Source organism: Anaerotignum sp., assembly GCF_040307045.1.
GTDB lineage: Bacteria > Bacillota > Clostridia > Lachnospirales > Anaerotignaceae > Chakrabartyella.
Genome location: NZ_JAWRKF010000008.1, coordinates 1 through 54130 on the forward strand (window position 1 = coordinate 1; position 54130 = coordinate 54130).

Below are 54130 nucleotides of genomic sequence, written 5' to 3' on the forward strand. Positions count from 1 at the left end.
CAGTTCGGATTGTAGTCTGCAACTCGACTACATGAAGCTGGAATCGCTAGTAATCGCGAATCAGAATGTCGCGGTGAATACGTTCCCGGGCCTTGTACACACCGCCCGTCACACCATGGGAGTTGGAAGCACCCGAAGTCGGTGACCTAACCGTAAGGAAGGAGCCGCCGAAGGTGAAGCCAGTGACTGGGGTGAAGTCGTAACAAGGTAGCCGTATCGGAAGGTGCGGCTGGATCACCTCCTTTCTATGGAGTATTGGTTGTGACTCAACGCTATTCTATTTTGAGAGTTTACAGGACTTTTTTTTTAGAAAATTTTTTTAAATATCACGCAATTGAATTATTTGGGTGGATTCCCGAGCGGCCAAAGGGGGCAGACTGTAAATCTGTTGCGATAGCTTCGAAGGTTCGAATCCTTCTCCGCCCATTATTTAACAAACCGAAAGGTTTGTTTTTTTTGTTTTGTGATTTTTACATAAAAGGTCTTTTTTATTGTTGGACTGGATTTATGGTAACAACTATGTTAGGATAAACGTATCGGAGTGTTTCTAATAAATGGGGACGAAAGGATGAGTTTAATGAAAAAAATGGTTGGGTTTTTAACAGCAGGGGCATTGGTATGCTCTTTGGCAGTACCAGGTTTTGCCCAAAATGTGACAAATGCAGAATTAAGGTCAGATTTTACAATTGAAATTGATGGGGATCAGTACTTTTTTACCCGTGCAGATGGTAGCGTTGCCCTTCCTATATTGTATAAAGATACAACTTATTTGCCCTTACGTTCCATTGGCCAAGTTATGGGCAAAAATGTGAACTGGGATGAAAGTAACAAAACAATTACATTAAGTGGTTCTAGGGAGGAATTAACGGAAAAAGGAGAGTCGGCCAGAGCAGAATCAAAGGATGTTATGGTGCAGGAGAAACCGGATTTCACAATTGTAATTGACGGTGACCAAAAAGAATTTAAAACTCCTTCAGGTGATAAAGTAAATCCCATTGTATATAATGGTTCTACCTATCTGCCATTGCGTGCAATAGGTCAAATTATGGGAAAAAATGTTGCCTGGGATAGTGCAGAGAAAAAGGTAAGTCTTGCTCCTGCAAATAGCACAGTAACAGATGCAGATAGCTTTGTTACAGAGGGCGAAGAAGGCACTAATCTTGAAAAAGGCGATATTGGAATGGGCAAGGCGAAGGAAATAGCACTGGCCCATGCGAAACTAGATGCGAAGGATGTTCGATTTGTAGACACAAAAATGGATAAAGAAGATGGTAAGAAGGTTTATGAAATCGAGTTTTATCATGGCAACAATGAGTATGACTATGAAATTGATGCATTAACAGGAGCAATTTTGTCTGTTGACCATGAAATTGAGGATTTTAATGTAGCAGAGGAAGGAAAATTTATAAATGCTGAACAGGCCAAAAAAGCAGCGTTAGGCCATGCCAATGTAAAAAACAGTGAAGCAACATTTACAAAAGTTGAAAATGACGATGATAAAAATATAGAGGTTGCTTTTTATACCTCAAGTGCTGAGTATGAATATACCATTCATAGTATCACTGGGGCAGTTATAGACTTTGAAATGGAGGATAAAGAAGGAAACACTGTTGAAGTCACCATTACATTAGCCGAGGCGAAAAAAACAGCCCTTTCCCATGCTGGAGTTAAGGAAAAAGATGTAACTTTTACAAAGGCAAAGCTCGATACAGACGATAAGAACAAGATTTATGAATTAGAATTCCAGACCGATAGTACTGAATTTGAATATACCATTGATGCAAAAACAGGTAAAGTAGTAGAGTTCGAAAAGGATGAGAAAGACAGCAAAGAAAGCGATAAAGGTAAGAAGGAAGATAAAAATAAAGGCCAAAATGAAAAAGATGATGACGATGAAGACTAAGTGGAGTTTCAACGTCAATTAAATCAAACAAAGTCCCTCTCTTTTTAGAAGATTTCTGAAAGAGAGGGACTTTGTTTTGGAAAATGGGACTTGAATCGATTTTTCTTGACATACATAGAACATCTAGGTAATATATTATTTAGATGTTCTATGTATAAATGGAGGCTGAATCAATGGACAAAGGATTGATTGGTGGTAGCACCTTTTTGATGGTGTTATCCTTACTGCAGGAAAAAGATTATTATGGTTATCAAATCATAAAAGAAATTGAGCTACGAAGTAACCAAGTTTTTCAATTTAAAGAGGGAACATTATACCCTGTTTTACATCGTATGGAGAGCCAAGGGTTAGTGAAATCATATAAGGCTAAGGCAGAAACAGGAAAGGAACGTAAGTACTATCAAATTACGACAAAGGGCAAAACCCAGATGGCCGATGAACGCAAACAGTGGAACGAGTTTACTGGTTCTGTGCAAAAGGTTTTAGGGGGTGCGGGGTATGCGTGTACCTGACTGGGAGGATTATATCAAGCGAGTATTATCTCACGTTAAGTTTAAATATGACCATAATACCATCTATTTTGAACTCAGGGATCACTTAGAGGATCGCTATGACGATTTTCTTTCTGAGGGGTTGACTGAGGAGGAAGCCGCTAAGGCAGTTTTAACCTGCATGGGTGATCCTGACATGATAGGCGAGGAATTAGATCAGGTTCATAACCCTGTGTTGGGCTGGATTTGGCGGTGCTTGAGAATGGTGTTCATAGTTTTAGTTATAGCCAATATATTGCCTATTTTTTCCTTAGCAAGCACAGGGATTTATTCTGCATTGGAAAGATATGATAAAAAAGAGGATAGTGCCCTGGTATATACCATTGATGTAGATTATCGGGAAAAAATATATGATACTACATTGATCATAGACAAAGTTTTGTATTATGAGGATAACACTTTAGAGGTACGTTATGCTACTTGGACAAATCCTTTTTCAGACAGTATAAAGTGGAATTCTTCCATAGGGGTTAAGATATTTGATGATAACGAGGATGTATATTCTGGGGGAAGTGGATGGAAAAGCGGTGGATATTATGGGAGAGGACAACAATTTTTAAAAAATGTACCACCGACCGCAAACAAAATTATGATTTCATTTGGACAAAATGAAGAAATACCAATTACATTAACAGAGGGGCGGGTGATGGCCCATGAGTCGTAAAAAACATGTACTATTTTTCATCATTCTGATTCCAGTATTTTTATTTTCATTTATGCGATTGGGCAGTTACTTCTTTACTGCAGAAGACGTATTCTATGCTTGTGAGAGAGGATTAGGATATGGCCCTTCTGATAAAATTCTAGGTGAATACGATCTAGAGGGAAGAAGTAAATTAATTGTTGGCAAGTGGAATGGGGATCTATCGGTAGTACCAGCAGAGCCCGCATTTGTTGTTTTGTGGAAGTTAAAGGATGGCGGAGTGAGTGGTTTTATTCCCTGTGAAAAGATTGTAACAGGGAATTTGCTAATTGATGGTAAAATCCTAGGGCTTGTATCAGACAGAGAAATTTCTGAAGTGATATGCCAAGTAGAGTATGGTGACTATGAAAATCCACTTACACAGCAGATATCTATGGGTGTGGATGAAAATGGTTTCTTTGGCGGTGAGTGGAAAAACCAAAATCCAGACGATAGCTACGCAAGGATTACATATATAGAGGGAATAAATGAACAGAAAGAGGTTGTATATCGTGATGGGATGAGTCCGGAGGGAGTATACTATAATAATGGGGTTCAAGAAAACTGGGGAAAGTGAGGCTTTTGAAAAGCAACTGTTCTATTCCTGAAAGCTAAATTTTGGTAGACATAAGGTAAAGTTATATTTTGTTTAAAAATTCATGCAAAATAAAAAAATCATGTAAAAAAGTATTGACAAATTAGGCTGTCTTTGTTATATTAAATGAGCGGTTTGGAAAGAGCAAGAATTTGCCCGAGTGGCGGAATTGGCAGACGCACAGGACTTAAAATCCTGCGAGGTAACACTCGTACCGGTTCGACCCCGGTCTCGGGCATAACCGCTTAAATTTAATATGTGCCCAGATAGCTCAGTCGGTAGAGCAGAGGACTGAAAATCCTCGTGTCGCTGGTTCGATTCCGGCTCTGGGCACCATATATGCGCGAGTGGCTCAGTGGTAGAGCATCGCCTTGCCAAGGCGAGGGTCGCGAGTTCGAATCTCGTCTCGCGCTTAAAAAGTGTCTAAAGTATTAGGCACTTTTTTTGTGTTTGATACAAGGGCGTAAGGGATAGTATCATACTTTTCGTAGGCATCTATTCTGTAATACATTTTTTGTTTGTATTCATTTTTATACCAATAGGTTATGTTAAAAATTACCTTAATTCTGTGTTAGAATTGTAAAATTTTATATGAATCAGTGAGAAGATTATACTTGACGGAATGAGTTAGGCGTGGTAAACTTGAAATAAATATTAGATAGAACTAACGAATGTTAGCTGGGAAGGGGGAATAAAGATGCCACTTACATTAGCAAATTTGGGAATTCCACAAATTATCAAACGCATTGGCGGAAAAGATGAAACGCAACGGTTTTTGGCTTCCCTTGGATTTGTAACAGGAAGTGAAGTGACTGTAATTTCCGAATTTCAAGGAAATGTAATTGTAAATGTAAAAGAATCCAGAGTTGCAATCAGCAAGTCCATGGCTTGCAGAATTATGGTATAAGGATGGGATGACATGAGAACATTAAAAGATGCAAAAGTTGGCGAGCATATCTCTGTGCTTAAAATTACGGGCGAAGGGCCTGTAAAAAGAAGAATTATGGATATGGGCATCACCAAGGGCGTTGAAGTTTTTATTCGTAAAGTTGCACCCCTGGGCGACCCAGTTGAAGTTACGGTAAGAGGATATGAGCTTTCGTTAAGAAAAGCGGATGCCCAGATGGTGATTATTGAGTAAAAATTTTGGATAAGAGTTAGCATTGACTAATTTACGATGGGATGTTAGCTAGGGCTAACGATGAGGAGGATTATTATGTCAGTAAAAATTGCTCTTGCCGGAAATCCTAACTGCGGCAAGACAACACTATTTAATGCTTTGACTGGTTCCAATCAGTTTGTGGGTAACTGGCCAGGAGTAACGGTTGAAAAAAAAGAAGGTAAACTAAAGGGTCAGAAGGATGTAACCATAACAGACTTGCCAGGTATTTACTCCTTATCTCCTTATACATTAGAAGAAGTTGTAGCTAGAAATTACTTAACCAACGAGAAACCTGATGGGATTTTGAACATCGTTGATGGTACAAATCTTGAAAGAAATTTATACTTAACAACCCAGTTGGCAGAGTTGGGGATTCCAATGGTAATTGCTGTGAATATGATGGATGTGGTTAAGAAAAATGGTGACACTATCCAAATAAAACAGTTGGCAGACAAAATTGGTTGTCCTGTGTTAGAAATTTCTGCCCTGAAAGGAACTGGTGTTAAGGAAGCGGCCCAAGCTGCAATTGAAGCTGCAAATGCAGGTGTGCTTTGTAAGGCACATAGTTTTGCAGTTGAAGTGGAAGGGGCAATTTCTGCTATTTCTTCTCGTTTGTTCCAGGGAATTGAGGACAGTCAAAAGCGTTTTTATGCAATTAAACTTTTTGAAAGAGATGAAAAGTTACTACAGGATAAAACCAAATATCCTGATGTAGAGGATATTATTGCTAAGGTAGAAACTGAAATGGACGATGATAGTGAAAGTGTTATTACAAATGAAAGATACCTTTTTATCGGCGAAATTGTAAAAGGGTGTTATAAAAAACACAGCAAAGGAAAATTATCCACTTCCGATCGTATTGATCAAATTGTTACCAACCGTTGGTTGGCATTGCCTATCTTTGCATTTGTAATGTTCTTGGTTTACTATGTCTCCGTTTCTACCATTGGTGCTTCTGTAACAGATTGGGTTAACGATGGTGTCTTTGGTGAAGGTTGGTCATTATTTGGTGCGTGGGTTCCAGGTATCCCTACAGTTGTTGGCGATTTCTTAACTCAAATCAATTGTGCTGACTGGATGCAAGGTTTAATTCTGGATGGTATCATTGGTGGTGTTGGTGCTGTGTTAGGCTTTGTGCCCCAGATGTTGGTTTTGTTCTTATTTTTGGCATTTTTAGAGGCATGTGGTTATATGGCTCGAATTGCATTTATTATGGACCGTATTTTCCGTCGTTTTGGTTTATCTGGCAAATCCTTTATCCCCATGTTAATTGGTACAGGATGCGGCGTGCCGGGAATTATGGCCTCTAGAACCATTGAAAGTGACAGGGATCGAAAAATGACAATCATTACCACCACTTTTATTCCGTGTGGAGCAAAGCTTCCTGTTATTGCATTGATTGCCGGTGCTCTTTTTGGTGGAGCGGCATGGGTTGCACCTAGTGCTTATTTCATTGGGATTGGGGCAATTATTATTTCTGGAATTATTCTAAAGAAAACAAAGTTATTTGCAGGGGATACAGCCCCCTTTGTTATGGAACTTCCGGCTTATCACATGCCTACGATTTCAAATGTATTGCGTAGTATGTGGGAAAGAGGATGGTCCTTTATTAAAAAAGCAGGTACCATAATTTTGCTTTCTGCAGTGCTAATTTGGTTCTTATCAAATTTCGGTTTTGTGGATGGCTCACTGGTAATGGTAGATGATTTGAGTGATGGTTTACTTGCTATGTTTGGCAGTGCAATTGCTTGGATATTTCAGCCTCTTGGTTGGGGTAACTGGCAGGCGGCAGTGGCGGCAATTATGGGCTTGGTAGCAAAAGAAAATGTAGTAGGTACCTTTGGTGTTCTTTATGGTTTTGCGGAAGTTGCAGAAGATGGTATGGAGATTTGGGGAACTTTAGCTTCAAGCTTTACTCAGATTTCTGCATATAGTTTCTTAGTTTTCAATTTGTTATGTGCACCTTGTTTTGCGGCTATTGGTGCCATCAAGAGAGAAATGAACAACGCGAAATGGACATGGTTTGCAATTGCATACCAGACAATTTTTGCTTATGCGGTTTCTTTCTGTGTATACCAGATTGGTTCCGTATTGACAGGTGTTACTGCTTTTGGCACTGGTACAATCATTGCAATTTTGGTTGTAATTGGATTCATCTATTTGATGGTTCGCTCTGGTGGCAAACCTAAAGAAAATAAGGTTTCTGTAGGCCTTGTAGGATAGGAAAGGAGGCTATGACTATGTCACTGGGAACAATTATTGTTGGTATCGTATTAATTGGTGTGGTGGTTGCCATTGTTAAACATTTGAAAAAAGAAAAAGGGTGCGGTTGTGGTGGAGATTGTTCTTCATGCACCCACTGTGATCACTCGTAACAATAAATAAGCAATAGAAAAAGGTACTACCGAAAATTATCGGTAGTACCTTTTTGTGTTTGAGGGGGAATTGGAGCAGTCGAACACAACAGTGGAGCTGACTGATAAAACAGTAAAAGGAGGAGAGCATTGGTTAGGGGCAAAAAATTCACATATGGCAAAGGTGTAGTTCTAGTGAATATAATTTTAATTATTTCTTTCGGAGTATACGTAGGTCTACAACAATGAGTACTTTGACTTTCGTTGCTCCTTGCAGCAGTTCTAGTGTAAAGGCATATGAAATAGTTAATTTGTCACGAGCGATATTATTGCCTATATACCCTAGAGGAGGCAGCAAAACACTTACTTTCAGAATTATGCATTTATTAACTCTGACACCCATAAAGGAATTCCTGCAAACAATCATTTATGCACACCGATTCCTAACCTCTTAGTTAAAATATCCTAGATAAAAAGACAGACTTCCGCTTTGTATAGCTAATCCAGAGTCATCCTTTTTGTTTTTACAAGTATTAAACTTAACGTATGGTTTGAAATGACTCCCCCGCCCAGTTAGGGCAATATGTCTTAATTAAATGCTATGGTTTAATTTGGGAGAAGGAACTTTTAAACTTCATATTAAATAGTGTAATTTAGCAAAATTTATATAAGATCAGGAACAATTGGGTCATTGCCTTTAAGGGACGAAGTAGGAATACATAGGAAAAGACACCTGAATTCACAGGTGCCTGAAAGGAAAAGGATTGAAAAAGGATGCTATGGATTAGATCCTTCTTAGTAAGCTAAGAAGTCCTGACCAAACTTTAAGCAACGTGCTTTGCCATGTGCGTCGGGGAATCCACAGATAATCAAACCCTCATCAAAGAGGTTCATACCTGCTTTTTCGCATCTAGTGCACCAATCGCGCATCCACTGGCCATCACCCCATCCATAAGAGCCAAACAAAGCCACTTTTTTGCCTTTTAAGGTGTTTTCGATGGAGGAGAAGAATGGTTCAAATTCACCTTCTTCCAAAACTTCATCGCCCATGGAGGGACAACCAAATGCTATTTTATCATAATCACTAATGTTGCCGTTAAGTGCATCAACTGAAATGAGCTCAGTGTCTGATCCCATGCCCTGGGCAATTTCTTTCGCCATTACTGATGTATTTCCTGTTCCACTCCAATAAATTACTGCGTTTTTCATTTACAAAACCTCCTGTAATGTTAGTTTTGCTTCTAAAAGAGAAAGAATTGGTATCCCTTTGGAAGCCTGTTTTAATAATTTTTTTCTACAATTTGTATACTGCTGAAAAGTTGCTACAGCTGCTTTTTCGTCACCGTAAACTTTCCAATAACCACAGAGCTTGTAATTTTGCCCTTTCTCATCAATGAATGCAAATACATCTGACGATGGATAACCAAGAAAGAAACCAATTTCATGAGGGAATTCATTGCATTTCTGGATACGTTGGCGTAAAAAGGCTAGCGTATTCATAAGGGAAGATTCCTGATCTACTGTTTGGGGATACCCAGTTTTTACAAGGAAGTCTTTTACTTTAGGGTCGCTAAAATATTCTAAAAGTGCTTCCTTTCTGTATACCAAGAAGAATACACGTTTTTCGCAGCAGTAAAGATACTGCAACGAAATTTCTTTTTTTTCCAGTTGTTTTTGGTAATTTGCCACTTCATCTTTCAGGTTTTGCAGACGAGGTAAAGGTAGAGAAAATAGATTCGCCTGCTTAATTCCATAAAGGGTAGGGGCGCCATGATAAAGCATCTGCATCTCAAAATCAGACATAAGTTTACCTCCTTTTGTTAGTTTAGGCTAACTTAAGCCTGACAGTAAGAGCTAAGAATTTTATTTAAAGCCGAGGAAGAAGAACTATGAGAACGAGCAATCGTGATTTGATTACGTTCTGCCTCTTGAACTGCACCAGCAACCATAATGTGAGAAACTGTGCTGGTAAAAAGAACAATTAAATCTGCTTTGCCAATCTGGCTGCGGAAATTTCCTGGCATTTGAGTGAAAACTTTACTTTTACACTTATATTTTTTACATATATCCATATATTGACGAACCATGCGATCATGGCCGCCTACAATAACAACGCTCATGAGAGACCTCCAAAAATTGAATTTAGTTAGTTAAAGCTAACTATGGGAATATGCTACCATTGTTAGATATAATTGTCAAGATATTTTTTCAAAAATAAATTGAAAATATTTTGACGATGGAATAATATAGCAAGGTATTCCTGTTGTATGTTATACTGACATAAGGAGGGGTAGTTATGTTGATGACGGAACGTTTAATACTTCGAAATTTAACAGAAGAAGATGTATTTGATCTTTTTGAATATAGTAAGGATACAGATGTTGGTAAAAATGCAGGGTGGAAACCCCACGAAAACATTGAAGAGTCAAAACAAATTATTGAAACTGTATTTTTGGGGCAAGAAGATATATTTGGGATTATCCAGAAGGAAAGCAACAAATTAATGGGAACGGTAGGACTTATACCAGACATAACTAGGGAAAACGAAGAATGTAGAATGATTGGATATGCTTTAGGAAAAGCGTATTGGGGCAAGGGCTATATGACAGAAGCAGTGAGTGCGGTCCTTTAATATGGATTTGAGAAAAAAAATTACTCCTTAATTTCAGTGTCCCATTATCCCGATAATTTGCGTTCTCAAAAAGTGATTGAAAAATTTGGTTTTTATTATGAAGGTTTGCAGCGTCAAGGAGAAAGGCGTTACGACGGGGCTATAATGGATAAAAAATGGTATTCAATGACCAAAGACGAGTATTTTCAGGGCTTAAAATAATGGCATTTGGTTTCTACATAAATTTTAGCAATCATAGACTGGGATTTAAACTTAAATAAAAGTCAACACGAGGAGAAGAGGTGCCATTTTGGAAATAATCAACTGGAAAGAACTTTTATATCCTTATGAACAAGCTATGGATGAGTTGCTTTTAAAATTTCGTTATCTAGATAAGGAATGTAGACATCTAGGTATATATTCCCCTATCGACTCTGTCACTGGGCGTTTGAAGAAACCAGCAAGTATATTGGATAAAGCAGGGCGAAAGCAAATACCTCCTGAACAAATTGAATCAAAAATTGAGGATATTGCGGGGATTCGAATCCTCTGCCAGTTTGTAGAGGACATTGAAAAAGTTGTTGATATGGTTCGCAGTAGAAAGGATATGCGTATCATTGAGGAACGAGATTATATTACCAATACTAAACCTAGTGGGTATCGTAGTTATCATATCATCATACGTTATCCCATAAGTACTGCATTAGGGTCAAAGGAGGTATTGGCGGAAATTCAAATTCGAACCAATGCTATGAATTTTTGGGCAACGGCGGAACATTCCCTTAGATATAAATATAGCGGTAATATTCCTGAGAATTTACAAAAAAGACTTACCAATTGTGCCGAGGCGGCCTTTCATTTGGATCGAGAGATGGCAACCATTCGTGAAGAAATCACAAATGCCCAACGCCTTAATGAAATTAGGGGGAATTTGGTTTCCAATATTCTGGATAATATTCAAAGTTTGCATTTTGGGGCAAAATTAGAGGAAATGGATGAAATCAATAAAGAGTTTGTAGATATATGGAATAAAGAGGACATAGATGAATTAAAGGCATTTAATGAAAAGTTAAATGTATTAGCAGAGGTTTATCGTGTGTAAAAAGGAGCAAAGCAATGGGATTATTTGCAATTGCCGATCTTCATTTTGGGTTTTCAGTTAATAAACCTATGAGTATTTTTGGATCCCACTGGGAAGGTCACAGTGAAAAAATTATAGCGAACTGGAAGAAAGATGTGGGTGTTGAAGATACGGTTTTGTTGCCTGGTGATATTTCTTGGGCGATGAAAGAAGAAGATGCACAGGTTGATTTGCAGATTATCAATGATTTACCTGGACGAAAGATTTTTTTAGAGGGGAATCATGATTATTGGTGGAAATCTGCCTCAAAGTTAGAAAGAAAGTATGAAAAAATGCGTTTTTTGAAAAATGATTGTGAACTTTATGAAAATGTATTCATTTGTGGAACAAGAGGATGGCTTTGTCCCAATGATACACATTTTACACCCCAAGACAAAAAGTTGTATGAAAGGGAGCAGATTAGGCTAAAACTTTCTTTGGACACAGCCATGAGAAAAGGTGCAGAGGAAATACTACTGATGTTGCATTTTCCACCCACCAATGAAAAGCAAGAGAAGTCTGCATTTCTTCAAATAATTGAGGAATACCCAATTCGGCAGGTGGTGTATGGCCATTTACATGGCAAACAAAGCCATGACATGGGATTAAAAGGGGAAAGAAACGGGGTTCATTATCAATTAGTATCTGCTGATTATTTGAATTTTTGCCCCAAAAGAATACTGTAAATGCATAATAAAACGGCTATTGAATATTCAATAGCCGTTATTTTTTAATCTTCGTAGTCATTTGCAGCTTCAACAATCCACTTTTTCAATGCTCGTAGGTCGTAATCCTCTTCCAAATCCAATTCTAAGGAAAGATTTTCCAACTCGTCTTCTTCCGCAAGATAGGTTGCCTCAAAGGCTGAGGTTAAATCGTCTTCAAATAAAATTTCTCCTTCGATTGCCCAGCTATCATCGCCTTTATCGATAGAATAGATATTGACTTCTGTGATTCGTAACATTGCAAAAGATCCTCCCTTTAATACGTTTACGTTCTTATTTCTTCTTCTTTGTTGTTTTTTCCGGTTTTTTAACGGAATAGCCAAAAGTCCCCAATTGTTCACCGATGGTGAAGTATGCGCCGTGAGAATAACAAACAGGTTCTGTGGCATTAAAGTGGAATTTACCTGTCTTGTCTAAATAATCATCGCTCACGCTAACAGAAACGACTTCTGCTAAAAACATATGGTGAGTGCCCAGAGGAATTACTTCTTTTACTTTACACTCAATGTTTACAGGGCTTTCGTAAATAATAGGTGCACTTACTTTTTCGCCCTTTTTTGCAGTAAGGTTCATTTCCTTAAATTTATCCATATCACGTCCGCTTCTCACTCCACAAAAATCGCAGGCACGAGCCAAGTCTTTGGTAACCAAGTTGATTACAAATTCCCCGCTCTCTTTAATTAGGTCAAATGAGTGGCGTGAGGGACGAATGGAAACATAGGTCATTGCTGGGTCGCTATTTATGGTTCCCGTCCATGCAACTGTGATGATATTTCCTTTTTCCTGCGTACCGCAAGATACCATAACAACGGGCACAGGATAAAGTACGGTTCCAGGTTTCCATATTGCTTTTCCCATGGAATAACCTCCTTGTTAGATTGTATTAAATATAACTTAAAGTGACGATATTTATCTTATACGAGATATGGCACTTTGTAAAGATAAAAATCGCTAGAGTTTTGCTTTGTTTTTTTGGCTATTTCTTGTATTCTATGCAGTTTTTCAGTATGATGTTAAAAGGAAATTGATTATTTGGAGGAAAACTATGGAACTACCCATGCAGTATACGGAAAAGATGAAGGAACTTTTGGGAGAAGATTACCTAAAATACCTGGGTTCTTTTGAGGAATCAAGATATTTTGGCTTACGTACTAACACATTAAAATTGCAGCCAGAAGATTTAAAGGATAAAAAAGTATTTTCCCTTACACCTGTGCCTTGGTGTAGAGAAGGATTTTATTATATCGAAGGGGAACGCCCTGCCAAGCATCCCTATTATCATGCTGGATTATATTATTTGCAAGAGCCAAGCGCAATGAGCCCTGGGGCAGTTCTGCCAATCGAACCTGGTGACAGAGTTTTGGATATTTGTGCTGCTCCTGGAGGTAAATCAACCCACTTAGGGGCAAGACTCCAGGGGGAGGGTCTTTTGGTTGCCAACGACATCAGTGTAGGGCGTGCAAAAGCACTTCTTAAAAATATTGAGTTATTTGGCATACGCAACAGTGTAGTTATGAGTGAAACTCCTAACAAGTTGGGAGAACGGTTCCAGGGATTTTTTGATAAAATATTGATTGACGCACCCTGTTCTGGTGAAGGGATGTTTCGTAAGGAACCAGATATGGTGAAAAGCTGGAATGAAGAGATGCTTTCCTTTTGTCAAAAAGAGCAGACGAAGATATTGGAGTCGTGTGCCCATATGCTTCGTCCTGGCGGGATGATGTTATACTCCACGTGCACGTTTGCAGTTGAGGAGAATGAAAAGAGTATCGAGAATTTTTTGAAAAGCCACCCCGAGTTTTCTTTACTACCTATAGTTAAAGAGTATGGTTTTGTTGACGGCGTAAATGAATTTAATCAATGCGCACGCTTATATCCACATAGGTTAAAAGGGGAAGGACACTTTCTCGCATTGATGCTAAAAGGGGGAGAGGCACAAAGGGTTGTCTTGACCGGTGAAGCGGAAGAAGGGGAAAGGGACTTGGCACCGTTTTTTGAATTTGCCAATAAGACATTGCAGACGAAATTTGTTGGAACCTACAAAATATTTGGGGATAGCCTCTATCTCCTGCCAAAAGAGATGCCTGCGATGAAGGGATTGCGGATATTACGCACTGGTTGGCAACTAGGGACAATAAAAAAAGGGCGTTTTGAACCCTCTCAGGCTTTTGCTATGGGATTGTCCAAAGGAGATGTAATGAATGCGTCTGATTTTCCTTTGCAGGATGAAAGAGTCATTCGATACTTGAAAGGTGAAACAGTGGAAGCTGATGGCAAAGATGGATGGACATTGGTCTGTGTTGATGGGTATCCCCTTGGTTGGGCAAAGAGACAAGCTGGTAGATTAAAAAATAAATATGCAGTTAGGTGGAAATGGGAATGATTTGTCCTTTAATAGTGGACATATGTATAATGGTGGTTGACAAATGACGAAAAATTTGTAAAATGGAACTATCATATATTTTTTTGAAAGAGGAAGAAGGTAAATGGCATGGCAAATTTGACATATATCGGAACGAGAGATAAGTCTATTCAGGCAACAGCATCCCAAGCTATTTTAAAAGGTATCTGCCCAGATGGTGGACTTTATATACCTGAGGTGATTCCTACCATGGATCAATCTTTGGAGGAGTTAAGCAAGCTGAGCTATCAGGAATTGGCGTATGAAGTATTGAGTAAATTCTTAGATTTTACGGAAGATGAGCTGAAGTCGTGCATCAATGGGGCATATGACGAAAAATTTGATACCACGGAAATTGCTCCAGTGATCAAAAAGCATGATGCATTATTTTTAGAATTATTTCACGGTAGAACATTAGCTTTTAAGGATATGGCATTATCTATTTTACCATATTTGATGAAAACAGCAGCCAAACGAGAAGGTATCGACAAAGAAATTGTTATTTTAACTGCAACCTCTGGTGATACAGGTAAGGCGGCCTTAGAGGGTTTCGCAGGTGTGGATGGAACGAAAATTATTGTGTTTTTCCCTGAAGATGGCGTCAGCCCTGTACAAAAATTGCAGATGACGACCCAAGAGGGGGATAATACTTGTGTGGTTGGCATTTTAGGCAATTTTGACGATGCACAAAGTGCAGTGAAGAGTATCTTTACAGATAAAGACTTAGCTGAAGTACTTGAAAAAAGAGGATACCTGTTCTCTTCTGCAAACTCAATTAATATTGGCCGTTTGGTTCCTCAAATTGTGTATTACTTCCATGCATACTTAAGTGCTGTAAAACAAGGTGCTTTGAAGATGGGGGATGAACTAAACTTTACAGTTCCCACAGGAAACTTTGGTGACATTTTAGCGGGATGGTATGCAATGAAAATGGGCTTACCTGTTGGACACTTTGTTTGCGCATCTAACGACAACAAGGTACTGTATGATTTCTTCCGCACTGGTACGTATGATAGAAACAGACAGTTCCATGTGACAGTATCACCATCAATGGATATTTTGATTTCCAGCAATTTGGAGCGTTTGTTATGCCATATGGCAGGACAGGAAATTACAAAGGCAGGCATGAATCAATTAACACAGGATGGCAGTTACTCTGTTGAAATTACAGAAACAAAAATTAGCGGCGAATTTGCAACAGAAAAAGAAACTTATGATGCAATCAAGAGCTTCTTTGAGAAAACTGGTTATGTTATGGATACCCATACAGCAGTTGCATATGCTGCTTATCAGAAATATAAGATGGAAAGTAAAGATAGCAGACCAATGGTAATTGTTTCAACTGCCAGCCCTTATAAATTTACCAAAGATGTTATGATGGCTTTGGACGAAAAGTATGCTGCTGAGGATGCCTTTGAATTGATGGATGTTTTGTCAAAATTAAGCGGTGTTTCCATCCCTGAACCGATTCAAGGTATTGAAAAGAGAGAAATTTTACATAAAAATGTGTGTGACAGGGATAAAATTAAGGACTTTGTAAAAGGATATCTTTTGTAAGATTCATGAATTAATTTAAAAAACCGAGGGTGTTTTTTTCTAACACCCTCCTTTGTATTATGCAGATATGACAAGAAAAGTCCCGCTTTGGGTATGGGCTTTGCTTGCCTTTTAGAAAGTGTAGGTGCAAAGGGGAAAGCCGTTGATTTTGTCGTTTGGATGCATTACAATGTAAAAGAAACGCATTGTCAGCAGTTTTTAGAGTGTGTTTTTGAGTTTACACGCCGTCATTTATAATGGTGTGGAGTAAAAAATTAGGAATCTAAAAAGGACAAAAAGGAGATAATACCATGAAAATGTTCATCGACACAGCGAATGTGGAACACATCAAAGAGGCAAATGATTTAGGCGTTATTTGCGGCGTTACGACAAACCCTTCCCTTATTGCAAAAGAAGGTAGAGACTTCGTTGAAGTAGTAAAGGAAATTACAACAATCGTTGACGGCCCAATCAGTGCAGAGGTCATCAGCCTTGAGCATGAAGGCATGGTAACAGAAGCTAGAGAACTGGTTAAAATCCATAAAAATATTGTAATCAAAATCCCCATGACATTAGAAGGCTTAAAGGCTGTAAAAATTTTAACTGCAGAAGGGATTAAAACAAATGTAACTTTGATTTTTTCCGCAACACAGGCTTTAATGGCAGCAAGAGCAGGTGCAACATATGTTAGCCCTTTCTTAGGCAGAGTAGATGATATCGGTGCAGTAGGCATGACATTGATTGAAGAAATCGTTGATATCTTTGATGTACATGGCATTGAAACAGAAATTATTGCAGCGAGTATCCGTAATCCTTTGCATGTTATTGATGCAGCAAGAGTTGGTTGCCACATTGCAACAATTCCTTATAACGTATTGATTCAGATGGCAAAGCACCCTTTGACAGACATCGGCATCGAGCGTTTCTTGAAAGATTGGGAAACTGTACCAAAAAAATAATGAAACGTAACTGAGGTTTTAATTTTGTTTTCGGAGGTAAAAACATGAATCCTATGGATCAATTAACAATTAACACTCTGCGTTTTCTTTCCGCAGAAGCAATTCAAAAAGCAAATAGTGGCCACCCTGGTTTGCCCTTGGGTGCAGCACCTATGGCATACACATTATGGGCTAAAGGAATGAAGATAAATCCTAAAAATCCTGCATGGGATGATAGAGACCGTTTTGTTCTTTCTGCTGGTCACGGCTCTGCTTTGCTATATTCTTTGTTGCATGTGTTTGGTTATGGATTGACCATTGAAGACTTAAAGAATTTCCGTCAGAGAAACTCTTTGACACCTGGTCATCCAGAATATAAGCACACCGTGGGTGTAGAAACAACCACTGGTCCATTGGGACAGGGGATTGCAAATGCCGTAGGTATGGCTTTAGCAGAAAGTCACTTGGCTGCAAAGTTCAACACACCTGAATTTAAAATTGTTGACCATTATACTTTCGCGCTTTGTGGTGACGGTTGTTTGCAGGAAGGCGTTGCTTCTGAAGCGGTATCTTTGGCAGGCACAATGGGTCTTTCTAAATTAGTTCTTTTATATGACTGTAACAAAATAACAATTGAAGGTAGTACAGACACAGCATTTACAGAAGATGTGAAGGCTCGCTTTGTTGCATACGGTTGGGATGTATTTGAAGTGGAAGATGGCAATGATGTAGATGTCCTTGCAAAAACCATTGAAGAAGCAAAGGCTTCGGACAAGCCCGCTTTATTGAAAGTAAACACTCAGATTGGTTATGGTGCACCCAATAAACAGGGTAAGGCCTCTGCCCATGGCGAGCCCTTGGGCATGGAAGAAATTGGATTTGCAAAAGAAAACCTGGGTTGGAGCTATAAAGATGAATTCTTTGTGCCTGATGAAGTTAAGGCTCATATGGCAGAAATCATTGCTGATGGTGAAAAAGCAGAAGCAGCTTGGAACGAAATGTTTAAGGCTTATGCTGAAAAGAACCCTGAATTGGCAAAGGAATATGTTGCTTGGCATAGCGATGAATTAGCAGTTGATCTTTTAAACGACGAAGATTTCTGGAAAAATGAAGGTGACATTGCTACCCGTGCCGCTTCCGAAAAAGTATTGCAGAAGGTAGCGAAGGTGGTACCAAACTTGTTTGGTGGTTCTGCTGACCTAGCACCTTCCAATAAGTCTTTGATGAAAGATAGAGAATACTACAGCAAAGAAAACCCTGCAGGCTCCAATGTCCATTTTGGTATTCGTGAGTTTGCAATGACAGCTATGGCAAACGGTATTGCGGTGCATGGCGGTTTGCGCCCTTATGTAGCAGGCTTCTTTGTTTTTGCTGATTATATGAAGGCAGGACTTCGCATGGAATCCTTGATGGGATTGTCTGTAATTAGTATTTTGACCCACGATAGCATCGGCGTTGGTGAGGATGGCCCTACCCATCAACCTATTGAACATTTGGCAATGTTACGTAGTATGCCTAACTATATTGCCTTCCGCCCTTGCGATACAAGGGAAACAGCAGCCGGTTGGTATACCGCATTAACTAAAGTTAACACACCTACTGCTTTGGTTCTTTCCAGACAGAACCTGCCTGCTTTGGAGGGTACCGGAAAAGGTGCTTTAAAGGGTGCATATGTTCTGAAGGATTGCCAAGGAACCCCGGATGTATTATTAATGGCAAGTGGTTCCGAAGTGGAACTTATCTATAAAGCTTATGATCTATTGGCAGAAAAAGGCGTGAAAGCAAGAGTTATCAGCATGCCTAGCTGGGATTTATTCGAGGAGCAGAGCGCAGAATACAAAGAAAGCGTTATGCCTAAGGCGGTAAGAAGCAGAGTGGCTGTGGAAGCAGCAGCTGACTTTGGCTGGTTTAAATATGTTGGATTGGATGGTGCAGTAATTTCTATGGAAGGTTTTGGTGCATCCGCTCCTGCTGGATTGTTATTTAAAGATTTTGGTTTTACAGTTGAAAATGTAGTAGAAAAAGCTTTGACACTGGTAAAAGCATAAGCAAATTGAAAAGATATAAAAAGCTCTCGGTGGGATGCCGGGAAAATCATAAGGTTTACCCCATCCCCACGGAGCTTTTTTATTAGGAAGGAGGGGCGATATGCGTACGTTTATCGCCATCGAATTGTCACCTGATGTGCAAGAATATCTTTCGGGTGTGCAAACGGAAACACAAAAATATTGCCGTCGTGGCAATTATACCCCACAAGACAACTTTCATATCACCTTACATTTTTTGGGCGAAATTGACCCATCAGATGTGGAATATATTAAGGAAGCTATGTTCGAGGTGGGTCAACGAAATCGTATTTTTGACTTGAAGTTGGGACAGATTGGTTTTTTTGGAAAAGGCGACAGGGGTATTTTATGGGCTGGCTTGGAAAAAAGTGATTCCCTGCAGCGACTGTTTTTTAACTTAGAAAAAAGCTTGGGAAGACAAGGCTTTGCTAGAGAAAAAAAGGGGCTTAGCCCCCATATCACTTTAGGGCGAGAAGTGGAGCCCCAAAGAAGTTTTAGTGATGTGCAAAAAGCAGTTGCATTAGAAGGTAAAAGCATAACAGTGGAAAAGATCACTTTAATGGAAAGCGTAAGACGTGGTCCTAGGTTGATCTATAAGCCTTTATATCGTCAACTATTAAAAGGTTATCGAACATGAGTTAGGATTTTATCTTTTGAACTTATGATTTATGTTGGATATTTAATGAGGTTAAATTTTTATTGTGTAACGAAAGATAAGACAGGGGAAAAAGCTTTTTGTCTTTCAAAAAGATCAAGGAGGAGAAAGAGAAATGCAGGAAATGGAAAAGGCAGTTATTACCGTTTTGGGACAGGATAGGGTTGGCATTACTGCTAAGGTGTGTACAGTTTTAGCAGAAAACAATATTAATATTTTGGATATTTCCCAAACAATCGTTGGCGGATATTTTAACATGGTTATGGTTGTTGATATTACAAATACTACAAGCGATTACAATGAAATTTCTAGGAAATTTGATGATCTTGGAAATGAGATGGGGCTTAAAATTAAAATTCAGCACACTAAAATTTTTGATGCAATGCATCGCATTTAATCAGGGAGGGCTGAAGGATGATTACAAGAAATGAAATTTTAGAGACCAACCGCATGATAGACGATATGAACTTAGATGTTCGTACCATTACAATGGGGATTAGCTTATTAGACTGTGCAGATGCGGATGTTGATAAGTTTAACGAAAAAATTTATAACAAAATCACTACCTACGCAAAAGATCTAGTTCGCGTTGGTGACGAGCTAGCAAAGAAATATGGCGTTCCTGTCGTAAATAAGAGAATTTCCATCACACCAATTGCAATTGCAGCGGCAGGCTGTAAAACCGACTCCTATGTTAGCATTGCAAAAACATTGGATAAAGCTGCAAAGGAAGTTGGGGTTAACTTTATTGGTGGCTTCTCTGCCTTGGTTCATAAGGGTTATACAGAAAGCGATAGAAAGTTGATTGCGTCCATTCCGGAGGCAATGGCAGTAACAGAACGGGTATGTTCTTCTGTAAACATTGGTACATCTAGAAATGGGATTAACATGGATGCTGTGAAAGAGATGGGCGAAACCATTATAAAAACAGCGGAATTTACAAAGGACGCAGAATGCATTGGCTGTGCAAAGCTAGTGGTGTTCTGCAATGCAGTGGAAGATAATCCATTTATGGCAGGTGCATTCCACGGTGTTGGTGAAGCTGATTGTGCCATTAATGTTGGGGTAAGTGGCCCCGGTGTTGTAAAAAAAGCATTGGAAGAAGTGCGTGGTGCGGATTTCGAAACACTTTGCGAAACAGTGAAGCGTACTGCTTTTAAAATTACCCGTGTTGGACAAATGATTGCTAGAGAAGCATCAGAAATATTGAATGTGCCTTTTGGTATTATTGACCTTTCTTTGGCTCCCACTCCTGCTGTTGGTGATAGTATCGCAGAAATTTTTCAGGAAATGGGCCTTGCTGAACCAGGTGCGCCTGGCACAACAGCAGCTTTGGCTCTATTAAATGACAATGTAAAGAAGGGCGGCGTTATGGCATCTTCTTATGTGGGTGGTTTGAGTGGTGCTTTCATTCCTGTTAGCGAAGATCATGGTATGATTGAGGCCGCTGAAAAGGGTGCGTTAACTCTGGAAAAACTGGAGGCTATGACTTGTGTATGCTCCGTTGGGTTAGATATGATAGCAATCCCTGGGGACACTCCTGCCTCTACAATTTCGGGTATTATTGCTGACGAAGCAGCCATTGGTATGGTAAATAACAAAACCACAGCAGTTCGTTTGATCCCTGTAATTGGTAGACAAGAAGGGGGACATGTTGAATTTGGCGGATTATTGGGTCATGCTCCTATTATGCCTGTTAACCGCTACAGCTGTGAAGCTTTCATTGCCCGTGGTGGTAGAATACCTGCCCCTATCCATAGTTTTAAGAATTAACAGGATTCTTAAAGTGGCTGTAAATTTTTAGAGAATTTAATTGAAAGTAGTTCTGATCATATTTCAGAATGTAATGCATATTTTTGCTTTTGGAAAATATGATGCGTTCAAAATATGACGGAGCTACTTTTTTTGAGGAAGGAAGAAGATTCAATTTTTTTTGTTCCTTAGGGAAGATTGAGCTTGTTATTGCCTGTGTATTTTCTAAGACTTTCAAAATAAATAGTTCAAAAAGGGGATTCTACAAAATGAGCAAAGATGCAATTAATAAACAATAAATGTATGAGGGACACTAAATATAAAAGATATGTTGAAAAACCCATGTATATGGGGTGAGATAAAAATTTTGAAAGAAAGAGTTTCTCTCACGTTTGTCGTGATAGTTAGATCAAAAATATTGAAAAAAAGCCCTTTCAGTTTTCAAAGGGGATAGGGATACTGTTTGAATATGATATTTCCATTTGTAACAATATATAGAAATGCTTTAGACAGAAACATATTACCATATTCAGTAAGGATTCGGATGCCATTGGTGAGAAGGGAGCTTTTAATGCATCTCAAAAATTTGCCAACAAGATAAAGATTTTAAAAAGAGATTTAAGAGAATATAAGAAACATACAAGACATTCTTCTTGTACTTGTGATGGTTTTACTACCTTAAAGAATTGGCTTTAGAAAGAAGTTTAATGTTACAAGATCGTGAGGGGAGAAGGAAGATTTAGGTTTCCGATGTAGATAAGGTGGAGGAACATTTGCAAAGGGCAGACAAATAAGTAAGTAAAAGATACTTTGTTTTTAGAGAGACAGCAGTAAATAAGAATAGTGCCTATGACAAAAGGCAAAATGATGAATAGAAAAGTAGCCAAAAGGTGAATGATTGAGATATGATGAAATTTATTGAGCAAAATGCTTAGAAAGTACTAGAAATTGGACTGAAAAATTTATTAAACTTTGAAGAAATTTCTAAAAAAAATACGTAGAAAAGCTTGCAATTCCAGTTGTTTTCGTGTATACTGATTACTGTTGTGACATAGAGTGTTGAGGTAGAAGGTTGCCAAAAGCCTATAAAATCAAGGCTTACGGGTTTTTCTACGGAGCGATGTCCAGTTCAAGAAACCGGGCGACAAGGTCACTGTACTGAATATTAGGGAAGTGCTGTCCTCTTTTGAGGCGGTTACTCGTGTCCAACGTTGCAGGACACACCCGGATAAGTGTGCAGTCACCACTTGTCGTGCTGAAATCAAAAAGTACGAAAAGGAGGGGACTTTTTTTATGGCTAACCCAAAAATCAGAATCAGTCTCAAAGCTTACGATCATAAATTGATCGACCAGTCTGCTGCGCAGATCATCGAAACAGCGAAGAAAACAGGAGCGCAGATCAGTGGTCCTATACCACTTCCCACAAAAAAGGAAGTTGTGACCATTATCAGAGCGGTACACAAGTACAAAGACTCTAGAGAGCAGTTTGAGATGAGAACGCACAAGAGATTGATTGATATTCTTAGCCCCACAGCAAAAACAGCTGACGCTTTAAGTCGTTTGGATTTGCCTGCTGGTGTAGATATCACATTGAAAGTAATGAAATAATTTTTGAAGTATAAACGGGCTGCAACGAACCGAACATATTTCTAAGAAAGAAAATATCCAAAACTGGTTTATATAAGAAGTATACGCTAAGTAAAAGTATCAGCAACAACTCTTATATGAATCTAGAATGATTTCCCTCAAAAGGGGCAATCCGCTGTAGAAAATTAGGAGGTGCACGAAATGAAAAAGGCTATTATGGCTAAGAAAATCGGTATGACACAGGTTTTCACTGAAAACGGCACGTTAGTACCGGTAACAGTTCTTGAAGCAGGCCCTTGCGTTGTTGTTCAGAAGAAAACAGCTGAAAACGATGGCTATGAAGCAATTCAGGTTGGTTTCGTGGATGCGAAAGCAAAACATGTAACAAAGCCTGCGCAGGGTCACTTTGACAAAGCTGGTGTTACAGCTAAAAAGTATGTAAAAGAATTCAAATTGGAAGACGTAAGCGCATACGAAGTTGGCGCTGAAATCAAAGCCGATGTATTCGCAGCTGGCGAAAAAGTTGACGCAAGTGGCGTATCCAAAGGTAAAGGCTTCCAGAGTACAATTAAGAGATATAACGCAAGCAGAGGCCCTATGGGACACGGTTCCAAATCTCACAGAGTAGTTGGTTCTATGGGTTCTTCCGCAACACCCAGCCGCGTTAAAAAAGGCAAAAGAATGCCTGGTCACATGGGTAGCGACAATGTAACAATCCAGAACCTTGAAATCGTTCGTACTGATGCAGAAAAGAACTTGATCTTAATCAAGGGTGCAGTTCCCGGTGCAAAGGGTTCTATTCTGGTTATCAAAGACAGCGTAAAGGCTTGATAAACTTTACGAAAGGAGGAAACTAACATGGCAAATGTTGCAGTATTAAACATGAAGGGCGATCAGGTAGGCACAATCGAACTGAACGACGCTATTTTCGGTATAGAAGCAAATGAACATGTAATGCATCTGGCAGTTGTTCAATATCTGGCTAACCAGAGACAGGGCACACAGAGCACAAAGACACGCGCGGAAGTTCGCGGTGGTGGTAGAAAACCTTGGAGACAGAAAGGTACAGGTAGAGCAAGACAGGGCTCCATCCGTTCCCCTCAGTGGGTAGGCGGTGGTGTTGTATTCGCTCCAAAGCCTAGAGATTATTCCTTCAAGCTGAACAAGAAAGTTAAGAGATTGGCTCTTCAGTCCGCTCTTTCCGTGAAAGCAGCAGAAGGCAAAATCATCGTTATGGATGATTTGACATTAGCGGAAGTAAAGACAAAAGAAATGGCTAGAGTACTTGAAAACATCAAATGCGGCAAGGCTTTGATCGTTATGGACGGTGCAAACAGCAATGTAATGCTTTCCGCAAGAAACATTCCTGAAGTAAAAACAGCTTCCGTAAGTACAATTAACGTATATGATCTTTTGAAGTACAACACATTGGTTGTCACAAAAGATGCGGTAGCGAAGATTGAGGAGGTGTACGCATAATGGCTGACTTAAAATATTATGACGTAATCTTGAAGCCCGTTATCACAGAAAACAGTATGTCTGTTTTAGATGAAAAGAAATACACTTTCATCGTACACCCTGAAGCAACTAAGGCTCAGGTTAAAGATGCGGTTGAAAAAATGTTCGCTGGTGCAAAGGTTGCAGCTGTAAATACAATGAACTACGATGGCAAGCCTAAAAGAAGAGGCGTGCACTTTGGTAAAACACCTAAGTTCAAAAAGGCAATCGTTAAGTTGACAGCTGACAGCAAAGACATCGAAATCTTCCAGGGAATGTAATTTTGGAAGATTGTTAAGCTAAAAGCAAAAACACACGGAAACGTGTAGATAGATAGAAACTCGAAAGGAGTGCAGAAGATGGCAATTAAAAGATATAAACCATATACACCATCTAGAAGACACATGACAGTGTCCGCTTTTGATGAAATCACAAAATCAACTCCTGAAAAATCTTTGGTAGTACACCTTAAGAAAAATTCAGGTAGAAATAACCAGGGCAAATTGACAGTACGTCATCACGGCGGTGGCTCCAAAATCAAATACAGACTGGTAGATTTTAAACGTAATAAAGACGGTGTTCCTGCAACAGTTACGGCAATCGAATACGATCCTAACAGAACAGCTAACATCGCGTTGATTGTATACGCTGATGGCCAAAAATCTTACATTTTAGCACCCGCAGGTTTGCAGGTTGGCGACAAAGTAATGAACGGTCCTGATGCAGAAGTGAAATTAGGTAACACTTTACCTATGAGCAAGATTCCTGTTGGTGCCAGCATTCACAACATTGAAATGAAACCTGGTAAAGGTGGTCAGTTGGTTCGTTCCGCTGGTAACGTAGCTCAGTTGATGGCAAAGGAAGGCAAGTATGCAACAGTAAAACTTCCTTCTGGCGAAATGAGAATGCTCCCTATCGAATGTAGAGCAACAGTTGGTCAGGTTGGTAACTTAGATCACGAATTGATTCACATCGGTAAAGCTGGTAGAAAACGTCACATGGGCGTTAGACCTACAGTAAGAGGTTCCGTAATGAACCCTAACGATCACCCTCACGGTGGTGGTGAAGGTAGAGCACCTATCGGTCGTCCATCTCCTATGACACCTTGGGGCAAACCTGCTATGGGTTATAAAACAAGAAACAAGCACAAAGCTTCCAACAAGTATATTGTTCGCCGTAGAAACGGCTAATAGATCGGAACGTGTAGAGGCAGTAGCCTAAAACACAAAAACACGAAACAAGGAGGATTAAAACATGAGCAGATCACTCAAAAAGGGACCTTTCGCTGATGATCATCTTTTAAAGAAGATTGATGCTATGAATGCAGCTGGCGAAAAGAACGTAATCAAAACATGGTCTCGTCGTTCAACAATTTTCCCCGATATGATCGGTCATACAATCGCAGTTTACGACGGCAGAAAACATGTGCCTGTATATATTACCGAAGATATGGTAGGCCACAAACTTGGTGAATTTGCGTTGACAAGAAGTTACAGAGGTCATGGCAAAGACGCAGAAAAGAAATCAAGAGTTCGCTAATATCTGATGAGGAAAGGAGGTTTCGTTCATGGCAAAAGGTCATAGAAGCCAAATAAAGAAAGAAAGAAATATTGCAACAAAAGAAAGAAGACCCCACGCATCTGCTAAGTATGTTGGCATCCCTGCCACAAAAGCGAAGATCGTTTTGGATCAGATCAAAGGCAAAGATGTAGTTACGGCAGCAGCGTTGTTAAATTATTCCCCAAGATATGCATCCGAAATCATTGCTAAGGTTCTGAAATCTGCAATGGCTAACGCAGAAAACAACTTGGGTATGGACGTAAACAAATTGTATGTGGAAGAGGTAAGTGCTGATCAGGGCCCCACAATGAAGAGAATCCGCCCTAGAGCACAAGGCAGAGCATATCGGATCCTGAAAAGATCCTGCCATATTTCCATCATTCTCAATGAGAGATAAGGAGGTACGAAATGGGACAGAAAGTAAATCCTCATGGATTAAGAGTCGGTATCATCAAAGATTGGGATACTAAATGGTATGCAGAGAAAGATTTTGCTGACTACCTGGTAGAGGACGTTAAAATTAGAAAGTTTATTAAAGCAAAATTATACACTTCCGGCGTTTCCAAGATTGCAATTGAAAGAACAGCTGGCAGAGTTAAAATTACAGTACACACAGCAAAACCCGGTATTGTTATTGGTAAGAATGGTCAGGCAATTGAAGAATTGAAGGCTGAAATTCAGAAGATGACAACACAGAAAGTTGCTGTAAACATTGAAGAAATCAAAAAACCTGAACTGGATGCACAGCTTGTAGCTGAAAACATTGCATTACAGTTGGAAAACCGTGTAACATTCCGTCGTGCTATGAAGCAGGCAATGGGCAGAACTATGAAGTTCGGCGCAAAAGGTATCAAAACATCCGTTAGCGGTCGTTTGGGTGGCGCAGATATGGCTCGTACAGAAAGCTATCATGAAGGTACTATTCCTCTTCAGACACTGCGTGCAGACATTGACTACGGCTTTGCAGAAGCTGATACAACATACGGCAAACTCGGCGTAAAAGTATGGATCTACAAAGGTGAGGTACTTCCTGTAAAAGCAGCGAAAAAGGAAGGAGGCGCTAAGTAATTATGTTAATGCCTAAAAGAGTGAAATATCGTAAGCAGCAAAGAGGCTCCATGAAGGGCAGAGCTTACAGAGGTAATAAAGTAACATATGGTGAATTCGGTATTATGGCTATGGAGCCTAGCTGGATCACATCTAACCAGATTGAAGCAGCACGTATTGCTATGACAAGACATATCAGACGTGGTGGTGATGTTTGGATTAAGGTATTCCCTGACAAACCCGTATCCGCAAAGCCTATCGGCACTCGTATGGGTTCTGGTAAAGGTGCACCTGAGTACTGGGTAGCAGTAGTTAAGCCCGGCAGAGTAATGTTCGAAATTGGCGGCGTTGCTGAAGAAACAGCAAGAGAAGCATTGAGATTGGCTATTCACAAGCTTCCTATCAAATGTAAAATTGTTTCCAAGGCAGAGGCGTTAGAAATGGCAGGTGATCAGCAGTGAAAACAAAAGGTTATGTAAATGAATTGATGGGTAAAACTGCGGATGAATTACAGAAGGACCTTGTTTCTGCTAAAAAAGAATTATTCAACCTGAGATTCCAGAACGCAACAAACCAGTTGGATAATACAGCAAGAATCAAGGAAGTTCGTAAGAGCATCGCAAGAATCCAGACAGTGATTACGCAGAAGGCTAGAACAGCAGAATAATAATCCGGTCTATGAAAGGAGGCACTCATCGTGGAAGAAAGAAATCTTCGTAAAACCAGAATTGGTAGAGTAGTCAGTGACAAGATGGACAAGACAATCGTTGTTGCTGTGGAAGATAAAGTAAAACATCCTTTGTACGGTAAGATCGTAAACAGAACTTACAAGTTGAAAGCTCATGACGAGAACAATGAATGTGGCATCGGCGACCGTGTAAAGGTTATGGAAACCAGACCTTTGTCTAAGGACAAGAGATGGAGACTTGTAAGTATCATCGAAAAAGCAAAATAATCCTTTTTGGAGAGGAGGCATTCACATGGTTCAACAGGAAACCAGATTAAAAGTAGCAGATAATTCCGGAGCAAAAGAACTCCTTTGCATTAGAGTACTGGGTGGATCTACAAGAAGATATGCAGGCGTTGGCGACATCATTGTTGCTGCAGTTAAAGACGCAACACCTGGTGGCGTTGTAAAGAAGGGTGATGTAGTTAAAGCAGTAGTAGTTAGAACTGTGCACCCTGTAGGTAGAGCAGACGGTAGCTATATTAAATTCGACGAGAATGCAGCGGTTATCATCAAAGAAGATAAAAACCCCAGAGGTACACGTATTTTTGGACCCGTTGCTAGAGAGCTGAGAGAGAAACAGTTTATGAAGATTCTTTCTCTGGCACCTGAAGTATTATAAGGAGGTGTGCTAGGTGGCGAACTTGAAATTGAAAAGCGGCGATAAAGTCGTTGTAATTACAGGTAAAGATAAAGGCAAACAAGGTAAGATTCTTGCTGTAGATAAAAAGAACAATAGAGTTCTTGTGGAAGGCGTTAACATGATTTCTAAGCATACAAAACCCAATGTGAAAAATCAGCAGGGTGGTATTATTAAGAAAGAAGGTTACATTGACGCTTCTAACGTAATGTATCTGCATAACGGCAAGGCAACACGTCTTGGCGCTATGTTGAAAGACGGCAAAAAAGTAAGAATCGCAAAAAAGACAGGCGAAGTTATCGACTGATCCTTGGAAAGGAGGTAAACAATGAGCAGATTAAGAGATTTTTATGAAGCAGAAGTTATTCCCGAAATGATGAAGAAGTTTTCATATTCAAATAAATTGGCTGTGCCCAAGTTGGAAAAAATCATTATCAACATGGGTGTAGGTGAAGCAAAAGAAAACGCGAAAGTATTAGATGGCGCGGTAAGAGATATGACGATTATCGTTGGTCAGAAGCCTGTTGTAACAAAGGCTAAAAAATCTATCGCAGCTTTCAAACTTCGTGAAGGCATGAACATTGGTTGCAAAGCAACACTGAGAGGCGACAGAATGTACGAATTCGCTGACAGATTGATCAACATCGCTCTTCCTCGTGTACGTGACTTCCGTGGTGTTAAAGCAAATAGCTTTGATGGTAGAGGTAACTACACAATGGGTATCAAAGAACAGCTGATCTTCCCTGAAATCGAATACGATAAAGTTGACAAGATCAGAGGTATGGACATCGTATTTGTTACAACTGCAAATACAGATGAAGAAGCAAGAGAATTGCTTAGATTATTTGGTATGCCATTCGCAAAATAAAAGGGAGGGACAAAAATGGCTAAAAGATCTATGATCGTAAAGCAGCAGAGAACCCCTAAGTTCTCCACAAGAGCTTACACACGCTGCAGAGTGTGCGGTAGACCCCACTCTGTGCTTAGAAAATATGGAATTTGCCGTATTTGCTTCCGTGAATTGGCATATAAAGGCCAGATTCCCGGCGTAAAGAAAGCAAGCTGGTAAACAGAAAGGAGGAATTCGTAATGTCAATGAGCGACCCTATCGCAGATATGCTGACAAGAATCAGAAACGGTAACACAGCAAAACACGATACAGTAGATGTTCCTTCTTCCAAGATGAAGAAAGCAATTGCTGACATTTTGACTACAGAAGGTTATGTAAAGGGCTATGAAGTAATTGAAGATGGTGTTAAATCTACAATTCGCGTTAGCTTGAAATACGGCGCAGACAAAAATGAAAAGGTTATCACAGGTTTAAAGAGAATTTCCAAACCCGGCCTCAGAGTTTTTGCTGGCAAAGATGAATTGCCTAAGGTTTTGGGTGGATTGGGTATTGCAATCATCTCTACAAGCCAGGGTTTGATGACAGACAAAGAAGCGAGAAAAGCTGGCGTAGGCGGCGAAGTTATCGCTTTCATCTGGTAATAAATTAGATAAGTATAGGAGGTGCAGACCATGTCAAGAATTGGTAAATTACCTGTTGCAGTACCTGCTGGCGTTGATGTTAAAATCGGCGAAGGCAACCTGTTGACAGTAAAGGGTCCCAAGGGTACTCTTGAAAGAAAATTATCCCCTGACATGCATATCGCAATGGAAGAAGGACAGATCGTTGTTGAAAGACCTAGCGATCTGAAAAAGCATAAAGCGTTACACGGCTTAACTAGAACTTTGATTTTCAATATGGTAGTCGGTGTAACTCAGGGTTATGAAAAAACTTTGGAAATCAACGGTGTTGGTTACAGAGCAGCGAAGTCCGGTAAGAAGTTAGCACTTACTTTAGGCTATTCTCATCCAGTAGAGATGGAAGATCCCGAAGGTATCGAATCTATCGTTGAAGGTACAAACAAAATTATTGTTAAGGGTATTGATAAAGAAAAAGTTGGACAGTTTGCAGCTGAAATCAGAACAAAACGTCCCCCTGAACCTTACAAAGGTAAAGGTATTAAATACTCTGATGAACGCATTAGACGTAAAGTTGGTAAGACCGGTAAGAAATAATCAACAACTAGTAGCTTGATCTATTTATATCGGAAAATGACTAATTTTGAGAAACGGAGTGAAATACTATGATTAGAAAGCCATCTCGTGCGGCGGCTCGTGTAAAAAGACACTATAGAATCCGCAACCATGTGACTGGTACTGCTCAGAGACCTAGACTGGCTGTGTTCAGATCCAACAAGCATATGTATGCACAGATTATTGATGACGTTACACATCACACACTGGTTGCAGCTTCCACGATGGAGTCTGAAATCGCAAGCAAGGTAGAATTTACTTCCACTGTTGCTGCAGCAGCTGTTGTTGGTGAAGTAATCGCTAAGAGAGCAGTTGAAAAAGGCATTAGTGAAGTTGTTTTCGACAGAGGCGGTTTCGTTTACCACGGTAAAGTGAAAGCTTTGGCGGATGCAGCAAGAGAAGCCGGATTAAAATTCTAAGGCAAGGAGGAAAGTAAGTTGAAGAGAATCGATCCAAGCACTTTAGATCTGAAAGATAAAGTAGTAACTATCAACCGTGTAACTAAGGTTGTTAAGGGTGGTCGTACATTCAGATTCGCAGCTCTGGTTGTAGTTGGCGATGGCAATGGTCACGTTGGTTGCGGCATGGGCAAGGCGGCTGAAATTCCCGATGCGATCCGTAAAGGTAAAGAAGATGCAATGAAAAACATCATTAAAGTTGATAGAAATGATGTTGACAGCATCTATCATGATGTTAAAGGTGTATTCGGCAGCGCAAGTGTATTATTGATGCCTGCTGCTGAAGGTACTGGTGTTATCGCTGGTGGTCCCGCACGTGCGGTGCTTGAACTGGCTGGTATTCGTAACATCAGAACAAAATCCTTGGGTTCAAACAATAAACGCAACGTTGTAAGCGCAACGATTGAAGGTTTGTCCAGAGCGACAACACCCGAAGCTGTTGCAAAACTACGTGGCATTACTGTAGAAGAACTCTTAGGTTAAGGAGGAATTGACAGTGGCTGAAATTAAAATCACATTAGTGAAATCTACAATCGGAGCAGTTCCGAAACATAAAAAAACAGTTCAGGCTTTGGGACTGAAAAAGACAAACAGCAGTGTCGTTCAGCAGGACAATGCGGCTATCAGAGGTATGATCCATCAGATTAGCCACCTTGTAAAAGTTGAAGAAATTTGATTTGAGGAGGTGCCAAAATGAACTTATGCGAATTGAGACCTGCAGATGGCTCCAAAGAAAAAAGTTGGAGACGCGGCAGAGGTCATGCGACAGGCAACGGTAAAACAGCAGGCAGAGGCCATAAAGGCCAGGGCCAGCGTTCCGGTTCCGGCGGTAAGTGCGGTTTTGAAGGCGGTCAGATGCCTTTATATAGAAGACTTCCTAAAAGAGGCTTCACATGCAGAAACAGCAAGGAAATCGTTGCAATTAATGTTTGTATGTTAAACGTTTTTGAAAACGATACAGTAGTTGATATCGATGCTTTAAAAGCCGTTGGTCTAATCAGCAACCCTAGAGATGGTGTTAAAATTCTCGGTGAGGGTGAGCTTGAAAGAAAGCTTACAATTAAAGTGAACCAGTTTAGCAAAACTGCACTTGAAAAAATTGAAGCTGCCGGCGGAAAAGCAGAGGTGATTTAATTGTTTAAGATTTTCGTTAATTCCTGGAGAACGAAAGAAATTAGAAGCAAAATTTTGTACACACTGATGATTTTTGCAATCGTTAGATTAGGTACATTAATCGCACTGCCCGGTATTGATGCTGCTAGCGTAATAGCGGCAAGAGGAGCAACCGGCATGGGTACGCTGTATAGCGTAATTGCCGGTGGCGCAAACTCAGGATGGTCCCTGTTTGCAATGGGTATCGGTCCTTATATTACTGCATCCATTATCATGCAGTTGTTAACGATCGCTATTCCAAAGTTTGAACAGCTTTCGAAAGAAGGTCCAGAGGGCCGTAAAAAGCTACAGTCGTACAGCAGATATCTGACAGTTGTGTTAGCGCTGATCCAGGGTGCGGGTCTCACATATACTTATCAGAATATGTTCTTGACCGATAGCCCGCTGGTTTATGTAGCTTCTGTTTTATGTCTGGTTTGTGGTTCTACATTTGTAATGTGGTTAGCAGAGCAGATTACAGCAAAAGGTATTGGTAATGGTTCTTCCATGATTATCTTCATCAACATCGTGTCTAACTTGCCTCAGGGTATTGCCAGTATGTATTATACAATTTCTGGATCCGGTGCAATTGGTATTGCGAAGGTGGTAGCAATCTTGGTAGTCCTGCTTATTGTTTTGGCCTTTATTGTTTGTGTGAACAGCGGTGAAAGAAGACTGCCTGTGCAGTATTCTTCCAAGATGGCTGGACATAAACAGATGGGTGGAAGCAATACAACAATGCCTATTAAGGTGAACACAGCAGGTGTAATTTCAATTATCTTTGCAATTTCCCTGTTACAGTTTCCACAGCAGATTGGTAACTTTATCCCAGATAAAGGACCAACATTTACAAAGATTATTGAAGTTCTCAATATGACACATCCCGTTGGTGCGTGTCTGTATGTACTGCTTATCTTATTCTTCACATATTTCTATACTTCGATTGTGATTAATCCAAACGAAATTGCCATGAATATGAAGAAGAACGGCGGTTTCATTCCTGGTATTAGACCAGGTCAACCTACAAGTGCCTACATTACAAGAGTTGTAAGTAGAATCACATTGGTTGGTGCAATCTGCTATGCAATCTTAGCAATGGTCCCCGTTGTTCTGCAATGGATCTTCAAGATTAACGTAGGCTTCGGTGGTACAACACTCATCATCGTTGTTGGTGTTGCACTGGATATTGTTAAAGCATTGGAAAGCCAGTTGCTTATGCGCCACTATAAAGGTTTTTTGAGTGAATAATCTCGACCTGATGGGAAATGCATTTGCATTTCCCCAAGGTTGAGCGGGGAGTTCTGAAAAAGAGAAGGGCTATCTGAAGAAAAGAGGTAATGATTGTTATGAAATTGGTTCTCATTGGTGCGCCCGCTGCAGGTAAAGGTACACAGGCTGCACGATTGGTTAAGCATTATGGTATTGCTCATATTTCTACGGGCGATATGCTGAGAGAAGAAGTTGCAAAAGGTACAGAATTAGGAAATCAGGCAAAAAGCATCATGGCTTCTGGTGGATTAGTTTCTGACGAATTAATCATTGCTATTGTAAAAGAGAGAATCCAGAAAGATGACTGTAAAAACGGTTTCATTTTAGATGGTTTCCCTCGTACAGTGGTTCAAGCTGAAAAACTTGACGAGATGGTAGCTCTGGATAAAGTTGTTTATATCAATGCACCCGACGAGGTTATGCTGGCTAGATTAACAGCAAGAGAAACTTGCCCGAAGTGTGGTGCAACTTACAATAAATTGTTCTTGCCTGCCAAGGTTGCTGGGGTTTGTGATGTGTGCGGCGAAGCTTTAACACAGCGCAAAGACGATACGACAGAAGCAGGACTTGCAAGAATCAAAACATTCCATGATCAGAGCGAGCCTTTGGTTGACTTCTATGGAAGCAAAGGTATCTTAATCGAGGTGGATGGAACACAGGCGATTGATGATATTACAAAGACGATCGTAGAAGGTCTGGAGAGATAATATGTCTATCACGATCAAAACAGAAAATCAGATAGGAAAGATGCGCAAGGCTGGAAAGTTACTGGCTGAAGTGGAAGCTTTGATTGCAAAAACCGTTGCACCTGGTGTAACAACTGCTTATCTGGATAAGCTGGCTGAAGATTATATTCGTAGTCATGGGGCTATTCCATCTTTTAAGGGGTATGGCGGATTTCCTGGAACACTATGTACCTCGGTAAACGAGGAGGTTGTTCATGGAATTCCCAGTAAGCGTATATTAAAAGAAGGGGATATCCTTAGTGTTGACATGGGTTGCATCTTGGATGGCTACCATGCAGATATGGCAAGGACATATGCAATTGGTGAAATTTCCATGGAAGCAAGAAAGCTAATTGAGGTGACACAGCAAAGCTTTTTTGAAGGTATAATTTTTGCAAAAGAGGGCAATCATCTCAATGATATAGGTACAGCCATTCAAAAGTATGTAGAAAACAATGGATTTTCCGTTGTTCGCGCATACGTTGGGCATGGGATTGGTACCAAATTGCATGAAGCTCCAGAAATCCCTAATTTTAAGACTCTGGGCAGAGACATTCGTTTGCAAAAGGGAATGACTTTAGCAATTGAGCCCATGGTTAATATGGGAGACTACAATATTCGCCTTTTAAAAGACGGATGGACCGCAGTCACAAAAGACGGAAAATATGCAGCGCATTATGAAAATACCATTCTGATAACAGATGGTGAACCCGAAATTCTTACGTTACCACGATAGACAAAGGAAAGACTGAGGTGATTACGTTGGAATACAAAGTAGGGCAAATCGTTTACTCTAAAGACGGACACGATAAGGGCGAGGCAATGATGGTTCTTTCTGTTGAGGATAGATATTTATATCTGGCCAACGGTAAAACCCGTAAACTTGGGAAACCAAAGCGTAAAAAAATCATTCATGTACAGCCAACCCACTATGTGGACGCAAATATGGCCGAAAAATTGACCCAAAATGATTTTATTTTGGATGCAGATATTAGGAAGGCTTTAAAGTCGTATCAAGTAAAAGCAGTAGATTGTTAAGGAGGTTCTTGGCTTGTCAAAAGATGACGTAATTGAAGTAGAAGGAACCGTACTGGAAAAATTACCAAATGCCATGTTCCAGGTGGAGTTGGAAAACGGCCATCAGATCCTGGCGCATATTTCCGGGAAATTGCGTATGAACTTCATCCGTATTTTACCGGGTGACAAAGTATTAGTAGAAATGTCTCCCTATGATCTGACCAAGGGCAGAATTATCTGGAGAGCGAAATAAGGAAGGAGCGATCACAATGAAGGTAAGACCATCTGTAAAACCCATGTGTGAAAAATGCAGAATCATTAAGAGAAAAGGTCGTGTAATGGTCATTTGTGAAAATCCCAAGCATAAACAAAAACAAGGCTGATATATATTATATGGCTAACCTAAAGGGAATACCTTTAAGAGTCGTTTGATAAATCCGTCAATATACCGGAAGGAGCATACAGTTAATAGCGGAGGCGGCGTGCAGGCTGACGGCTGTTCACTCTGTTTGTAATGCCCAACGGGTATGAAGTTATTTATGCGAAATATAATTGAAAATTAAACCATAGATTGAGGAATTTTATAGGAGGTGCAAGATATACATGGCACGTATTGCTGGTGTAGACTTACCAAGAGAAAAACGCATTGAAGTTGGTCTGACTTATGTTTATGGCATTGGTCATCCCAGTGCAGTTCGTATCCTGAACGAAGCAGGTGTAGATCTGAACACAAGAGTAAGAGACTTAACTGACGATGAAGTAGCTAGAATTCGTGACGTAATTGACAAATCTCAGAAGGTTGAAGGTGACCTGAGAAGAGAAGTTGCGCTCAACATCAAACGTCTGATTGAAATCGGCTGTTACAGAGGCATTCGCCATAGAAAAGGCCTGCCTGTAAGGGGACAGAAGACAAAGACAAACGCAAGAACGAGAAAAGGTCCTAGAAAGACCGTTGCGAATAAGAAGAAATAATTGATTTCAAAGGAGGTTTGAGTAATGGCTAAGAAAACTGTGAAAAAGACAACAACTCGCAGACGCCGTGATAAAAGAAAAGTAGAACGTGGCCAGGCTCACATTCAGTCTACTTTTAACAATACAATCGTTACAATCACTGATGCTGTAGGTAATGCACTTTCTTGGGCAAGTGCAGGCCAATTGGGCTTCAGAGGTTCCAAAAAATCCACACCTTATGCAGCACAGATGGCTGCAGATACAGCTGCTAAAGCTGCTTCTGACTACGGTCTGAAGACTGTTGAAGTTTTTGTAAAGGGTCCTGGTTCTGGCCGTGAAGCTGCAATCCGTGCATTGCAGGCTGCTGGTCTGGATGTTACAATGATTAAAGACGTAACACCCGTTCCTCACAATGGTTGTAGACCACCTAAACGCAGAAGAGTATAATCATCAGGAGGTGTAGATAAATGGCAAGAGATAGAGTACCCGTACTGAAGAGATGTAGATCTTTAAACTTGGATCCCATCTACCTTGGTATTGACAAAAAATCAAAAAAGCAAAACTTGAGAGCAAACAGAAAAATGAGCGAATATGGCCTTCAGATGAGAGAAAAGCAGAAAGCTAAGTTCATCTACGGCGTTTTGGAAAAACAGTTCAGAGGCTACTATGCACAGGCTGAAAAAATCGCTAAAAAAGAAGGTATTCCTGGTGAAAACCTGCTTATGTTGCTGGAAATGAGATTGGATAACGTAATGTTCCGTCTTGGTTACGGCAGAACAAGAAAAGAATCCAGACAGATTGTTCGCCATAAACACGTTACTGTAAACGGTAAACCCGTTGACATCCCTTCCTACCAGGTTAAGGTTGGTGACGTAGTTGAAGTGAAAGAAAAATATAAAACCATCCAGAGATACAAAGATGTTTTGTCTGTTACAGACGGCAGAATCGTTCCTGAATGGTTGTCCGCAAACCATGACGCGTTGAGCGGTACAGTTTTAGCTAAACCCACCAGAGCACAAATTGACGTTCCTGTTGAAGAAACATTTATCGTCGAATTGTACTCCAAATAATCTGAAACGGTTGTGCAAAAAAGTCAATCAAAAAGCTGTGGGGTTCAATGCCCTACAGCACCTTAATATAAAAAAGGGAGGTTTGAATGAGTGTTTGAATTTGAGAAACCTCGCATTGAGATTGCTGAGATGGCACCGGACGGAACTTATGGCAAGTTTGTGGTAGAGCCTTTGGAAAGAGGCTATGGCACAACATTAGGTAATTCCCTGAGAAGAATTTTGCTTTCCTCTCTTCCCGGGGCGGCTGTCAGCAACGTAAAGATCGATGGTGTACTTCATGAGTTTAGTGTAATTCCTGGCGTTAAAGAAGATGTGACAGAAATTATTCTGAATTTAAAGGGGCTTGCAATTAAAAACACCAGTGAAGGAAATGAACCCAAAATTGCGTATATCGACATTGAGGGCGAAGGGGAAGTAAAAGGCTCTGACATCAAAGCAGACAGTGATATTGAGGTTTTAAACCCCGATCATCACATTGCAACACTTTCCGGTGGCGCTGGCAGTAAGCTTTATATGGAAATTACCATCAACAAAGGACGCGGCTATATTGGTGCAGACAAAAATAAAAAGGATGACCAACCTATTGGCATGCTTCCTGTTGACAGCATTTTCACACCCGTTACTAGAGTAAATTTCCTTGTGGAAAATACTCGTGTAGGTCAAATCACTGATTATGACAAATTGTCATTAGAAGTGTGGACCAACGGCACCATCGCACCAGACGATGCAGTAAGCTACGGTGCGAAGATTTTGAATGAGCATCTGAACCTGTTCATTGACCTTTCTGACAATGCAAAAGATGCTTCCATTATGGTTGAAAAAGAAGAAGGAAAGAAGGAAAAAGTTCTTGAAATGAGTATTGAAGAGCTTGATCTTTCTGTTCGTTCTTATAACTGCTTAAAGAGAGCAGGTATCAACACAGTGGAAGATTTGGCTAATAAGACAGAAGAAGAAATGATGAAGGTTAGAAACCTGGGACGCAAGTCTTTGGAAGAAGTATTAAACAAAATGGCAGAGCTTGGCTTGGCATTAAGCCCTAGCGACGAATAAGCTTTGCCCGTTACTATTATTTACCGTGCGATTACGCCCTCACATAAGCCCGATGAGCGGTGATGGCGGGCACTATCGTGCGGGCATCAACAAGGAGGATACTAACCATGCATGCATCCGGTTATAGAAAACTTGGTAAAACAACACCTCAGAGAAAGGCGTTGTTGAGAAACCAGGTAACAAACTTGCTGTACCACGGCAAAATCAAAACAACAGAAACAAGAGCGAAAGAAGTAAGAAAAATCGCTGAAAAGCTTATCACATTAGCTGTAAAAGAAAAAGACAACTATGACGAAGTAGAAGTAACAGCTAAAGTTGCTAAAAAAGATGCAAGTGGCAAGCGCGTAAAAGAAGTTGTAAACGGCAAAAAAGTAACTGTTTATGATGAAGTTAAGAAAACAGTTAAGAAGGATAAACCTTCTAGACTTGCTGCAAGACGTCAGATGTTGGCATACCTTTACCCTGTAACTGAAGTTCCTGCTGATGGCAAGAAAGTAAGAAGCATGAGCAAAAAGGTTGATATGGCAGCTAAGATGTTTGACGAAGTTGCTCCTAAGTATGTTGACCGTAACGGTGGTTACACAAGAATCGTTAAGCTGGGCGCTAGAAAAGGCGACGGCGCGATGGAAGTATTCATCGAATTGGTTTAATATAATAAATAAAAGAGGTTTCTCTATGAGAGACCTTTTTTTGTTGTTTCTTTATGCTAAAGGGTGAATGGCTATTGAATCTTACCCTTTATCATTTCAGTTATAGGGGGAAACAAGGCAGAGAAGGTATGGAAAAAAGGTGATATAGGGCTAACATATCCACTTTTATATATAAATATTTTCAACCAATCTCTATTTTGTTGGATAAATGCTTAGAGGACTTTTTTACCTAAGCAGTTATGTAGCATTTTAAGTTGAAAGTTTGCCCAGCCATTTATACATTTCTCTTAGAAATCAGGTAAAGCAGATAAAAGAAAGGAATTACTGATTTAAAAAAAGGGGCTTCTGTGATAGATAGGGGTTGATTTTAGATTGCGATCAGACCTTGTATATTGGGGTATATTATGCTAAAAGATTTGGATCGTATTGAAAGTGACTGTGTTCATTTATCTATGCAAAAAGAGCTTCTCAAAGGATGGGAATGAACAATCAGTTTATCGGCCTATGCTCGTGCAACGTCTTAAGAAGATGAATGAAACCCTTATTATTGTAGAAGTGGTGAGGGAACTACCACAGTCATTTTTGGTGAACTTACTGATAAAATTCTATGTAGTTACACTATATAGCTTAAAAAGGAAAATGTTTCTAGTAAAATCACATTCAAATGATGATTAGGTTATTCCAAAAGAGGCTTTGAATCAAAATAGCTTTTTCAAAAAATCAAATGTAAATAACATAATTATATCAAAAAAATCCCAGACACAGAAACTGTGCATGAGATTTTTTATTTAAGGAAAGGGGGGTTAAAGTTTAGTGAAGAACAGATGCTACAGTGGTGTCATTTTCATAGGTCTGCTGGGTTTCAACCGCTGTTATGTTTTTTCTTTCGTTTATGTCTTGGGCAATTAAGGTCAGAGACATAAATGTAAAGAAAGAAAGGGAAAATGCAATGATGGAGGCGCCTGCTAATTTTAAAAGTTGTGTTTTCATAAATGTCTCTCCTTTCAGAACTAAAACTTGTTTTTGTATTGTATCATAAAGAAAGAATTTGTAGGTTACGGGGAGGTTACATTGACATTACAGCTACCTTACTTCTATGTTACCAACACGTTACAAGTCCTTCTTTTAATGTGTAAAGTATAGCATTAAAAGTAAAAGACACAATTAAGATGAGATTACAATGAAATTACGAAAAATCGAAGATTTTATTAAGCTATTTGAGGCTTTGTTTTTTCTAAGTAGGGGCTGTTTTCCTTGACTTTTTTAATGAAAAAACGTATCCTATTGATAGCTGTGAGCATTATTTGTCATAGACTTAAGAGGGGTAACCCTTTAAAGAAAAGGTGAAGTTATGAAGATGGTGAAGGCCGAAGGTCTAACGTATGAATATATTAAGCTGCTTGAAACAGACCACGGCACTGAAGAAGAGAAAGTTACTGCTTTGAAGTCAGTGAACTTAGAAATAGAAAAAGGTGAGTTTGTGGTTGTCTTAGGGCACAACGGTTCGGGGAAGTCCACTTTTGCCAAACATATTAATGCACTATTAGAACCTACCCACGGAACTTTGTGGGTAAAAGGTATGGATACTAAGAATGGCCAGTTAATTTGGGATATTCGTCAGACGGCAGGCATGGTGTTCCAAAATCCTGATAACCAATTAGTAGCCACAGTAGTTGAGGAAGATATTGCTTTTGGTCCTGAAAACATGGGAATAGCACCTGAGGAAATTCGTCGACGTGTGGATGATGCATTGGCAACGGTTCGTATGCAGGAATATGCAACCCATACACCATCCAGATTATCAGGAGGGCAAAAACAGCGTATTGCCATTGCTGGAGTGTTAGCCATGAAACCGGATTGTATCGTTTTGGACGAGCCAACGGCTATGTTAGATCCTGTTGGTCGAAAAGAGGTAATGGAAACCATTGAGCGTTTAAATAAAGAAGACGGCATTACCATTGTACTAATTACCCATTATATGGACGAGGCCGTTCGTGGTGATAGGGTATATGTGATTGATGATGGCGAGGTTGTCATGAAGGGTAAACCCAAAGAGATATTTTCTCAGGTTGAAGAACTTCAAAAGTACGGCTTAGATGTGCCCCAGGTAACAGAAGTTGCGCATCTTCTCCGCAAAGAAGGCATTGACTTACCCGCAGATATTTTAACAGTCGAGGAAATGGTAGGTGCACTATGTCAATTAAAATTAACCACTTAACGTATATATATAATCCAGGAACTGCTTTTGAAAAAAAGGCGCTTGACGATGTTTCCCTGGAAATAAAAAAAGGCGAATTTGTCGGATTGATTGGACATACCGGTTCGGGCAAGTCCACACTGATCCAGCATTTAAATGGCATTGTTTCCCCAACAAAAGGTGAAATTTTGTTAGACGGTGAAAATATTCATAAAGATAAGGCAAAACTTAAGGAGGTACGTCGGCGTATTGGTTTAGCTTTTCAATATCCTGAATATCAACTTTTTGAAATGACGGTTTATAAGGATGTGGCCTTTGGACCCACAAATATGCAGTTATCCAAGGAGCAAATCCATGCAAATGTGGTGGCAGCGTTGGAGACGGTAGGCATTGCCCCAGAATTGTATGAAAAATCTCCGTTTGAGTTATCAGGAGGACAAAAGCGTCGTGTGGCAATTGCAGGTGTATTGGCTATGAACCCTGAGGTTTTGATTTTGGATGAGCCTACGGCTGGCTTGGATCCAAAAGGACGGGATGAAATTTTGCAGGCTATTAAACGCCTTCATGAGGAAAGAGGTATTACGGTTATCCTTGTGAGCCATAGCATGGAGGATGTTGCGAAATTGGTTGATCGTATCATTGTAATGCACAAAGGGAAAGCAACTATGACCGGTACACCAAAAGAGGTTTTCTGTCATGTAAAAGAGTTGGAAGCAATGGGTTTGGCGGCACCTCAGGTGAGCTATGTTTTTGCTGCCCTAAAGGAGAAAGGCTTGAATGTGCCCTTAGATGTGTTTACAGTGGACGAGGCAAAGAATGTATTATTAAATTTGGTAAAGCAGGTGAGCGTATGATTCGGGATATTACCATCGGGCAATTTTACCCTGTGGATTCCCCAATCCATCGGTTAGATGCCAGGGTAAAACTAACGGTAACATTTATTTATATTATAACCCTGTTTTTAATAAACTCTTTTTTAGGATATTTTTTTGTTATTGCTGTGTTGGGAGCAACTATAAAAGCATCTAAGGTACCTCTTAAGTTTATGTTAAAGGGTATTAAGAGCATAATGATAATCATATTATTTACAGCATTTATTAATCTTTTCATGACCAGGGGTGAGCAAGTTATCTGGCAGTGGGGATTTTTAAGTCTAACGGTAGAAGGCGTCCTTTTGGCAATTAAAATGTGTATTCGCTTGGTTCTTTTAATTGTTGGTTCATCTATTCTAACATTGACAACCACACCAATTCAATTAACGGATGGCATTGAATTTATGTTGCGTCCCTTTAAGAAAATTGGTGTTCCAGCCCACGAAATAGCAATGATGATGACCATTGCACTACGTTTTATTCCAACATTGTTGGATGAGACGGATAAAATCATGAAGGCACAGCAAGCCAGGGGGGCAGATTTTGACACAGGCAGCTTAATGCAAAAAGCAAAAAGTCTAATTCCAATTTTGGTACCATTATTTATTTCAGCTTTCCGCCGGGCAGAGGAATTGGCAATGGCGATGGAGGCGAGATGTTATCATGGGGATGAAAATAGAACCAGAATGAACCAAATGCATATGCAGAAAAAGGATTATCAAGCTTTGGCGATTGGGGTTCTTTATATTGGGGCAATCTTTGGGTTAAGGTATGCTGCAAATATTTTTCCTTTTATGATTTAAGTGTCTTTGTTTGTTATTTCAGATGCAAAGCCTAAGATTTTTTGTACTTCAAAATCATACTTAAAAGGGGGATTGTTTATCTCCCTTTTCGACGTGGTAGGAGGAGTTTCTGTGAAACGTATATTATTAACCATTGCATATGATGGAACAAGATATAGCGGATGGCAAAAGCAGTTGTCTCCTGAGGTAAATACCGTGGAGGGAGAGCTAGAGAAAGCCATAAGAATACTTTTTCACTCACCGGATTTAACATGTATTGGTGCCAGTAGAACGGATAGGGGAGTACATGCTTTGGCTCAAAAAGCAACAATTGATGTGAAAACCACAATACCAGTGGACAAAATCCCTTTGGCCATTCGCCCATTACTTCCTGATGATATTGTGGTGGTTAAGGCAGAAGAAGTTGATGCTAACTTTCATCCCCGTTATGATTGTGTAAAAAAAACATATGAATATAAAATTTACAATGGAAGGATAAAAAACCCGAAAGAAAGATTATATTCTACTTTTGTATATAGTCCATTAGATGTGGAAAAAATGAAAATAGCTGCGAAAAATTTCATAGGAACCTATGATTTTGCTGCTTTTTGTGCAGCTGGAAGCACAGTAATCTCAACTGTGCGTACAATTTTTGATTGTTTTGTAAAGCAAGAAGGCGATATGATTTATATTTATGTTACGGGGAATGGGTTTTTGTATAACATGGTACGAATTATGGCGGGTACGTTGATATCTGTTGGTCAAGGGAAAATCAATCCAGATGAGATCTTGTCAATTATTTTGAGCAAAGATAGACAGAAAGCAGGGCAGACAGCAGAGCCACAAGCCTTGACTTTACAGGAAATATATTATGATTTTGGCAGGAAATCTGTTGACACTGACCAATGAATGTACTATAATAATAAAGCTGTACTTTGATTTTAAGACCAACTGGTTTTAAATATATGTTTCTCAAGGTGGGATCCAATAAGTTATGTGAAATCACATAATGGAGATTGATCGTTTTGTACCCGCAAAACGACAAAGTCAACGGATCAAACAAATAATTTTATAGGGAGGTAGAAACCATGAGAACAACTTACATTGCGAAGGAATCTGATGTAGTAAAGAAGTGGTATGTAATCGATGCTACTGATATGACTCTGGGTCGTATGTCCACAGAAATCGCAAATATTTTAAGAGGCAAGAACAAACCCCAGTATGCACCTAACGTTGATATGGGCGACTATGTTATCGTTGTAAATGCAGAAAAGGTTGCTGTAACAGGCAAAAAATTGGAACAGAAAATGTACTACAAGCACTCCGGCTACACAGGCGGCTTGAAAGAAACAAGATTAGACAAGATGTTAGAAACACACCCTGAAAGAGTAATTGAACATGCTGTAAAAGGTATGCTTCCTAAAAATGCTCTGGGTAGAAAAATGTTCGCTAAATTGCATGTATATGCAGGTGCAGAACATCCCCACGCAGCACAGAAACCCGAAAAATTGGAAATTAAATTTTAATAGGAGGAGGAAAGCATAATGGCAGCAGCTAGATATTACGGTACAGGCAGAAGAAAATCTTCCGTAGCAAGAGTATACTTAGTACCCGGCAACGGTAAAATTACAGTAAATAAAAGAGATATCGAAGATTATTTCGGTCTTGAAACATTGAAGCTGATCGTTCGTCAGCCTTTGGAATTGACAGAAACAACAGCTAAATTTGACGTTTTAGTAAACGTTAACGGTGGCGGTTTTACAGGTCAGGCAGGTGCAATTAGACACGGCATTTCCAGAGCTTTACTTCAGGCTGATGGTGATTACAGACCTGCTTTGAAAAAAGCTGGATTCTTAACACGTGATCCTAGAATGAAAGAAAGAAAGAAATACGGTCTCAAGGCAGCGAGACGTGCGCCTCAGTTCTCCAAGAGATAATTATTTCAACTTTATACGAAATATCAAAACCCCGAAAACCTTGTGTTCTCGGGGTTTGTTTTGTTTTTATGAATGGGTGAGAATGGGTGGGAATTTAGCTACTAGTAACACACTAGTAACATACTAGTAACACTATATTTTATTGATTTCTTCAAGTAATTCTCCAATTTCTACATGGGTATATACTGCCTGTGTAACACCTTGCCCCTTGTGGCCAACAATCTTTTTTATGATACGTTCATCTACTCCTGCAGCAGTTAAAAGTGAAACGCAAGTATGCCTTGTATCATGTGGGCGGTGTGTCATTCCTAACTGCTCAATGATTGGTATCCAATAGCTTTCGTAATAATTCCTGTAGTCCATTTGCTTTCCATCGGGAGTAGAAAGCAAATATTCACAATCATTCTTATTAAACCATTCTTCAAAAAACTTATGTGTTTTGTCTGCAATAGGAACACGTCTTATCCCGGCAGTTGTTTTGGATGCAGTTACATCAAACCACTTTTCTTTGAGATTTATATTTTCTTTTTTTAACTCAAGCAACTCTCCAATACGTACTCCGGAGTAAATTAACATCAATATTACTGAAATGTACTCATTTGCTTTTACATTGCTCCAAAGTTTCTTTATCTCACTTTTTTTGAAGGGGGTGCGGTCAATGGCATTTGGGTTTCCGGCCCTGCTTATATTTACATATTCAACAAAGTTACGTTCCTTGGGGATGATTTCATTTATAATAGCGTACTCGTAAAGCTGTCCAAACAAAACTTTGACTTTTTTTAATGTTGGATAATTTTTACCTGAATTATCTATAACAGCCTGTAGATCGGCAAGTTTTAATTCTATAAACTTACGGTTGTGTAATGGTTCACATACTTTATAGGATGCTTTATACCCGTTTATATTTGATTTCGATATTTCCTCAAACTTCCGTTTAGACCATTTATTATATACTTCTGAAAATGTAATTTTATTACTTTCAATTGAATAAGGATTCTTATTGAAATCAGCTAAAGCGGTAAGTGCTTGTTCTCGTTTTTCGAAATATCCTATAATTTGATATATGGGGTAGGCGGTTTGTTTTTCATCGTTCATTTTAAATCCTGTTGTTTTACGTGCCACGAATGGTCGCCTGCGGTTTCCTGATAGTTTATACACAGAACCGTATCCGTTTGGTAATCTCATTATATCATCCTCCTTATTTTTGGGTAAAAAAATAAAACCCTTTAATTTTGCAAAGGATTTTGATATAATAAATTTGCACAGATATTATATTAAATCCTTTGATTTAATTGGTATCAGAACCCCTCATTCCATTGCAGTGGAGTGGGGGATTTTTTATTAATTAGTTTTGGATGAATCTTTTTAGTGATTCTATGAGTTCAGCCTTGTATTTGTATAAGTCTGTAATATTGTCAAGCGAATATTTTATGTCATGATTATCTCCGGTAGGAAGAATTAACAGTTTCCTTTTCGCAGATAGCTTTAGTCTGCAAATCCATTTCCTTGTATTATTTTCGTAAAGAATACCAAAATATGACTCGGTGTCTTTAGCTATAATTTTGTCCAGTGAAACAGCTTCTGCAAAGATACTTTTAATAATGTAAAATGCTTGAATTTCTTCATCGGTCGTAACAATACGAGATTCGCCGGTCTCAATTTCCTGCTCAGATGTAATAACAGGCGTGTCCAATATTGTACTTTGCGCTTGGCTCTCTGGATTGATGACAGAGCTTAGTCGTTCATTAAGAATTTCATTTACGAACTGATTTAAAGATTTTTTTACAATTGGTGTAAATTTTTCTATAACTGATTGAGTCTTTATTCCATCATAAATATTTCCTAAGATAAGTCTAACAAAATCTTCGCTAGGGGATGTCATTTGTTCAGAGAGAAATAGTTTGATGTTGTTAGCATATTTTAGTTCTGATGCTGATGAAAATACGGCATCAATGTCAAAATTTTCTTTAACGAATTTTTTTAATTCTATAACCTGACTGTCCTTAATGTCGAGTAGGTTGATTTCTAAGAATGGTTTACTATCCATTACATTCGGTGATTCTAAGTCAGTAAAAAACTTATAAACAATTCCGTTAGTTAGAATGGCAAACTTCGCGTTTGTAGAAGTAAAGTATCTATATAGCTGATCATCGTGATTTGTTAATGCATCATTCCAGCCTTTTGCCTCAACCAGTATAATCGGGGTTCCATCTCGCATTATAGCATAGTCTACTTTCTCACCCTTCTTATTGCCAACATCAGCAATAAATTCAGGTACAAATTCAGTGGGATTGTAAACATCATAACCTAGTGCTTGAAAAAAAGGTACAATAAAAGCCATTTTTGTTGCTTCTTCTGTTTTGATATGCTCTTTTGTTTGCTCGATTCTGTTTGCTAATTGATAAAGCTGTGCAGCAAAATCTGTTGACATTCTGTCCCCTCCCTTTATTTGACAATAATTGACATTATATGATATATTTATCGAGGAAAGGGTGTTTGAAAAACTTCCCGACACTCTTACATATCCTTCGCAGTATTCGCAGTACTGTGGGGGATTTTTTTATTTAAAATTTTTTCACAACATTCATTAATCTACCTTGAATGTGAATGTGATCCAATTCTTTTCCTATAAAAATCTTTGTTTCATATACCGGGTTCTCTGGTTGCAGAATAATAGCCTTGTCTTTTTTAATCACACGTTTCAGTGTTTCTTCGTCCCCGTTTATATTCACAATGGCAATATCTCCACTATTCACATCAGATTGCTTTCTTATTAATAGCAAATCTCCTTCATTTATTCCAGCATTTATCATGCTATCTCCTTTGGCTCTCAAATAAAAGAAATCGCCGCCTCCCCTTAATGTTTCGATATAAGTGTATTCATATCCTTCTATATTGCTTTCAGCGAGCATTGGCTCTCCGCAGCGAACAGACCCGATGATTGGAATTTTTACAAACATAGACGCATCAACAGGGATTGCACCTTGGGGTAGTTTTTCTGATGGCTCTTGCCCTGTCATTAAATAATCCAACGACACCCCAAAATAATCACATACAATTTCAGCAAGTTCAGGCCTAGCCTTTGAATTTTTCTTTTTCCATGTACTTATGGTGGATGCGTTAACTCCTGCTTCTTTACAAAATTTATAGGCTGTTATTCCGCGCATCTTCAATAATTTTTCAAATATTTCGTACATACTCATTTTCCTTTCAAAAAAATATTTCGGCATTACGAAATAAAACTATTGACTAATTTGGAATAACGATATATACTTAGAGCATACTTCGGTATAACAAATTAAAAATAGCTATATTCGGTACAATGATATAATTCGTTCGACAAACAAAGTATATCACTAAACCGAACTATAAGCAAGTAAAAAATATGGAAAGGAGGGATATTTTGACCAAGATGTACAGTTGTGAAGAAATTTCAGAGCGTTACAATGTCAAACTTATTACAGTTTGGGATTGGATTCGCAAAAAAAAACTGCCTGCAATTAAAATCGGCAGAGAGTACAGAATCAAGGAGGAAGATTTAAAAACCTTTGAAGATGAGCGTAGAACAGTTCCAGTAAGAAAAGAATAGGAGGTACATATGGAAGAGCTAATTGTAAACGGAACGCAAAACTTTATGGGTAGGCCAATCCCAGTAGTAAGCGGTGGTTTTGGACAAGGAAAAAAGTGTATGAGCGATAAGACTATTGCAGAAATACACGGTGTGAAAGTCATTCATGTAAGAGAACTGATTGGCAGAAATTTTCAAAGGTTCAAAGAGGGCGTAGATTTTGTTGATTTAAAAGTTATCGTTCAGAACGATAACAATTTATTCACACAACTTGGCTACTCTCAAATGCAGATTTCAAAAGCCGAACACATCTACATATTATCAGAAAGAGGATACTCCAAGCTTATCAAAATTATGGATACTGACCTCGCTTGGAAAATCCATGACAAGCTTATGGATGAATATTTTGAAATGCGAGATGAAAAGCAGAGTGCTCAAAAAGAAGTTTCTTCCCAAAGTCAGAAAAAGCTTGCATCTGTAAATAATGCCGCAAAAATTATTATGCCCCATCTTATTGAGGCTGGTGTAGACCCAATACAAAGAACTTATTTCCTAAAAGATATGTATGCACCTGTAGGCATTAATGTTCCAATGATTAGGGTTGAACAGGAAAAGCTGTATGAGCAAACTGAAATGGCTGAAATTTTAGGTGTATATTCTAAGTCCGGTAAACCTCATGCACAAGCTATTGGAGCAATTATCAGTAAATTAAATATTTCTGAAAGTGATATTGTTCAAACCAGCTATTCCAGAAATGGACACACTGATATTTCAAATCAGTACAAAGAGCCAGTATTGCAACAAGTGGAGAAGTGGTTTATGGATAACGGCTATCCGACAGCAATATCCAAGGGCACAAAAGAATTTAAGGTCAACTACCGATAATGTCATTTTAGAATATAAAGGAGGCGTTACTGTGAAAAACAGACTGTCAGTAAAAGAAGCCGCCGACCTTATGGGTGCAACACAACAGTTCGTTAGGGTGGGTTTAGTGCAAGGTATTTTCCCTTGGGGATATGCAGTAAAGACAAGTAGCAAATGGACGTATTTTATCAGTGCACCTAAATTCCAAGAGTACACAGGAATAAAAGTTGGGTAAGCCTTATATCGGACAAACAGTATAGGGGGTGCATCATCATGAACCGCCAACAGTTCCGTTACATATGTTGCAGTTGGTGCGGTAACAAATGGAACATAGCAAACATAACAGATACCAGTCACGGTTATTTATGCCCGAAATGTCGGGAGAGGAAAAGGAGGAAATCAAATGAAAGCAACAGGTATTGTTAGAAGAATTGATGATTTAGGAAGGGTAGTTATTCCGAAGGAAACTAGAAAAATGATGGGTGTCAAAGAAGGTGATCCCATGGAAATCTATGTAGATAATGGTGCGGTTGTTTTAAAACCCTATTTTGCAACAGAGGAATCTCTTGACTTGATTTCGCTGCTCAAAGAAAAAACTTTAAGTTATGCGTACCTTGAAAATAAAGAAGAACTTTTGCAAAAACTTGACGAGGTTGAGGCGATTTTAAAAAGGAGAGGGGCTAATGCGTAACTACGAGGATAACCCTGTATATCGTGCTATTCTAAACCGAAATGACAGGCGCCGTTCTAGGCGTGTTGCGGAAAGAGAGAAAAACATTAGAAGGACATGGTTGCTGGCAAACATCAAGATGACATTATTATGGTTGTTATATCTAGTTGTGCTATTCCTTTTTATTTCGATGGTTGAATCAGCTATACCACACAGGATTGTACTAAAATGGTTTATTATTTTTACCTTCTTTGGAGTGTCTGTGACAGCAGTTCGTGATATAGAAAAGAAAATAAAAAAGTCCCCGAGGAACGGCCATTCCGACAGGGGACACATGGAAAAATAAACACTTTGAGGATAACAGAAAGGATGGTATTTGTCAATGGCGCAAATAAAAAGTGAAGTAGTCCAGCATCTCGGTGTTATTTCACAAGGCGAGTGGACCAGAGAACTTAATCTTGTTAGTTGGAATGGCAGAAAAGAACTCTATGATATTCGTGGATGGAGTGACAATTATACAAAGTGTTCTAAGGGAATTACCCTGAACAAAACAGAGCTGGAAGCTCTAAGAGACTTATTAAACAGTATTGAGCTATAAGGAGGTAAACGTGGGCAGATGGGACAAAGAAATCGCCAAAGCAAAAGCAGATTTAAAACCCAATCGGGGGACGGTTAAAGTGGAACACGAAAAAGGTTTTATCCTTATGGATGTTGATGCGTTCATGTCCCTACCGAAAACCAAGCAAACAAAAATTCTAAAATTAGGAGGAAATTAATATGGAAATTACAATCAGAATCACAGGAGAGGATATCTTAAAATATCCTGATATTACGAAAGACATTATTGATGATTTGAAAACATTTAGCCATTTGATTGAGGGTGCTGTTACACCCGCCCATACAATGGCACCACCAGTAATGCTGTACCCAGCTCCAACAGCACCAGCTGTGTCTATGCAAACACAAGTGGCACCCACTCAGGCAATGCAAAGTCCTGCTCCAACGGCGCCAATGCAGATGCCCGTACCTGGAATGCAGAGTCCTATTCCTACTGCAGCACCCACAGCACAGCCGGCAGTATATACCTTGGAGCAACTTTCGTTGGCTGCAGCTCCCCTGATGGATGCTGGGAAAACTGATGCGCTGGTGGCACTAATGCAGTCTTTTGGTGTACAAGCGTTACAGCAACTTCCTCAAGAAAAGTATAACGATTTTGCTGTAGCCATTAGAGGGATGGGGGCGCAGATATGAGCCATGCTTTATTATCTGCAAGCTCGGCCGAAAAATGGTTACATTGTACCCCTTCGGCCAGAATGGAATCCAGTTTACCCGATACTGCGGGGGAATCAGCACAAGAGGGTTCCCTTGCCCATGAGTTGGCTGAGTTAAAAGCAAGACGGCATTTTCACGGAATGGATAAAGGTGCTTTTACTCGGAAGTTCAATAAAATTAAGAACCATGAACTTTATGCTGTGGACATGGACAACTACACAGATGATTATGTTGAATACTTAAAAGACGTTGAAATGATGTTTTCTTCTAAGCCCTATGCAGTGTTTGAAACTAAGGTAGATTACTCCCATATTGCTCCTGAAGGGTTTGGGACTGCCGACTGTATCATGATTGGTGGAGGATATCTTCATATCGTGGATTTCAAGTATGGTAAAACGGTACAAGTTGATTGTGTGGAAAACCCACAAATGAAACTATATGCCTTAGGTGCGTTGAAAAAATATGGCCTTTTATACTGTATCGAACACGTTGTTTTACATATCGTTCAGCCTAGAATGAGCAATATTTCTTCTTGTGATATTACCTGTCAAGACCTGAAGGCTTGGGGCGAGAGTATTAAACCTGTTGGGCTGCTGGCATATGACGGTGCTGGAGAATGCATCGTAGGGGAATGGTGTGATAATCATTTCTGTAAATGTCGGGCTACCTGCAGGGCATATATGTCCCAGATGCAAGAGGTGGTACCCTTTGTGGACAAGCTACCCCCAGTGCTTACTGACGAAGAAGTAGGATATTGTCTTACCCTTGCTACGAATATTAAAAAGTGGTATTCCATTTTGGAAAAACACGCAATGACTGCTTTGCTTGCGGGTAAAGATATTACTGGCTGGAAGGTGGTGGAGGGCCGTAGCAACAGGGCATTTAATGATACAGATGCTGCATATAAGGCCCTTTCAGAATCGGGCATCGACGAAGCATTACTTTATAAGCGAGTACCAATTACGCTTACGGATTGTGAAAAGATGCTAGGTAAGAAAGAATTCACAGAAAAGTTGGCCGACTTTGTAGTAAAGCCTCCAGGCAAGCCAACAATCGCACCTTTAAGCGACCCACGAGAACACTACAATCCTGCAATGGCAGACTTTGCTGGACTTGAATCTAATAATTAATTACACATACGAAAGGATGATTTTATGTATCAGAATATCGCAACAAAATGCCTCACAGGTGAAGTTAGAATTTCCTTTGAACACCTTGCTAAACCTTATAGCAACAATGGGGGAGATCCCAAATATAGCTGTACTATCTTAATTCCAAAGGCAGATACAACTACATACAATGACATTCTTTCTGCTTTGCAGACTGCATATGAACAAGGCGTAAATGACAAATGGAAAGGTTCTCGCCCCCAGCTAAGATATCCGGTTATCTATGACGGTGACGGTGTTAGACCTTCTGGGGAGGCTTTTGGTGCAGAATGCAAAGGTCACTGGGTTGTGACAGCATCAAGTAAGCAACAACCAATGGTTGTCCATGTTTCTAATACAAAGGTGCAATTAGCGGAAACAGATATTTACAGCGGAATGTATGCCCGTGTAACAGTGAATTTCTTCCCCTATGATAGCAGTGGCAATAGAGGTGTAGGCTGTGGTCTGGGCAATGTTATGAAAACAAGAGACGGGGAACCATTAAGTGGTAGAGCGAATGCAGAAAGTGACTTCGCAGGTCTTGAAACTCCTGCAGCGATGCCCATGGGAGTTCCTAACACAGCAATGCCTATGGCCGGCTCTGCAATGCCTGGTACTTACAATCCAAACCCTTATGCACCTACAGCACCAACTGGCAATATTAACCCGATCACCGGCTTACCTATGTAATGTGGTATGAGGGGGCATATATCCGTCGATATTGAAACCTTCTCTTCCGTTGATATTACTAAGTCCGGGCTTTACAAATACGTTCAAAGCCCGGATTTTTCTATCCTGCTGTTAGCGTACAGTATCGACGGTGGGGCGGTGGAGATTATCGACTTAACAAAAACAGAGCTACCGATCTTTATACAGAATTTACTTTTAGATCCCAGTTATATAAAGCACGCTTACAATGCTGCTTTTGAGTGGTATTGCTTATCGAAATATTTTGGATTAGAAGAAAAAGAAAGAACGGAATGGTTGAAACAATGGCGTTGTACCATGATGCATGGTCTTTACTGTGGCTATACAGCAGGGCTTGAGGCAACAGGTAAAGCAATTGGGTTACCACAGGATAAACAGAAATTAACAACAGGTAAGGCCTTAATTAAGACCTTTTGTTCACCATGCAAACCGACAAAATCCAACGGCAACAGAACCAGAACTTTACCGAGTCATGAACCTGAGCGATGGGTGCTATTCAAAGAATACTGTAAACAGGATGTTGTTACTGAAATGGAAATAGAGAACAGGCTTTCAAGTTTTCCCGTGCCAGATATGGTACAAGACCAGTGGGTTTTGGATCAGATACAGAATGAGCGGGGTGTTGCCATAGACCTTGGTTTAATAGAGGGTGCTTTATACTGTGATAGTGTAGCGTCTGAAAAAGCTACCAATGCAGCAAAAGCAATTACAGCCCTTGAGAATCCAAATAGCGTGGCACAGCTGAAAAAATGGATACAGGATAGAACAGGCATAGAAGTACCCGGTCTTACAAAAGAAACTGTGGATGAAATGCTGGATACTGAAATTCCCGTTGCTGTTCGTAAGGTTTTGGAATTGCGTCAGCAGATGGGAAAAACAAGTGTAAAAAAATATATGGCTATGACACAAGCAGAGTGCGCAGATGGACGCTTACGAGGAATGCTGCAATTCTATGGGGCCAATCGTACAGGAAGATGGGCGGGGCGGTTAGTGCAAGTACAGAATCTTCCCAGGACATACCTTCATGGATCAGACCTTGACTTAGCAAGAAAGCTGGTAAAACTAAAAAATCCAAATGCCATACAGCTTACGTTCGGTAGCGTGCAAGATACTCTATCTCAGCTTGTTAGGACAGCTTTTATTCCTGAAAAGGGAAAAGTGTTCGTGGATGCTGACTTTTCAGCCATCGAGGCGAGAGTGGTTGCTTGGCTTGCGGGGGAAAACTGGGTACTTGAGGTATTTCGTACCCACGGCAAGATTTACGAGGCCACAGCGGCGCAAATGTTTGGTGTACCTATCGAACGAATTGCAAAAGGGAATCCCGAATATGAACTAAGGCAAAAAGGGAAAGTTGCTACCTTGGCGTTGGGATATAACGGTGGGCCAGGGGCACTTATCAACATGGGAGCACTGAAAATGGGGATACCCGAAGAAGAATTACCCGATATTGTAAGTAAGTGGCGTGGGGCAAATCAAGCAATCGTAAGATGCTGGAGAGCCTTAGAGCACGCAGCTATACAAGCGATTAAAAGTGGCAGGGCTGTTGGAACCCATGGACTTGTGTTTGCTCGTGAAGCAG

The 54130-nt window shown here is 39.7% G+C and carries 75 protein-coding genes, 4 tRNA genes, 1 rRNA gene and 1 pseudogene (1 of these 81 cut by a window edge); 72 read left to right on the top strand and 9 right to left on the bottom strand.

Annotated elements, in window-relative coordinates; translation table 11 throughout:
- The 13 genes from ABVZ64_RS05570 to ABVZ64_RS05630 form a co-directional block, all read left to right on the top strand.
- Positions 1-245: ribosomal RNA gene (locus tag ABVZ64_RS05570) — 16S ribosomal RNA — on the top strand; the annotation flags it as partial.
- A 100-nt stretch (positions 246-345) separates the two neighbouring features.
- Positions 346-426: transfer RNA gene (locus ABVZ64_RS05575), tRNA-Tyr, on the top strand.
- A gap of 142 nt (positions 427-568) precedes the next feature.
- Positions 569-1903, top strand: coding sequence for a PepSY domain-containing protein (locus tag ABVZ64_RS05580; protein WP_352400063.1), 1335 nt, complete (start codon positions 569-571; stop codon positions 1901-1903).
- 173 nt (positions 1904-2076) lie between these two features.
- Complete coding sequence (locus ABVZ64_RS05585) at positions 2077-2415, top strand: PadR family transcriptional regulator (protein WP_352400064.1); 339 nt, start codon at positions 2077-2079, stop codon at positions 2413-2415.
- Positions 2402-3118 carry a permease prefix domain 1-containing protein gene (locus ABVZ64_RS05590; RefSeq protein ID WP_352400065.1) on the top strand — a complete coding sequence of 239 codons (717 nt, stop codon included), beginning with the start codon at positions 2402-2404 and terminating at the stop codon, positions 3116-3118. The genes ABVZ64_RS05585 and ABVZ64_RS05590 overlap by 14 nt, the downstream gene beginning before the upstream one ends.
- The gene (locus tag ABVZ64_RS05595; RefSeq protein WP_352400066.1) at positions 3108-3713 is read left to right on the top strand and encodes a hypothetical protein; all 606 of its coding nucleotides are present in this window, start codon (positions 3108-3110) and stop codon (positions 3711-3713) included. Before ABVZ64_RS05590 ends, ABVZ64_RS05595 begins: the two co-directional genes overlap by 11 nt.
- 172 nt (positions 3714-3885) lie before the next feature.
- Positions 3886-3969, top strand: a tRNA-Leu gene (locus ABVZ64_RS05600).
- A gap of 22 nt (positions 3970-3991) precedes the next feature.
- Positions 3992-4067: transfer RNA gene (locus tag ABVZ64_RS05605), tRNA-Phe, on the top strand.
- A 5-nt stretch (positions 4068-4072) separates the two neighbouring features.
- Positions 4073-4144: transfer RNA gene (locus tag ABVZ64_RS05610), tRNA-Gly, on the top strand.
- Between the two features lie 284 nt (positions 4145-4428).
- Positions 4429-4638: a FeoA family protein gene (locus ABVZ64_RS05615; RefSeq protein WP_352400067.1), complete on the top strand. Its 210-nt coding sequence runs from the start codon at positions 4429-4431 to the stop codon at positions 4636-4638.
- A 12-nt stretch (positions 4639-4650) separates the two neighbouring features.
- Positions 4651-4872 (top strand): FeoA family protein, encoded by a 222-nt coding sequence (locus ABVZ64_RS05620; protein ID WP_313525061.1) that lies wholly within the window; start codon positions 4651-4653, stop codon positions 4870-4872.
- Positions 4873-4947: 75 nt separating this feature from the next.
- Positions 4948-7116: a ferrous iron transport protein B gene (feoB, locus tag ABVZ64_RS05625; protein ID WP_352400068.1), complete on the top strand. Its 2169-nt coding sequence runs from the start codon at positions 4948-4950 to the stop codon at positions 7114-7116.
- A gap of 17 nt (positions 7117-7133) precedes the next feature.
- Positions 7134-7268, top strand: a complete 135-nt coding sequence (locus ABVZ64_RS05630) for a FeoB-associated Cys-rich membrane protein (protein ID WP_352400069.1) — start codon at positions 7134-7136, stop codon at positions 7266-7268.
- 774 nt (positions 7269-8042) lie between these two features.
- On the opposite strand, the gene ABVZ64_RS05635 is transcribed toward ABVZ64_RS05630, so the two are convergent.
- From ABVZ64_RS05635 to ABVZ64_RS05645, 3 genes are read right to left on the bottom strand one after another with little or no spacing between them, the layout of a single operon-like run.
- Positions 8043-8456 carry a flavodoxin gene (locus ABVZ64_RS05635; protein ID WP_352400070.1) on the bottom strand — a complete coding sequence of 138 codons (414 nt, stop codon included), beginning with the start codon at positions 8454-8456 and terminating at the stop codon, positions 8043-8045.
- Entirely contained in the window at positions 8457-9050 is a 594-nt protein-coding gene (locus tag ABVZ64_RS05640; protein ID WP_352400071.1) for a DUF3793 family protein, read from the bottom strand.
- A gap of 32 nt (positions 9051-9082) precedes the next feature.
- Entirely contained in the window at positions 9083-9367 is a 285-nt protein-coding gene (locus ABVZ64_RS05645) for a DUF2325 domain-containing protein (protein ID WP_352400072.1), read from the bottom strand.
- Positions 9368-9543: 176 nt separating this feature from the next.
- Between ABVZ64_RS05645 and ABVZ64_RS05650 the strand changes: the two genes are divergently transcribed.
- From ABVZ64_RS05650 to ABVZ64_RS05660, 3 genes are all read left to right on the top strand, one after another.
- The gene (locus ABVZ64_RS05650; protein WP_352400073.1) at positions 9544-9879 is read left to right on the top strand and encodes a GNAT family N-acetyltransferase; all 336 of its coding nucleotides are present in this window, start codon (positions 9544-9546) and stop codon (positions 9877-9879) included.
- Positions 9880-10168: 289 nt separating this feature from the next.
- Positions 10169-10960, top strand: coding sequence for a GTP pyrophosphokinase (locus ABVZ64_RS05655; RefSeq protein WP_352400074.1), 792 nt, complete (start codon positions 10169-10171; stop codon positions 10958-10960).
- A gap of 14 nt (positions 10961-10974) precedes the next feature.
- Complete coding sequence (locus tag ABVZ64_RS05660; RefSeq protein ID WP_352400075.1) at positions 10975-11664, top strand: metallophosphoesterase; 690 nt, start codon at positions 10975-10977, stop codon at positions 11662-11664.
- Positions 11665-11708: 44 nt separating this feature from the next.
- Here ABVZ64_RS05660 and ABVZ64_RS05665 read toward each other — a convergent pair whose 3' ends face one another.
- On the bottom strand, positions 11709-11942 hold the full coding sequence (locus tag ABVZ64_RS05665) for a hypothetical protein (RefSeq protein WP_352400076.1): 234 nt from the start codon (positions 11940-11942) through the stop codon (positions 11709-11711).
- 34 nt (positions 11943-11976) lie between these two features.
- Entirely contained in the window at positions 11977-12561 is a 585-nt protein-coding gene (locus tag ABVZ64_RS05670; protein ID WP_352400077.1) for a flavin reductase family protein, read from the bottom strand.
- A 187-nt stretch (positions 12562-12748) separates the two neighbouring features.
- On the opposite strand from ABVZ64_RS05670, the gene ABVZ64_RS05675 reads away from it, so the two are divergent.
- The 39 genes from ABVZ64_RS05675 (at position 12749) to ABVZ64_RS05865 (ending at position 38533) form a co-directional block, all read left to right on the top strand.
- Positions 12749-14086, top strand: a complete 1338-nt coding sequence (locus ABVZ64_RS05675; protein WP_352400078.1) for an RsmF rRNA methyltransferase first C-terminal domain-containing protein — start codon at positions 12749-12751, stop codon at positions 14084-14086.
- A gap of 108 nt (positions 14087-14194) precedes the next feature.
- Positions 14195-15661, top strand: a complete 1467-nt coding sequence (gene thrC / locus ABVZ64_RS05680; protein WP_352400079.1) for a threonine synthase — start codon at positions 14195-14197, stop codon at positions 15659-15661.
- A 290-nt stretch (positions 15662-15951) separates the two neighbouring features.
- Positions 15952-16599 carry a fructose-6-phosphate aldolase gene (fsa, locus tag ABVZ64_RS05685; protein WP_352400080.1) on the top strand — a complete coding sequence of 216 codons (648 nt, stop codon included), beginning with the start codon at positions 15952-15954 and terminating at the stop codon, positions 16597-16599.
- A gap of 44 nt (positions 16600-16643) precedes the next feature.
- On the top strand, positions 16644-18626 hold the full coding sequence (gene tkt, locus ABVZ64_RS05690) for a transketolase (protein WP_352400081.1): 1983 nt from the start codon (positions 16644-16646) through the stop codon (positions 18624-18626).
- Between the two features lie 100 nt (positions 18627-18726).
- Positions 18727-19281, top strand: a complete 555-nt coding sequence (thpR, locus tag ABVZ64_RS05695; protein ID WP_352400082.1) for an RNA 2',3'-cyclic phosphodiesterase — start codon at positions 18727-18729, stop codon at positions 19279-19281.
- A gap of 142 nt (positions 19282-19423) precedes the next feature.
- The gene (locus ABVZ64_RS05700; RefSeq protein ID WP_352400281.1) at positions 19424-19696 is read left to right on the top strand and encodes an ACT domain-containing protein; all 273 of its coding nucleotides are present in this window, start codon (positions 19424-19426) and stop codon (positions 19694-19696) included.
- A 17-nt stretch (positions 19697-19713) separates the two neighbouring features.
- Positions 19714-21072, top strand: coding sequence for a PFL family protein (locus ABVZ64_RS05705; RefSeq protein WP_352400083.1), 1359 nt, complete (start codon positions 19714-19716; stop codon positions 21070-21072).
- A 1272-nt stretch (positions 21073-22344) separates the two neighbouring features.
- Complete coding sequence (rpsJ, locus tag ABVZ64_RS05710; RefSeq protein ID WP_066047582.1) at positions 22345-22659, top strand: 30S ribosomal protein S10; 315 nt, start codon at positions 22345-22347, stop codon at positions 22657-22659.
- A 180-nt stretch (positions 22660-22839) separates the two neighbouring features.
- Entirely contained in the window at positions 22840-23469 is a 630-nt protein-coding gene (gene rplC / locus ABVZ64_RS05715) for a 50S ribosomal protein L3 (RefSeq protein WP_352400084.1), read from the top strand.
- Between the two features lie 27 nt (positions 23470-23496).
- Positions 23497-24117: a 50S ribosomal protein L4 gene (rplD, locus tag ABVZ64_RS05720; RefSeq protein WP_352400085.1), complete on the top strand. Its 621-nt coding sequence runs from the start codon at positions 23497-23499 to the stop codon at positions 24115-24117.
- The gene (rplW, locus tag ABVZ64_RS05725) at positions 24117-24416 is read left to right on the top strand and encodes a 50S ribosomal protein L23 (RefSeq protein WP_352400086.1); all 300 of its coding nucleotides are present in this window, start codon (positions 24117-24119) and stop codon (positions 24414-24416) included. Before rplD ends, rplW begins: the two co-directional genes overlap by 1 nt.
- 78 nt (positions 24417-24494) lie before the next feature.
- On the top strand, positions 24495-25325 hold the full coding sequence (gene rplB / locus ABVZ64_RS05730) for a 50S ribosomal protein L2 (protein ID WP_352400087.1): 831 nt from the start codon (positions 24495-24497) through the stop codon (positions 25323-25325).
- 64 nt (positions 25326-25389) lie between these two features.
- Positions 25390-25674, top strand: a complete 285-nt coding sequence (gene rpsS, locus ABVZ64_RS05735) for a 30S ribosomal protein S19 (protein WP_307884001.1) — start codon at positions 25390-25392, stop codon at positions 25672-25674.
- Between the two features lie 28 nt (positions 25675-25702).
- Positions 25703-26092 (top strand): 50S ribosomal protein L22, encoded by a 390-nt coding sequence (rplV, locus tag ABVZ64_RS05740; protein ID WP_352400088.1) that lies wholly within the window; start codon positions 25703-25705, stop codon positions 26090-26092.
- 11 nt (positions 26093-26103) lie between these two features.
- On the top strand, positions 26104-26763 hold the full coding sequence (rpsC, locus tag ABVZ64_RS05745) for a 30S ribosomal protein S3 (RefSeq protein ID WP_352400089.1): 660 nt from the start codon (positions 26104-26106) through the stop codon (positions 26761-26763).
- Positions 26764-26765: 2 nt separating this feature from the next.
- Complete coding sequence (gene rplP, locus ABVZ64_RS05750) at positions 26766-27203, top strand: 50S ribosomal protein L16 (protein ID WP_352400090.1); 438 nt, start codon at positions 26766-26768, stop codon at positions 27201-27203.
- Positions 27200-27409 (top strand): 50S ribosomal protein L29, encoded by a 210-nt coding sequence (gene rpmC / locus ABVZ64_RS05755; protein ID WP_307883997.1) that lies wholly within the window; start codon positions 27200-27202, stop codon positions 27407-27409. Before rplP ends, rpmC begins: the two co-directional genes overlap by 4 nt.
- A gap of 30 nt (positions 27410-27439) precedes the next feature.
- Positions 27440-27697, top strand: a complete 258-nt coding sequence (gene rpsQ / locus ABVZ64_RS05760) for a 30S ribosomal protein S17 (protein WP_022253568.1) — start codon at positions 27440-27442, stop codon at positions 27695-27697.
- A 25-nt stretch (positions 27698-27722) separates the two neighbouring features.
- The gene (rplN, locus tag ABVZ64_RS05765; RefSeq protein WP_205133590.1) at positions 27723-28091 is read left to right on the top strand and encodes a 50S ribosomal protein L14; all 369 of its coding nucleotides are present in this window, start codon (positions 27723-27725) and stop codon (positions 28089-28091) included.
- A gap of 13 nt (positions 28092-28104) precedes the next feature.
- The gene (gene rplX, locus ABVZ64_RS05770; RefSeq protein WP_352400091.1) at positions 28105-28416 is read left to right on the top strand and encodes a 50S ribosomal protein L24; all 312 of its coding nucleotides are present in this window, start codon (positions 28105-28107) and stop codon (positions 28414-28416) included.
- Positions 28417-28437: 21 nt separating this feature from the next.
- Entirely contained in the window at positions 28438-28977 is a 540-nt protein-coding gene (gene rplE, locus ABVZ64_RS05775; protein WP_352400092.1) for a 50S ribosomal protein L5, read from the top strand.
- 15 nt (positions 28978-28992) lie between these two features.
- Complete coding sequence (locus ABVZ64_RS05780; protein ID WP_066047615.1) at positions 28993-29178, top strand: type Z 30S ribosomal protein S14; 186 nt, start codon at positions 28993-28995, stop codon at positions 29176-29178.
- 20 nt (positions 29179-29198) lie between these two features.
- A complete protein-coding gene (gene rpsH / locus ABVZ64_RS05785; protein ID WP_313524971.1) occupies positions 29199-29600 on the top strand; it encodes a 30S ribosomal protein S8 in 402 nt (133 codons plus the stop codon).
- Between the two features lie 30 nt (positions 29601-29630).
- On the top strand, positions 29631-30173 hold the full coding sequence (rplF, locus tag ABVZ64_RS05790) for a 50S ribosomal protein L6 (protein ID WP_352400093.1): 543 nt from the start codon (positions 29631-29633) through the stop codon (positions 30171-30173).
- Between the two features lie 68 nt (positions 30174-30241).
- Positions 30242-30610, top strand: a complete 369-nt coding sequence (rplR, locus tag ABVZ64_RS05795; RefSeq protein WP_352400094.1) for a 50S ribosomal protein L18 — start codon at positions 30242-30244, stop codon at positions 30608-30610.
- Positions 30611-30628: 18 nt separating this feature from the next.
- Positions 30629-31132: a 30S ribosomal protein S5 gene (gene rpsE, locus ABVZ64_RS05800; RefSeq protein ID WP_352400095.1), complete on the top strand. Its 504-nt coding sequence runs from the start codon at positions 30629-30631 to the stop codon at positions 31130-31132.
- Positions 31133-31145: 13 nt separating this feature from the next.
- On the top strand, positions 31146-31325 hold the full coding sequence (gene rpmD / locus ABVZ64_RS05805; protein ID WP_304509525.1) for a 50S ribosomal protein L30: 180 nt from the start codon (positions 31146-31148) through the stop codon (positions 31323-31325).
- A 17-nt stretch (positions 31326-31342) separates the two neighbouring features.
- Complete coding sequence (gene rplO, locus ABVZ64_RS05810) at positions 31343-31783, top strand: 50S ribosomal protein L15 (protein WP_352400096.1); 441 nt, start codon at positions 31343-31345, stop codon at positions 31781-31783.
- Positions 31784-33049, top strand: a complete 1266-nt coding sequence (gene secY, locus ABVZ64_RS05815; protein WP_313524956.1) for a preprotein translocase subunit SecY — start codon at positions 31784-31786, stop codon at positions 33047-33049.
- Between the two features lie 89 nt (positions 33050-33138).
- The gene (locus ABVZ64_RS05820) at positions 33139-33777 is read left to right on the top strand and encodes an adenylate kinase (protein ID WP_352400097.1); all 639 of its coding nucleotides are present in this window, start codon (positions 33139-33141) and stop codon (positions 33775-33777) included.
- A 1-nt stretch (position 33778) separates the two neighbouring features.
- Positions 33779-34531: a type I methionyl aminopeptidase gene (gene map, locus ABVZ64_RS05825; RefSeq protein ID WP_352400098.1), complete on the top strand. Its 753-nt coding sequence runs from the start codon at positions 33779-33781 to the stop codon at positions 34529-34531.
- A gap of 17 nt (positions 34532-34548) precedes the next feature.
- Positions 34549-34833, top strand: coding sequence for a KOW domain-containing RNA-binding protein (locus tag ABVZ64_RS05830; protein ID WP_352400099.1), 285 nt, complete (start codon positions 34549-34551; stop codon positions 34831-34833).
- Positions 34834-34846: 13 nt separating this feature from the next.
- Positions 34847-35065: a translation initiation factor IF-1 gene (gene infA / locus ABVZ64_RS05835; protein WP_004034723.1), complete on the top strand. Its 219-nt coding sequence runs from the start codon at positions 34847-34849 to the stop codon at positions 35063-35065.
- A 16-nt stretch (positions 35066-35081) separates the two neighbouring features.
- Positions 35082-35195, top strand: coding sequence for a 50S ribosomal protein L36 (gene rpmJ / locus ABVZ64_RS05840; RefSeq protein ID WP_004034721.1), 114 nt, complete (start codon positions 35082-35084; stop codon positions 35193-35195).
- A gap of 220 nt (positions 35196-35415) precedes the next feature.
- Positions 35416-35784 (top strand): 30S ribosomal protein S13, encoded by a 369-nt coding sequence (gene rpsM, locus ABVZ64_RS05845; protein WP_352400100.1) that lies wholly within the window; start codon positions 35416-35418, stop codon positions 35782-35784.
- Between the two features lie 24 nt (positions 35785-35808).
- Complete coding sequence (gene rpsK / locus ABVZ64_RS05850) at positions 35809-36210, top strand: 30S ribosomal protein S11 (RefSeq protein ID WP_313524934.1); 402 nt, start codon at positions 35809-35811, stop codon at positions 36208-36210.
- 20 nt (positions 36211-36230) lie between these two features.
- Positions 36231-36833: a 30S ribosomal protein S4 gene (gene rpsD / locus ABVZ64_RS05855; protein WP_352400101.1), complete on the top strand. Its 603-nt coding sequence runs from the start codon at positions 36231-36233 to the stop codon at positions 36831-36833.
- Between the two features lie 90 nt (positions 36834-36923).
- Positions 36924-37883: a DNA-directed RNA polymerase subunit alpha gene (locus ABVZ64_RS05860; RefSeq protein ID WP_313524929.1), complete on the top strand. Its 960-nt coding sequence runs from the start codon at positions 36924-36926 to the stop codon at positions 37881-37883.
- Between the two features lie 107 nt (positions 37884-37990).
- Positions 37991-38533 (top strand): bL17 family ribosomal protein, encoded by a 543-nt coding sequence (locus ABVZ64_RS05865; RefSeq protein WP_352400102.1) that lies wholly within the window; start codon positions 37991-37993, stop codon positions 38531-38533.
- Positions 38534-39343: 810 nt separating this feature from the next.
- Here ABVZ64_RS05865 and ABVZ64_RS05870 read toward each other — a convergent pair.
- Positions 39344-39523 carry a hypothetical protein gene (locus ABVZ64_RS05870; RefSeq protein WP_352400103.1) on the bottom strand — a complete coding sequence of 60 codons (180 nt, stop codon included), beginning with the start codon at positions 39521-39523 and terminating at the stop codon, positions 39344-39346.
- Between the two features lie 361 nt (positions 39524-39884).
- On the opposite strand from ABVZ64_RS05870, the gene ABVZ64_RS05875 reads away from it, so the two are divergent.
- The 6 genes from ABVZ64_RS05875 to rpsI all read left to right on the top strand — a co-directional run bounded on the left by ABVZ64_RS05875 (position 39885) and on the right by rpsI (position 44321).
- Positions 39885-40751, top strand: a complete 867-nt coding sequence (locus tag ABVZ64_RS05875; RefSeq protein ID WP_352400104.1) for an energy-coupling factor transporter ATPase — start codon at positions 39885-39887, stop codon at positions 40749-40751.
- On the top strand, positions 40727-41584 hold the full coding sequence (locus ABVZ64_RS05880; RefSeq protein WP_352400105.1) for an energy-coupling factor transporter ATPase: 858 nt from the start codon (positions 40727-40729) through the stop codon (positions 41582-41584). Before ABVZ64_RS05875 ends, ABVZ64_RS05880 begins: the two co-directional genes overlap by 25 nt.
- Entirely contained in the window at positions 41581-42405 is an 825-nt protein-coding gene (locus tag ABVZ64_RS05885; protein ID WP_352400106.1) for an energy-coupling factor transporter transmembrane component T family protein, read from the top strand. The genes ABVZ64_RS05880 and ABVZ64_RS05885 overlap by 4 nt, the downstream gene beginning before the upstream one ends.
- A gap of 111 nt (positions 42406-42516) precedes the next feature.
- Entirely contained in the window at positions 42517-43293 is a 777-nt protein-coding gene (gene truA / locus ABVZ64_RS05890) for a tRNA pseudouridine(38-40) synthase TruA (protein WP_352400107.1), read from the top strand.
- A 179-nt stretch (positions 43294-43472) separates the two neighbouring features.
- The gene (rplM, locus tag ABVZ64_RS05895) at positions 43473-43910 is read left to right on the top strand and encodes a 50S ribosomal protein L13 (RefSeq protein ID WP_352400108.1); all 438 of its coding nucleotides are present in this window, start codon (positions 43473-43475) and stop codon (positions 43908-43910) included.
- A gap of 18 nt (positions 43911-43928) precedes the next feature.
- The gene (gene rpsI / locus ABVZ64_RS05900) at positions 43929-44321 is read left to right on the top strand and encodes a 30S ribosomal protein S9 (protein ID WP_352400109.1); all 393 of its coding nucleotides are present in this window, start codon (positions 43929-43931) and stop codon (positions 44319-44321) included.
- 132 nt (positions 44322-44453) lie between these two features.
- Here rpsI and ABVZ64_RS05905 read toward each other — a convergent pair whose 3' ends face one another.
- The 3 genes from ABVZ64_RS05905 to ABVZ64_RS05915 form a co-directional block, all read right to left on the bottom strand.
- Positions 44454-45506, bottom strand: a complete 1053-nt coding sequence (locus tag ABVZ64_RS05905; RefSeq protein WP_352400110.1) for a tyrosine-type recombinase/integrase — start codon at positions 45504-45506, stop codon at positions 44454-44456.
- A gap of 160 nt (positions 45507-45666) precedes the next feature.
- Positions 45667-46752, bottom strand: a complete 1086-nt coding sequence (locus tag ABVZ64_RS05910; RefSeq protein WP_352400111.1) for a type I restriction endonuclease — start codon at positions 46750-46752, stop codon at positions 45667-45669.
- Positions 46753-46885: 133 nt separating this feature from the next.
- Positions 46886-47518 carry a LexA family transcriptional regulator gene (locus ABVZ64_RS05915; protein WP_352400112.1) on the bottom strand — a complete coding sequence of 211 codons (633 nt, stop codon included), beginning with the start codon at positions 47516-47518 and terminating at the stop codon, positions 46886-46888.
- A 215-nt stretch (positions 47519-47733) separates the two neighbouring features.
- Here ABVZ64_RS05915 and ABVZ64_RS05920 point away from each other — a divergent pair, with 215 nt between their 5' ends.
- From ABVZ64_RS05920 to ABVZ64_RS05970, 11 genes and pseudogenes are all read left to right on the top strand, one after another.
- The gene (locus tag ABVZ64_RS05920; RefSeq protein ID WP_352400282.1) at positions 47734-47910 is read left to right on the top strand and encodes a helix-turn-helix domain-containing protein; all 177 of its coding nucleotides are present in this window, start codon (positions 47734-47736) and stop codon (positions 47908-47910) included.
- A 9-nt stretch (positions 47911-47919) separates the two neighbouring features.
- Entirely contained in the window at positions 47920-48774 is an 855-nt protein-coding gene (locus ABVZ64_RS05925) for an ORF6N domain-containing protein (RefSeq protein WP_352400113.1), read from the top strand.
- A 31-nt stretch (positions 48775-48805) separates the two neighbouring features.
- Positions 48806-48988 carry a hypothetical protein gene (locus ABVZ64_RS05930; protein ID WP_352400114.1) on the top strand — a complete coding sequence of 61 codons (183 nt, stop codon included), beginning with the start codon at positions 48806-48808 and terminating at the stop codon, positions 48986-48988.
- Between the two features lie 168 nt (positions 48989-49156).
- Positions 49157-49300, top strand: a pseudogene (locus ABVZ64_RS05935) (AbrB/MazE/SpoVT family DNA-binding domain-containing protein); the annotation flags it as partial.
- A gap of 136 nt (positions 49301-49436) precedes the next feature.
- Positions 49437-49769 (top strand): hypothetical protein, encoded by a 333-nt coding sequence (locus tag ABVZ64_RS05940; RefSeq protein WP_352400115.1) that lies wholly within the window; start codon positions 49437-49439, stop codon positions 49767-49769.
- 36 nt (positions 49770-49805) lie between these two features.
- A complete protein-coding gene (locus tag ABVZ64_RS05945; protein ID WP_352400116.1) occupies positions 49806-50021 on the top strand; it encodes a YdbC family protein in 216 nt (71 codons plus the stop codon).
- 10 nt (positions 50022-50031) lie between these two features.
- On the top strand, positions 50032-50199 hold the full coding sequence (locus ABVZ64_RS05950) for a hypothetical protein (RefSeq protein ID WP_352400117.1): 168 nt from the start codon (positions 50032-50034) through the stop codon (positions 50197-50199).
- 1 nt (position 50200) lies between these two features.
- A complete protein-coding gene (locus ABVZ64_RS05955; protein WP_352400118.1) occupies positions 50201-50674 on the top strand; it encodes a hypothetical protein in 474 nt (157 codons plus the stop codon).
- Entirely contained in the window at positions 50671-51825 is a 1155-nt protein-coding gene (locus ABVZ64_RS05960) for a DUF2800 domain-containing protein (RefSeq protein WP_352400119.1), read from the top strand. The genes ABVZ64_RS05955 and ABVZ64_RS05960 overlap by 4 nt, the downstream gene beginning before the upstream one ends.
- Before the next feature lie 24 nt (positions 51826-51849).
- Positions 51850-52533 (top strand): DUF2815 family protein, encoded by a 684-nt coding sequence (locus ABVZ64_RS05965; RefSeq protein WP_352400120.1) that lies wholly within the window; start codon positions 51850-51852, stop codon positions 52531-52533.
- Positions 52534-52539: 6 nt separating this feature from the next.
- Positions 52540-54130 carry the 5' portion of a DNA polymerase gene (locus ABVZ64_RS05970; protein ID WP_352400121.1) on the top strand. Its footprint extends 410 nt past the window's final position, so the window shows 1591 of its 2001 coding nt (coding positions 1-1591); its start codon is at positions 52540-52542; its stop codon lies beyond the right edge, outside the window.

Coding starts and splice junctions, on each gene's coding strand:
- ABVZ64_RS05580 (WP_352400063.1), top strand. CDS start 569: ATGAGTTTAATGAAAAAAATGGTTGGGTTTTTAACAGCAGGGGCATTG.
- ABVZ64_RS05585 (WP_352400064.1), top strand. CDS start 2,077: ATGGACAAAGGATTGATTGGTGGTAGCACCTTTTTGATGGTGTTATCC.
- ABVZ64_RS05590 (WP_352400065.1), top strand. CDS start 2,402: ATGCGTGTACCTGACTGGGAGGATTATATCAAGCGAGTATTATCTCAC.
- ABVZ64_RS05595 (WP_352400066.1), top strand. CDS start 3,108: ATGAGTCGTAAAAAACATGTACTATTTTTCATCATTCTGATTCCAGTA.
- ABVZ64_RS05615 (WP_352400067.1), top strand. CDS start 4,429: ATGCCACTTACATTAGCAAATTTGGGAATTCCACAAATTATCAAACGC.
- ABVZ64_RS05620 (WP_313525061.1), top strand. CDS start 4,651: ATGAGAACATTAAAAGATGCAAAAGTTGGCGAGCATATCTCTGTGCTT.
- feoB (WP_352400068.1), top strand. CDS start 4,948: ATGTCAGTAAAAATTGCTCTTGCCGGAAATCCTAACTGCGGCAAGACA.
- ABVZ64_RS05630 (WP_352400069.1), top strand. CDS start 7,134: ATGTCACTGGGAACAATTATTGTTGGTATCGTATTAATTGGTGTGGTG.
- ABVZ64_RS05635 (WP_352400070.1), bottom strand. CDS start 8,456: ATGAAAAACGCAGTAATTTATTGGAGTGGAACAGGAAATACATCAGTA.
- ABVZ64_RS05640 (WP_352400071.1), bottom strand. CDS start 9,050: ATGTCTGATTTTGAGATGCAGATGCTTTATCATGGCGCCCCTACCCTT.
- ABVZ64_RS05645 (WP_352400072.1), bottom strand. CDS start 9,367: ATGAGCGTTGTTATTGTAGGCGGCCATGATCGCATGGTTCGTCAATAT.
- ABVZ64_RS05650 (WP_352400073.1), top strand. CDS start 9,544: ATGTTGATGACGGAACGTTTAATACTTCGAAATTTAACAGAAGAAGAT.
- ABVZ64_RS05660 (WP_352400075.1), top strand. CDS start 10,975: ATGGGATTATTTGCAATTGCCGATCTTCATTTTGGGTTTTCAGTTAAT.
- ABVZ64_RS05665 (WP_352400076.1), bottom strand. CDS start 11,942: ATGTTACGAATCACAGAAGTCAATATCTATTCTATCGATAAAGGCGAT.
- ABVZ64_RS05670 (WP_352400077.1), bottom strand. CDS start 12,561: ATGGGAAAAGCAATATGGAAACCTGGAACCGTACTTTATCCTGTGCCC.
- ABVZ64_RS05675 (WP_352400078.1), top strand. CDS start 12,749: ATGGAACTACCCATGCAGTATACGGAAAAGATGAAGGAACTTTTGGGA.
- thrC (WP_352400079.1), top strand. CDS start 14,195: ATGGCAAATTTGACATATATCGGAACGAGAGATAAGTCTATTCAGGCA.
- fsa (WP_352400080.1), top strand. CDS start 15,952: ATGAAAATGTTCATCGACACAGCGAATGTGGAACACATCAAAGAGGCA.
- tkt (WP_352400081.1), top strand. CDS start 16,644: ATGAATCCTATGGATCAATTAACAATTAACACTCTGCGTTTTCTTTCC.
- thpR (WP_352400082.1), top strand. CDS start 18,727: ATGCGTACGTTTATCGCCATCGAATTGTCACCTGATGTGCAAGAATAT.
- ABVZ64_RS05700 (WP_352400281.1), top strand. CDS start 19,424: ATGGAAAAGGCAGTTATTACCGTTTTGGGACAGGATAGGGTTGGCATT.
- ABVZ64_RS05705 (WP_352400083.1), top strand. CDS start 19,714: ATGATTACAAGAAATGAAATTTTAGAGACCAACCGCATGATAGACGAT.
- rpsJ (WP_066047582.1), top strand. CDS start 22,345: ATGGCTAACCCAAAAATCAGAATCAGTCTCAAAGCTTACGATCATAAA.
- rplC (WP_352400084.1), top strand. CDS start 22,840: ATGAAAAAGGCTATTATGGCTAAGAAAATCGGTATGACACAGGTTTTC.
- rplD (WP_352400085.1), top strand. CDS start 23,497: ATGGCAAATGTTGCAGTATTAAACATGAAGGGCGATCAGGTAGGCACA.
- rplW (WP_352400086.1), top strand. CDS start 24,117: ATGGCTGACTTAAAATATTATGACGTAATCTTGAAGCCCGTTATCACA.
- rplB (WP_352400087.1), top strand. CDS start 24,495: ATGGCAATTAAAAGATATAAACCATATACACCATCTAGAAGACACATG.
- rpsS (WP_307884001.1), top strand. CDS start 25,390: ATGAGCAGATCACTCAAAAAGGGACCTTTCGCTGATGATCATCTTTTA.
- rplV (WP_352400088.1), top strand. CDS start 25,703: ATGGCAAAAGGTCATAGAAGCCAAATAAAGAAAGAAAGAAATATTGCA.
- rpsC (WP_352400089.1), top strand. CDS start 26,104: ATGGGACAGAAAGTAAATCCTCATGGATTAAGAGTCGGTATCATCAAA.
- rplP (WP_352400090.1), top strand. CDS start 26,766: ATGTTAATGCCTAAAAGAGTGAAATATCGTAAGCAGCAAAGAGGCTCC.
- rplN (WP_205133590.1), top strand. CDS start 27,723: ATGGTTCAACAGGAAACCAGATTAAAAGTAGCAGATAATTCCGGAGCA.
- rplE (WP_352400092.1), top strand. CDS start 28,438: ATGAGCAGATTAAGAGATTTTTATGAAGCAGAAGTTATTCCCGAAATG.
- ABVZ64_RS05780 (WP_066047615.1), top strand. CDS start 28,993: ATGGCTAAAAGATCTATGATCGTAAAGCAGCAGAGAACCCCTAAGTTC.
- rpsH (WP_313524971.1), top strand. CDS start 29,199: ATGTCAATGAGCGACCCTATCGCAGATATGCTGACAAGAATCAGAAAC.
- rplF (WP_352400093.1), top strand. CDS start 29,631: ATGTCAAGAATTGGTAAATTACCTGTTGCAGTACCTGCTGGCGTTGAT.
- rplR (WP_352400094.1), top strand. CDS start 30,242: ATGATTAGAAAGCCATCTCGTGCGGCGGCTCGTGTAAAAAGACACTAT.
- rplO (WP_352400096.1), top strand. CDS start 31,343: ATGAACTTATGCGAATTGAGACCTGCAGATGGCTCCAAAGAAAAAAGT.
- ABVZ64_RS05820 (WP_352400097.1), top strand. CDS start 33,139: ATGATTGTTATGAAATTGGTTCTCATTGGTGCGCCCGCTGCAGGTAAA.
- map (WP_352400098.1), top strand. CDS start 33,779: ATGTCTATCACGATCAAAACAGAAAATCAGATAGGAAAGATGCGCAAG.
- rpmJ (WP_004034721.1), top strand. CDS start 35,082: ATGAAGGTAAGACCATCTGTAAAACCCATGTGTGAAAAATGCAGAATC.
- rpsM (WP_352400100.1), top strand. CDS start 35,416: ATGGCACGTATTGCTGGTGTAGACTTACCAAGAGAAAAACGCATTGAA.
- rpsK (WP_313524934.1), top strand. CDS start 35,809: ATGGCTAAGAAAACTGTGAAAAAGACAACAACTCGCAGACGCCGTGAT.
- rpsD (WP_352400101.1), top strand. CDS start 36,231: ATGGCAAGAGATAGAGTACCCGTACTGAAGAGATGTAGATCTTTAAAC.
- ABVZ64_RS05865 (WP_352400102.1), top strand. CDS start 37,991: ATGCATGCATCCGGTTATAGAAAACTTGGTAAAACAACACCTCAGAGA.
- ABVZ64_RS05870 (WP_352400103.1), bottom strand. CDS start 39,523: ATGAAAACACAACTTTTAAAATTAGCAGGCGCCTCCATCATTGCATTT.
- ABVZ64_RS05875 (WP_352400104.1), top strand. CDS start 39,885: ATGAAGATGGTGAAGGCCGAAGGTCTAACGTATGAATATATTAAGCTG.
- ABVZ64_RS05880 (WP_352400105.1), top strand. CDS start 40,727: ATGTCAATTAAAATTAACCACTTAACGTATATATATAATCCAGGAACT.
- ABVZ64_RS05885 (WP_352400106.1), top strand. CDS start 41,581: ATGATTCGGGATATTACCATCGGGCAATTTTACCCTGTGGATTCCCCA.
- rplM (WP_352400108.1), top strand. CDS start 43,473: ATGAGAACAACTTACATTGCGAAGGAATCTGATGTAGTAAAGAAGTGG.
- rpsI (WP_352400109.1), top strand. CDS start 43,929: ATGGCAGCAGCTAGATATTACGGTACAGGCAGAAGAAAATCTTCCGTA.
- ABVZ64_RS05905 (WP_352400110.1), bottom strand. CDS start 45,506: ATGAGATTACCAAACGGATACGGTTCTGTGTATAAACTATCAGGAAAC.
- ABVZ64_RS05910 (WP_352400111.1), bottom strand. CDS start 46,752: ATGTCAACAGATTTTGCTGCACAGCTTTATCAATTAGCAAACAGAATC.
- ABVZ64_RS05915 (WP_352400112.1), bottom strand. CDS start 47,518: ATGTACGAAATATTTGAAAAATTATTGAAGATGCGCGGAATAACAGCC.
- ABVZ64_RS05920 (WP_352400282.1), top strand. CDS start 47,734: ATGTACAGTTGTGAAGAAATTTCAGAGCGTTACAATGTCAAACTTATT.
- ABVZ64_RS05925 (WP_352400113.1), top strand. CDS start 47,920: ATGGAAGAGCTAATTGTAAACGGAACGCAAAACTTTATGGGTAGGCCA.
- ABVZ64_RS05940 (WP_352400115.1), top strand. CDS start 49,437: ATGCGTAACTACGAGGATAACCCTGTATATCGTGCTATTCTAAACCGA.
- ABVZ64_RS05945 (WP_352400116.1), top strand. CDS start 49,806: ATGGCGCAAATAAAAAGTGAAGTAGTCCAGCATCTCGGTGTTATTTCA.
- ABVZ64_RS05955 (WP_352400118.1), top strand. CDS start 50,201: ATGGAAATTACAATCAGAATCACAGGAGAGGATATCTTAAAATATCCT.
- ABVZ64_RS05960 (WP_352400119.1), top strand. CDS start 50,671: ATGAGCCATGCTTTATTATCTGCAAGCTCGGCCGAAAAATGGTTACAT.
- ABVZ64_RS05965 (WP_352400120.1), top strand. CDS start 51,850: ATGTATCAGAATATCGCAACAAAATGCCTCACAGGTGAAGTTAGAATT.